Source organism: Nonomuraea sp. NPDC049486 (assembly GCF_040676925.1).
Classification (GTDB): Bacteria; Actinomycetota; Actinomycetes; order Streptosporangiales; family Streptosporangiaceae; genus Nonomuraea; species Nonomuraea ferruginea.
In genome coordinates, this window is sequence record NZ_JBFAPV010000003.1 from 508,091 (window position 1) to 563,188 (window position 55,098).

Consider the following 55,098-nt stretch of genomic DNA (forward strand, 5'->3'; position numbering starts at 1 on the left):
AAGAAGGGAGCCGGCCGGATGCCTCACGCGGCGAGACGTACGGTCACGCTGCGCGACGTGGCGGCGGCCGCCGGGGTCTCGGTGGCGACCGCGTCACGGGTGCTGGGCGGCAGCTCGCGCGCCGTCGCCCCCGAGTACGAGCGGCGCGTCCTGGCCGCGGCGGAGGCCCTGCGCTACACCGCGGACGCGGCGGCGCGCGCCATGCGGCGGGGGAGCGAGGCCATCACGCTCGTCACCGACGACCTGACCACCCCCGCCATGGGCGTCGTCGTGTCCGCGATGGAGCGCCAGGCCAGGATGACCGGCGTGTTCGTGACCGTCTCCGCCACCCACGGCGCCCTGGAGCGGCAGCTCGAAACGGTGCGCCTGCTGCGCGCGCTGCGGCCGCGCGCGCTCGTGCTGACCTCTTCCCGGTTCCGCGAGAACGCGCTCGGCGACCGCCTGACGGACGAGTTGCGCGCGTACGAGCGGGCGGGCGGACGGGTGGTGATCGTCGGCGTGACGGACCGGGCGTTCGACTCGATCGCCTTCGACGACCACGGCGCGGGCCGGGCGCTGGGCGCCCACCTGGCCATGACCGGCCACCGGCGGGTGGCGATCCTGGCCGGCCCCGAGGACCGGGCGAACTTCGCAGCCCGGGTCGCGGGCTGCGCCGAGGGCCTGCGCCGGGGCGGGGTGCCCGCCCGCCAGGTGCGCGTCGTGCCCTGCGAGGCCGGCAGGGACGGCGGGTACGCGGCGGTCCGGCGGCTGATCAGGAGCGGGCCGCCGGATGCGGTCGCGGCGGTCAGCGACGTCCTCGCGATCGGCGCCCTGGCGGCCCTTCGCGAGGCCGGGGTGCCCGTCCCCGCCGAGGTGTCGGTGGCGGGCATCGACGACATCCAGCTCGCGGAGGACGTGACGCCGAGGCTGACGACGGTCGCGCTCCCGCTGGCCCACGTCGGCGCCGAAGCCATCCGCCTGGCGCTTCGGGAGACCCCCGAACCCGAACACCTGACGGTCCAGGGCACCCTCGTCATCCGCGGAACCACCCGCCCCTGACCGGCGGGAACCGTTCCCGCCGAGGCTTCCACCCGCCCCGAGGCGGGCGTCGCCGTCCGGCGGTAACCCCATCCGCGGAACCACCCCCCCTGACCCGCGGGAACCGTTCCCGCCGAGGCTTCCACCCGCCCCTAGGCGGGCGTCGCGGTCCGGCTGAAAGCCCCTTGACGGTGAAGTCCGGGAAAAGGCAGACTGCGGAATGCGTTTTCCCGGCGCGCGCCCCCCCACGCCCCCCGAAGGGTCACATGTCTCAACGCAGCTACCGGTCCGCGATCGTCGGCACCGGCGGGATCGCCACCGCCCACGCACAGGCCGTCGCCGGCTCCGGCGGGCGGGCGCGCCTCGTCGCGGCCGTCGACGTCGACCTCGGCAGGGCCGAGACCTTCGCCGCCACCTGGCAGGTTCCCCGCACCTTCACGACTCTGACCGAGCTGCTCCGCGAAGAGCCGGTCGACCTGGTCCACCTCTGCACCCCGCCCCTCCTGCACGCCCCGCTCGCGCTCGAATGCCTCGAAGCGGGCGTCACGGTGCTCGTCGAGAAGCCGCCCACCCTCTCCCTGGCCGAGCTCGACACGCTCGCCGAGGCCGAGAGCCGCTCGACGGCCCACATGGCGACCGTCTTCCAGCACCGCTTCGGCCCCGGCGCGGCCCGGCTGCGCCGCATGCTGGCCGGCGGCGAACTGGGCCGCCCGCTGGTCGCCACCTGCCTGACCCAGTGGTACCGCGGCGACGCCTACTTCGAGGTCCCCTGGCGCGGCACCTGGGCCTCGGAAGGCGGCGGTCCCACCATGGGCCACGGCATCCACCAGTTCGACCTGCTGTTCTCCGTGCTCGGCCCATGGCGCGAGGTCAGCGGCCTGGCCGTCCGCCAGGCGCGCGACACCGAGACCGAGGACGTGTCGATGGCCATGGTCACGTTCGAGAGCGGCGCGGTCGCCTCGGTGGTCAACTCGGTGCTGTCGCCGCGCGAGACGTCCGTGCTCCGCTTCGACTTCGAGCGCGCCACCGTCGAGCTGGAGCACCTGTACGGCTACACCGACGCCGACTGGAGCGTCACCCCCGCCCCCGGCTGCGAGGACGTGGCCAAGCGCTGGTCGGCCGAGGGCCGCAGCGCCGATTCCAGCGGCCACCACGGCCAGCTCGCGGCGGTGCTCGACGCGCTCGACCGGGACGAGGCGCCGCCGGTCACGCTGGCGGACGCCCGCGTGACGATGGAGTTCGTGGCCGCCCTGTACGCCTCCGCCTTCACCGGCGAGCGGATCACGCGCGGGCAGATCGGCCCCGGCAGCCCGTTCGCCCGGCGCATGGACGGCACCGGCGCCCCCTGGGAAGGAACGGACAGGTGACCACCCTCCAGGCCGTCCACACGCTGGGCCGATCCGTCGCCGTCACGGCCGGGGACGTCGAGCTGTTCGCCTACGTCTACCGTCCCGACACGCCCGTCCTGGAGTCGCCCAAGCCCTACCTGCACCCGGTGCGCACCCTGGGCGGCGACGTGGTGTCGCTCTACCGGCCGCACGACCACGTCTGGCACAAGGGCATCGCCTGGTCGCTGCCGCACGTGGGCGAGCACAACTTCTGGGGCGGGCCCACGTACGAACGCGGGCGCGGCTACGTACAGCTCGACAACAACGGCAGCGCCGTGCACCGCGAGATGACCGCGCTCGGCGCGGACGGCGGGCGCGCCGGTCTGGCGCACCGGCTCGACTGGATCTCCCAGGCGGGGCGGCCGGTGATCGAGGAGCGGCGCTCGCTCACGGCCACCGTGCTGGACGAGACGACCTGGGCGCTGGTCTTCGGCACGGCCATGACGAACGTGTCAGGCGGGCCGCTCGACTTCGGCTCCCCGACCACCAAGGGACGCGAGAACGCCGGTTACGGCGGGCTGTTCTGGCGCGGCCCGCGCTCGTTCACCGGCGGGATCATCCAGTCGCCGTCCGGGGCGGGCGGTGACGAGCTGCGGGGGACGCGGGCCGAGTGGTTCGGCTTCCGCGGGCGTCACGACGAGACCGGCGGCTGGTCCACGATCGTCATGGTGGACGACGCGGCCAACCCTCAGCACCCGCCGCGGTGGTTCGCCCGCAGCGAGATGTTCGCCTGCCTGTGCCCGGCGCCGTTCTTCGGCGAGGAACTGCGGGTCGAGCACGGCCGCACGCTCGGCTTCCGGTACGCGGTCGTGATCGCCGACGGAGACCGGGGCGACGAGGGCAGCGCGCTGCTGGCCGAGCGGGGCCGCGCGGTGCTGGCCGATGTGTCAGCCGACGTGCCGGCCGACGTGCGGGCCGACGTGCGGGCCGACGTGTCCGCCGCCTTGGCGCCGCCGGGCGGGGTCGTCGCATGACGGCGTTCCCCGGCGGCACTTCCGTCTCCCGGCTGGCGGTCTACACCGGCGCGTGCGCCGACGGGCTCGAAGGCGGCACCCCGCACCTGCACACCGCCTCCACCGAGGCCTACGTCGTCACCGGCGGGCGCGGCGCGCTGCAGACGCTCGACATGAACGGCCTGCGCGAAACGGAGCTGACCGTGGGGACGACCGTGTGGTTCACGCCGGGGACCATCCACCGGGCCGTCAACCGGGGCGGCCTGGAGGTGGTCGTCGTCATGCAGAACGCCGGGCTGCCCGAGGCGGGCGACGCCGTCATGACGTTCCCGCCGGAGGTGGTGTCCGACCGGGACGCCTACCAGGAGGCGGCCGGGCTGCCCCCTGGCGGGGAGGAAGCGGCCGTGGCGCGGCGGCGTGACCTCGCCGTCGAGGGGTTCCTCCGGCTGGCCGAGAGCGCCCGCGCCGGCGACTACGGGCCGCTGTTGCGCTTCTACGACAGCGCCGTCGCCCTGGTCCGGCCCAAGGTCGCGGGGTGGCGGCGCATCTGGGAGACCACGGTCGCCGCGGGGACCCGCGACACCGCCGAGGTGCTCGACGCCCTCGGCCGCGGCGACGGCATCCACCTGCGGCACGCCATGCTCCTGGAGGCGCCGCCGCAGGAACGCTGGGGCATGTGCGGCCACCTGCGCGCCCACGACGTCACCCGCCCCATCGTCCACGCCCCCGTCCATCCCTCCACGCACCCACCCGTCAAGCCCTCCGCGCATTCACCCGTCTCTCAACCCACGCACTCACCCGCCGATCCGCCCGCTCACGCGCCCGTCTCTGAACCCGCGCATCCACCCGTCTCTGAACCTGCGCACCCACCCGTCAAGCCCTCCGCGCACTCACCCGTCTCTCAACCCGCGCACTCACCCGTCGATTCACCCGCGCACCCACCCGTCGATCCACCCGCGCACGCGCCCGTCCATCCGCCCGTGCGCCCGGCGTCCGGCCGTGATGCCTGACGGGGCCGAGGGCACGGGCGCGGTGACCCTGCATGACGTGGCGCGGGAGGCGGGGGTTTCCGTCGCCACCGCGTCCCGCGCGCTCAACGGCAGCGCGCGCAACGTCCGCACCGAGAACGCCTCCCGGGTCCGGGCCGCCGCGGCCAAGCTCAACTACCGGCCGCACCTGTCGGCGCAGGCCATCGCCAGGGGCCAGACCAGGACCGCGGCCCTGGTCGTGGGCGACGTGGCCGACCCGTACTTCTCCGCCATCGCCGCCGGCGTCACCGAGGCCGCGGAGGCGGCCGGGCTGATCGTCACCATGGCGGTGGCCGGCCGTTCCCCCGAACGCGAGCTGGAGATCATCCGCACGCTGCGCGGCCAGCGCCCCCGCCTGATCGCCGTCGCCGGCAGCCGCATCGACGGCGCCGCGACCAGGGCCGCGCTCTCCGGCGAGCTGGAGGCGTACCGGTCCGCCGGGGGCCGCGTCGTCATGATCAGCCAGCGCGACCTGCCGTTCGACACGGTGACCATCGACAACGCGGGCGGCGCGTACCAGCTCGCCCGCGCGCTGGCGGCGGCCGGCTACCGGCGGTTCGCGCTGTTCCGCGCGCCCGCCACCGTGCGCACCTCGCGTGACCGGTGCGCCGGCTTCCTGGCGGGACTGCGCGAGCTGGGCCTGGCCGTCGAGGACCGGTTCGTGGTCGAGACCGAGTTCACCCGCGCCGGCGGCTACGAGGCCGCGCGCCGCCTCGCCGAGCGCGGCCTGGACGGGCTGGAGGTGGTCTTCGCCGTCACCGACGTGATGGCGATCGGCGCCATGTCCGCCTTCCGTGACGCCGGCCTCGTCCCCGGCAGGGACATCGGCGTCGCGGGTTTCGACGACATCGACTCCGCCGTGGACGTGACGCCCGCGCTCACCACCGTGGCCGTGCCGCTGCGCGAGGTGGGGCTCACCGCGATGCGGGTCGCCCTGTCGGACGACCCGGGGCCGGTGAGCGTGCAGACCTCGACGACGGTGCTGCTCCGCGAGAGCACCCCGGTACGCTCCCGGACCCGCTGACGTCTCCGGCCGTGCTGCAAGAAAAGGGGTACGGTGCCCTGACGGTGGCAGAAAGGCAGACATGCGGAAATTTGTGATCATGGGGGTGCAGGGGAGCGGCAAGGGGACGCAGGCGGCGATGCTCTGCGACGATCTCGACCTCGTGCACATCAACGTGGGCAACATCTTCCGCTGGCACGTCAAGAACCACACCAAGATCGGCGCCCAGGTCCGCCGCCTCGTCGCGGCCGGTGAGCTGGTCGGCGACGACCTGGTGGAGGACGTCGTGCGCGAGCGGCTCCAGCAGCACGACTGGAACTTCGGCTTCGTCGTCGACGGCTTCCCGCGCAACCGGCGGCAGACCGAGTTCTTCCTGGAGAGCTACGACATCGACGGCGTCATCCTGCTCGACCTGCCGGACGACGAGGTGCGCCGCCGGGTGCTGGCCCGCCGCCTGTGCTCGCGCTGCGGCATGGACTACAACCTCATCGCGCACCGCCCCGAGACCGAGGGCCGGTGCGACGTGTGCGGCGGCGAGCTGGTCACCCGAGCCGACGACACGCCGGAGGCCCTGGCCAGGCGGCTGCGCGACTACCACGGCAAGACCGACCCGGTGATCGACCTGTTCCGCCGCAAGGAGTACGTGGTGGTGGTCGACGCGCGCGACGACCAGGCGACGGTCCAGCAGACGATCAGGGACCGCCTCGGGCTGCCCGCCTACCGCGCCGGTTCGAGGACCTGAGCCGGGAACGGTCATCAGGTGGCCGCGCCGGGCGCGCTCTCGTGCCCCGGGAGGCCGCGGGTGCGGCGGCGGGCCTTCATCTCGGCTTCGTAGACGTGCGTGCGCCCGCCCACCAGCCGGTCGCGGGCCTCCGCCTCCAGCCGCTGGAACGTCGCGTAGTAGCCGGCGTCGTACTCCTCGACGACCTGGAACGTCCACCGGCCTTCCAGCACGTTCAGCCCGATCAGCTCCCGTTCGATGCGCCCGGCCAGCTCGCCGTGCCCGGCGCCGCGCAGCAGCTCGGCCACCTCGTCGAGGGCATTGTCGGCGCCGCCGGTGAGCTGGTGGAAGGCGTAGAGGTGGCCACGCGCCCGGTGGATCTTCTCCAGGGCCTCGCTGAACAGGCCGAGTGCCTCGACGACCTCGTCGGTCACGCCCGGCGGCCGCCGGTGCGCGGGGTCGGGGTCTCCGCTGACGTGCTGATCTGCCATGGTTTGGCGCTACCCGCTAGAGGCCCGCCAGCACGTCCGGCCGGTTGGTGATGATGCCGTCCACCCGGTACGAGACGAGCCGCCGCATGATCTCCGGATCGTCCACCGTCCAGGTGAAGACCTGCATGCCGAGCTCCTGGACCGCCTCCACGTAGCCGGGGGTGAGGTCCCGGTACGGTGGGTTGACCTGGCCGGCGAACTCGGCGAGCCCCGCCAGCTCGTCTGCCGTGGGCGTGCCGAGCAGGCCGACCGGCACGTCCGGCATCAGCCGGTGGAAGGTCCGCATCGAGTCCCAGTCGAACGACTCCACCACCACCGGGCCCGGCCACGAGCGGCGCAGCTCCAGCACCGTGCGGCGCTCGATGCCGGGATAGAGCTCCGGGGCCTTGATCTCCAGCAGCAGGCCGAGGCCGGTGCGGTTCATCGCCTTCAGCGCCTGCCGGAGGGTCGGCACCCGCGTGCCCGCGAACGAGGGACCGAACCACGAGCCGGCGTCCAGCCGGCGGATCTCGGCGAGGGTGAAGTCGCCCACCCGCCACGGCGACCGGTCGGGGAACACGGACTCCACGTCGGTGGTGCGGGTGAGCGTGGTGTCGTGCATGAGGATCAGCGCGCGGTCCTTGGTCTCCTGCACGTCGAGCTCGAACATGTCGGCGCCCTGCCGGGCGGCCAGCTTGAGAGCGCCGATCGTGTTCTCGGGAGCGTAGGCGGAGGCCCCGCGGTGGGCGACGTTGGAGACCCCGGCGGGCGGCGCGGCACCGGCCGGGACGGTGAACGGGCTGGTGACCAGGCTGGTGACCATGGCCAGGGCCACCAGGACGGTCATGAGGACGGTGCGTGTGCTTCGGGACATGGGTCTCCTCGATAGCGGGGAGTCGCCTACGCACCGAACCTGACGTGCCGTCATGACGAAGTGTTGACGCGGAAGTGGACGTCCGATGGACCTTGCGGATCAGCTCTCCGTCAGGAGCGGCCGCACCACGTACCTCATCGTGGCCCAGACCACGTACAGCAGCGGCGCGAGCGCCAGCAGCAGGCCGAGCACCGGCTTGAGCAGCACCACCGCGACCGCGAGCGCGAGCACCGCGAGCGTCGGCGCCGTCAGGTACCAGCGGCGCGCCACCAGGTACAGGCACGGCCGGACCAGCTCGCGCACCCGGCGCGGCGACTCCGCCACCACCACCAGCACCGCCACCGTCACGGCCACGACCAGCGCGGCCCCGGTGGCGAAGAACGGCACCAGGGCCACACCCCACGAGGTGCCGGCGACCACCACCGCGTCGAGCGCGAGCACGCTCACCGCGACCGTGCCCGCCAGCCACGCGGCCAGCGCGCGCGTCGCGGCCCGCCGGTAGCCGGACCAGAAGGCGCGCAGCACCGCCGTCGAGCCGTCGTCCAGCAGGGCGAAGCACCGGAACGCGCCCGCCAGCGCCGGCGCGCACACCGCCGACAGCACCGCGAAGAACGGCCACGACAGCAGCGGGTCGCGCACCAGCGCCAGCGCGGCCAGCAGCGGCGCGCACGACAGCGCCAGCAGCACGTTCGTCATCAGCCCGACGTAGACGGTGCCGAAGACCTTCTCGTACGTCTCCTGCCGAGCCGGACGCAGCAGGCTGGTCCGATCAAGGCGCGCCGCGCTCATCCTTTCAACCCGCTCGTCGCGATGCCCTGGATGAAGTAGCGCTGCCCGAACAGGAAGATGACCATGACCGGCAGCACCGACAGCACCGCGCCCGTCATGATCATGGCGTAGTCGGCCTGGTACTGCCCGACGAAGGAGCGCAGGCCGAGCTGCACGGTCCACAGCTCGTTGCTCGTCAGGTAGATGAACGGCCCCATGTAGTCGTTCCAGGTGCTGACGAACGTGAGCAGGGCCAGGCTCGCCAGCGCCGGCTTGGAGAGCGGCAGGATGATCCGCCGGTAGATGCCGTACTCGCTGAGCCCGTCGATCCGCGCGGCCTGGCACAGCTCGTCCGGGATCGACATGTAGTACTGCCGCATCAGGAAGACGCCGAACGCGCCGAACGCCTGCAGCAGGATGATCGACAGGTGCGTGTTGATCAGGTCGGCCCGCTGCATCATGATGTACTGCGGCACCATGTAGGCCTGCCACGGCACCGCGATCGTGGCGATGTAGGCCAGGAAGAGCCCGTCCCGGCCGGGGAAGCTCACCTTGGAGAAGCCGTAGGCGGCGAAGCTGCCGGTCAGCACCTGAAGGAACGTGATGACGACCGACAGGTAGAGCGAGTTGCCCAGGTAGGTCGCCATCGGGATCTGCTCCCAGATCTCCACGTAGTTCGACCAGCGGAACTCCCGCGGGATCCACTCGATGGGGATGGTGAAGACCTCGTTGTTCCGCTTCAGCGACGAGGTGACCATCCACCCGAGCGGCAGCAGCACCAGCAGCGTCACCGCGACGAGCGACACGTACGCCAGCGTCCTGCGGAAGATCCTGGGCCCGCGCGGCGGCGGGCCGGCCTGGCTCGCGCCGGGGCCGGCGGCCGGGGGAGCCTCGCGCAGCGTGGTCATCAGGAGCTCCTCCGTTCGTTGATGCGGAACTGGACGACGGTCACGGTGAACACCAGGAGGAACAGCACCAGCGCGATCGCCGACGAGTAGCCGAACTCGCCCTCCCTGATGCCCTCACGGAAGATGAGCTGGGCCAGCACCAGCGTGCTGCGGCCCGGCCCGCCGTCGGTCATGACCACGATCAGGTCGAGCACCTTGAAGCTCTGGATGGTCAGCATGACCAGCACGAAGAACGTGGTCGGCCGCAGCGACGGGAGCGTGATGCGCCAGAACCGCTGCCAGGCGTTGGCCCCGTCGACCATGGCGGCCTCGTAGTACTCCTTGGGGATCGTCTGCAGACCGGCCAGATAGAGCACCATGTAGTAGCCCATGTCCCGCCACACGCTGGTGGCGATGACCGCGGGCATCGCCCAGTCGGTGCTCGCGACCCAGCGCGGCGGGTCCTGGACGCCGATCGCCTCCAGGAACAGGTTGACCGGCCCCGCCGTGGGGTTGAACAGCATGTTCCAGACCACGGCCACCGCGACCAGCGAGGTGACGTACGGGAAGAACGCCGCGGTGCGGAAGAACTCGACGCCGCGCAGCCTGCGGTTCAGCGCCATGGCCAGCCCGAGGGCGGCGGCGAGGGTCAGCGGGATGTGGCCGGCCGAGTAGTAGATGGTGTTGCGGAGCGCCACGTGGAAGTTCTCGTCGTTCCACAGCCGCGCGAAGTTCTCCAGCCCCACCCATTCTGGGTCGTTGGCGGAGTCCCATTCCATGAACGCCAGCGCGAACGCGGCGAGCACCGGGACGAGCGTGAACAGGGCGAAACCCAGGAAGTTCGGCAGGATGAAGCTCCACCCGATCAGGGTGTCGCGCCAGGCCCGCCGACGGCGGGGCGCCTGCGATCCGCCCGGCGCCGGGTGCGTCATTACGTGCGCCATGGTGTCCCTCTATGGCTCCTTTCGCGAAGACTCCTTCGCGAACCTGATGCGGGAGCGGCGGGCGCCCCCCTGCGCCCGCCACGGCGTCCCTTAGTTGAGGACTTCGCTCTTGACGCGGTCGTTCATCGACTTGATCCCCTCGGCCACCGACTTGTCGCCGACCATGATCAGCTGGTGCTCCTCGTTGAGGATGGTGTCGACGTCGGAGGTCTTGTCGCTCACCGGCATCTCCAGCACGACCTTGTCCGGCTCGAACGCCTTCTTCGACAGGTCGTCGGCCGGCATGCCCTTGAGGCCGAAGTACGCCTCGGTGATCGCCGGGTCCTGCAGCGCGGGCACCACGCCCACCTTGGTGATCGCCTCCGCGCCGGCCTTGCTCGCGGCGAACTGGACGAACTTCCTGGCCAGGTCGGCGTTCTCGCTCCGCTTGTTCACCGCGAACGCCGTCGGCGACCCGAACGTGGTGACGTCGGTGGCGCCCGGCCGCTGCGGCATCGGGGCCAGCGCCCAGTCGACCTGGCTCTCGCCCTTCTCCTTGGCCTCGAGGATGCCGGAGATGTACCAGGTGCCCATGGGCATCATGGCCGTCGCGGCGGTCTCGAACATGGTCCGGTAGTCGGCCTGCTGGGCCGTCGCGGTGCCGAAGTCCAGCGCGTTGCCGCCCTTCTGCAGCGACAGCGCCATGTTGTACTGGTCGGCGAAGAAGTTGTAGTCGCCGCTGAGCTGGTCGCCGCCGGTCTGGGCCGCCGAGATCGCCTGGATCACCGACCGCCAGGTGTGGTGGTAGGTGCCGTAGACCTTCTGGTTGCCGTCGCCCTGGCTGAGCTGCTGGGCGTACTTGGCGTAGTCGTCCCAGGTGATGGGGCCGTCGAGCTTGATGTTCGCCTTGTCGAACATGGCCTTGTTGTAGTAGAGCAGCCAGAAGTCCTGGCGGTACGGCAGCGCGAAGTAGCTGTCGTTGACGTTGAACGCGTCCAGGCCGGCGAGCTTGGAGGTGTCGGTCGACTTGACCATGTCCGTGATGTCGAGGAGCTGCCCGCGGGCGGAGTAGCGCGAGTAGTCCGTCACGTTCTTCATGGTGATCACATCGGTCTTGTCGCCACCGGCCAGCATCGTGGTGACCTTCTCGGGATAGTCGTCCGCGAGAATGTCGGCCGGCTTCACCGTGACCCCGGGGTTCGCCTTCTCGAAGGCGTCGAACAGGGCGGTGAACTCCGGCGTCTTGGCGAGGTTCCACACGGTGATCGTGAGGGTGGTGCTCCCGCCGCCTTCGGCGGTCTCACCGGAGCCGCCGCCACCGCACGCGGCGACCGCGAGGGCGAGCGCGGCGGCCACTCCCGCGGTCTTCACAAGATGGCGGCGCACTCTGGCCTTGGGGGGGTTCGAAGGGATCATTGATCCGGTCTCCTTCCATGAAGCCGGGCTCAGGCGCTCACGCTGATCTCGTCGGCTGTGACCGGCGCCCGTGGCGGCAGGCCGGACAGGTAGCGTTCGAGCTCGTCGAGGGCGCTCTCACTCATCCGCCGGGTCTCTGATCCCAGAGATCCGGCGACGTGGGGGGTGATCATGACGTTGTGCAGGTCGTACAACGGCGAGTCGGCAGGCAGCGGCTCCGGGTCGGTGACGTCGAGGATCGCGTCGAGCCGCCCCGTCACGCACTCGCTCTCCAGAGCGGCGGTGTCGAGCACGGACCCACGCGCCGTGTTGATGACGGTCGCGCCGTCCCTCAGCAGGGCGAGCTCCGCCGCCCCGATCAGGTGACGCGTTTCGGGCAGCGCGGGCACGTGCAGGGTGAGCACGTCGCACCGCCGCAGCAGGTCGGGCAGCTCGACCAGCCTGCCGCCGGCCGCGCGCACCTCGGCCGGGTCGGCGTACGGGTCGGCCACCAGGATGTCGACCTCCAGGCCGCGCAGCCTTTCGGTGACCCTGCGGCCCACCCGCGAGAAGCCGACGACGCCGATCGTGCGCCCGCGGTTGGACAGCTCGCCGCGCCCGGCCGCGTAGGACCAGTCGTCGCGATGTTTGCGCGCGTCGTGGGCCAGGAACGGGGCCTTCTTGCCCGCGAAGATGATCGCGGCGAGGGTGAACTCGGCGACCGGTATCGCGTTCTCGTCGGCGGCGTTGGTCACGAGTATCCCGCGCCGCCATACCTCGTCGGTGACGAAGGAGCGTACCGTGCCCGCGCAGTGGAAGATCGCCCGGAGCTCCGGCGCACCGGCCAGCAGCTCCTTCGTCAGCGGCGGGCAGCCCCACGAGGTGACGAGCACCTCGACCTCGCGCAGCCTGCGCCGTACGAGCGGGTCGTCGAAGTTCATGGTCGAGATAGGATCGGTGAGTTCGACGAGTTCGTGCAACCGTCGTAACTGCGGCTCCTGAAACTGCACCCCGAAGTGCGCAGGATCCATGACCAGCAGGGCCTGTGGTCGACGACGGTCTCTCACCCGGGTCCTTTCGGCAGCAAGCGCTTACCAGTGTCGCTGATCATGTCCGATCATTTCAATCACGTCAAGATCTCTTTAGGGCGCTATACGATCGTTATCGATCGTCAAGGTCAGGCTTGGCGGCGCATTTCGGCGTGAAGGCTGATCGAAGTGAGCGCTTTTGATCAGTGTTTGCTTGACGTGTTCGCTCGGTGATGCCAGCATCGCCTGAACTCATCGCTGACTGGGGAGGCCCGATGCGCTGGCTGCGGGAGCTGGACGACCGGAAACTCTCGCCCCACACCGGCTGGACCCGCGACCACTGGGCGGCGCTGGCCGACCACCTCCTGCTGTCGGCGCGGCGCCACGCGTCCCCCTCGCACGCGCGGATCTCCTTCCCCGGCGAGCCGGGCGGCTACGGCCCCGACGTGGACGGGCTGGAAGGGTTCGCGCGCACGTTCCTGGCCGCCGGGTTCCGGGTGGCCGGCGAGGGCGGCCGCGACCCGCACGGCCACCTGGAGTGGTACGCGCGCGGCCTGGCCGCCGGCACCGACCCGGGCTCCCCCGAGCGGTGGGTGCGGCTGGACGAGCACGACCAGGCCAAGGTCGAGGCCGCCTCCATCGCGCTGGTGCTCCACCTGACCAGGCCGTGGCTGTGGGACCGGCTCGACGACGGCGTCCGGGAGCGGGTGGTCGCCTATCTGGCCCCGGCGATCGGGTCCTGGTATCCGCCGATCAACTGGGTGTGGTTCCAGATCGTGGTCGAGCAGTTCCTCGCCTCGGTCGGCGGGCCGTGCTCTCCCGCCGACATCGAGGCCGGGCTCGCGCTCACCGACGGGTTCGCCCGCGAGCAGGGCTGGTACGCCGACGGCGACAAGCGCGCCTACGACCACTACGTCGGCTGGGCGCTGCACTTCTACCCGCTGCTGTGGACCGAGATGGCCGCCGGCGACCCGGCCGCCGACACCCGCCGCCCCGCCTACCTGTCCAGGCTGGAGCGCTTCCTGCGCGACGCCGTCCACCTCGTCGGCGCCGACGGGTCGCCGCTCATCCAGGGCCGCAGCCTCACCTACCGGTTCGCCGCCGCCGCCCCGTTCTGGGCGGGCGCCAGGGCCGGGGTCGGGTCGCCCGGCCTGCTGCGCCGCGCCGCCTCCGGCATCGTCCGCCACTTCGCCGAGCGCGGCGCCCCCGATGACGACGGCCTGCTGACGCTCGGCTGGCACGGCCCGTGGCGGCCGATCGCGCAGTCCTACTCCGGCACCGGCTCGCCCTACTGGGCCGCCAAAGGCCTGTACGGCCTGGCGCTGCCCGCCGACCACCCCGTGTGGACCGCCGTCGAGGAGCCGCTGCCGGTGGAGGAGGGCGACTTCCAGCTCGCGATCCGGTCACCCGGCTGGCTGGTCTCCGGCACCCGCGCCGACGGCGTCGTCCGCGTCGTCAACCACGGCACCGACCACGCGCTGCCCGGCGACCAGCTGTCCGACTCCCCGCTCTACGCCCGCCTGGGTTACTCCACCGCCACCTCGCCCGTCCTGGCCGGCCCGCACGCCGCCGACCCGCTCGACCAGTCGGTCACCCTCCTCGACCCGTCGGGCCGGCCCAGCCACCGCACCGGCTTCGACGCCCTCCTCGCCGACCGCCTCCCCACCGGCACCGCGCTCGGCGCCTCCCGCTGGCGGGCCCACTGGGTCGAGCCCGGCCTGGACGCCCCCGACCACGGCTCGGGCCGCGCCGGCGCCGTCACCCCCGGCCCGACGCTCACGGTCGTGTCCGCGCTGCGCGGCCCCTGGGAGGTCCGGCTCGTCCAGGTGGCCGCCCCATGCACGTCTCCTTTGCGGATCGGCGGCTGGCCGGTCTCGTCGGCCTCCGACTCCCTGATCGTCCCCGGCCCCGGCCTCGACCTGGCGGACGTCACCCGCGCCGAGGACGCCACCCCGCTGTCCCCGGAGACCTTCATCCCCTGGTGCGGCACCACCGCCGCCGCCGAGCCCGGCCGCTGGTACGTCGCCGGCGTCCACCTGGGCCCGGCCGCCTCTCCGGCCCCCGAGATCGGCTGGACCGGCACCACCGCCCGCATCACCTGGCCGGACGGCGTCACCGACACCCTCGACCTTCCCGCCCTCCTCCGCTGACGGGACGGCGGTCAGGCGGAGGAGGAGCGCACGATCAGCCGGGGCTCGACGACCACGCGGTGTGCAGGGCGGTGCGGGTCCCGGTCGGCCAGGCGGGCCGCCAGCAGCGCGAACGCCGCACGCCCGATGGCCGCCTTCGGCGGACGCACCGCCGACAGCGGCGGGTCGCACAGCTCGGCCACCTCGTCGTCGTACGTGACCACCCCCAGGTCGCCGGGCACCCGCAGGCCGCGTTCCTGGCAGCGCTCGACCAGGCCGATCGCCTCCGGATCCGGATGGACGAGCAGCGCCGTGGTGCCCGTGGCGAGGCAGGCGTCGAGGATCTGGTCCAGGGCCGCCGTCCAGCCGGGGTCCCGCCGGTCGACCACGGTCAGGTCGGGGGCGCCCTCCAGGCCGAGCTCCTCGCTCGCCTGCCGCCACCCGCGCCGCACGTGCGGCGCGGTCGGGCTCTGCTCGGTGGTGATGACGCCGATCCGGCGGTGCCCGAGCGCGGCCAGGTGGCGCACGGCCATCGCGGCCCCGAGCGCGTGGTCGCTGACGACGGACTCCATGGCCTCCTGGTAGGGACCGATGGTGGCGGCGCGTTCGACGAGGACGACCGGGACGGGCGCCTGCCGCAGCCACCGCACCAGCTCCTCGCCGTCGTCGCCGGTGGTCGTGGGCGCGACGAGCAGCCCGTCGACGCCCACGAACTCCACCAGCCACGACAGCTGCCGCCGCTCGTCGGCCGCCTGGTAGGAGGCGCCGCGCAGGACGATCCTGGCCCCGGCCGCCGCCGCGGCCTGCCGGACGCCGCGGATCACGTCGGGCCAGTAGTAGTCGAGCGACGGCACGACCATCCCGATCGTGAGCCGCCGCGCCTCGCCGCCGTTCTCCTCGAGGACGGGCTGCGGCGGCGCGGCCCCTTCCGGCTCGCCGACGAGCGCGCCGCCGTGCAGCACGGCCCCGCCGCGCACCCGCCGGATCACCCCCTGGGAGGCGAGCAGCGCGATGTCGCGGCGGATGGTGATGGCGGAGACGTCCAGCTCCTCGGCCAGGTCGGTGACGCGCACCACGCCGCGCTGCCGCAGCAGCTCGACCACCTGGGCGCGGCGCTCGTCCGGCAGCGGCGCCGGCGAACCGGTCCCGGTCATCCCCGCACCCCCACCCGCACCAGGACCGACCCTTCGGCGGTGCCGGGCAGGGCCAGCTCCAGCCGGGTCAGCCGGTCGCCCCACACAGAGGTGAGCATCGGGTCGTCCAGCTCGCGCACGGTCAGCGAACCGGCCGCCCGCCGCGGATCCCACGTGAGGACCGCGGCCCGTCCGCCGCCGGGCGGCCGCACCTCCACCTCCCCGGGCCCGTCCTGCCGCACCTCGCCGGCCAGCAGGAACCGCAGCGCGCTCGGCTCCCCGTCGCCGGTGAAGCGCCAGGCGTCCTCGATCGTCACCTCGCCGGACGACCGGTCGAGGAGCGCCGTCCGCCACCACCGCTCCAGCCCGCCGACCGGGTAGGCGGCCGCGAGGTCCAGCCGTACCCGGAAGAGGCCGGGCTCGTCGGCCACCTCGACGTCCCTGGCCCGGTAGGACGCGCCCGCCCGCTGCGGCGTGCCGCGGACCTCGGGCACGTTGTGCCAGTCACCGCGCATCGTCCAGATCGCGTAGCGGTCGGGCCCGAACGTCCGCGCCGTGTACGTGGGACGCCCCGCGTCGACCACGGCCGGCACCCCGTCGACGGCCACGATCACGGAGCCGACGTCGTTGTGGTTGTGGTTCTCCGCGTTGTGCCCGCCCTTGACCACGAGCGCGAGCCCCCGGTCGGTGCCGCCGGCCGCGCGCGCGACGCCCACCTGGGTGCCCGGCAGCCACGCGGAGGCGACCAGCGGCGGCCCGGCGGCCTCGGCCTCCAGCCACGCCGGGTCGCCCAGCGCGGTCATGACCCGCCCCAGCTCGGCGGCGGGGGAGACGGCGGCGGCGCGCTGGGCGGCCGCGTGACGGACCCCGTCGGGATCGCCGACCCGCCGCGCCCACCGGTGGAGCACGTCCCAGGGCTGGCCGGCGGGCGGCCGCGCGCGGGCGTCGGCGACGTTCACGTACCACCCGCCGCCCAGATGCATCAGGTACGGGAAGCGCACGGTCGCGCGGACCACCGGCGCCCCCGCCGCGTCGAGCACCCCCGAGGTGGCGTGCGCCAGCACGTCGAGCGCCTCCAGCGCGCGGCAGGCGCCGTTCCACCAGTATTCGTAGCCCTCGTCCACCGACCCGTCGGGAGGCAGCGCCGCCAGATAGCGGTCGACGCCCTCGACGGCCAGCGCGACCTGCAGCGCCCGCTCCTCGCCCGGCTCGGCCAGGCGCAGCGCGGCGACCAGCACGTTGCCGCAGATCCACGGGCACCAGTTGTGGACGTGACCGTCGAGTCCGAGCCAGTGCCAGTCGCGCCGCCGGGTGAACGGCTCCAGCACCCGCGCCCGCACCTCGGCGCGCACCCGCTCGCGCACGCCGGGGAAGCGCTCGTCCAGCCGCTCGCCGATCGCCTGGTCGGCCCAGGCGAGCTGGGCGGCAACGTCGCCGGCGCCGAGGTCGAGGCAGGGGGCGGCCGGGTCCGGCAGCACGGCGCCGCGCGGACGGCAGGACTCCTCGTGCGCCGGCCAGCACCACGAGCTCTGCTCGCACAGCAGCACGATCCCGTCGGCGGTCTCGGCCAGCCACCCGTCGTCGCCGGTGGCCGCCGCCATGAGGACGGCCCGGGTCAGCCGGTCCTGGCGGTCGAACACGTTGCGCTCGTAGACCGTGCGGTCGCCGTCCTGGAAGTAGCGCGCGTACTGGGAGGCGAGCGGCTGCGGCCACGGCGAACCGAGCTCGGCCTCCGCCCGCTCGCGCACCGGCTCCAGCGCCCGCCGCGCCGGCTCGCCCGCCAGGTCGGGGGCGGGCAGCGCGCGGCCGGGATCCAGCAGGACGCGGGCCAGCGCGCCCGGAGAGGCGGCCGCTCCCCAGAGGCTGAGCAGTGGGCCGGGACGGGCGGTCTCCGCGGCCCGGAGGGGCGGGCCGGTCGCCGTGTTCGTCATAGTCCCTCCTCGGGAGCCACCTCATAGTACCGATCGAACCTGATCGAAGATGATTCACCCGCGAACCTCCATGGAGCAAGTGATCGAACCCTTACACTCCTCTGGATCATGAAAAGAAAACTGTGGGCCGCCGTGGCGACGCTCGTCCTCGTAGCCGCGTGGGGCTGCTACGAGCTGGTCAACGCACGCACGTTCCAGCTCGCGGGGAAGCTGGTCGACCGGGTGGAGACGGCGGAGAAGGTCGTCGCGCTCACCTTCGACGACGGTCCCGACGAGCACACGCGGGAGATCATCGACGTGCTCGCGAAGGAGCGGGTGCGTGCCACGTTCTTCGTCGTCGGGTCGGAGCTGCGCGCGCGCCCCGGGCACGCGGCCGCGCTGGTGCGGGCCGGCCACCAGCTCGGCAACCACACGTTCACGCACCGCAGGATGGTGTTCGTGTCCGGCTCGACCGTGGCCGAAGAGGTGGAGCCGACCGACGCGCTCATCCGCGCCGCCGGGCAGCGCGGCGACATCCCGTTCCGGCCGCCCACCGGCAAGAAGCTGCTCGCGCTCCCTCTCTACCTGGCCGAACGGGAGCGGGTCACGGTGATGTGGGACGTCGAGCCCGACTCGGGCCGCACCCCCACCGCGGAGCGGATCGTGGCCGAGGTCCGCGAGCAGGTGCGGCCGGGCTCGATCGTGCTGCTCCATCCCTGGTACGAGAGCGGCGCCCGGACCCGGCAGGCCATCGGCGGCGTCGTCTCGGGGCTGCGGGCCGACGGGTACCGGTTCGTGACCGTGGCCGAACTGCTCCGCCAGGAGTGAAAGCCGGAACCGAGGGGAAGAGGGGAGCCTTCGCGGACGGGAGGCCGGATGGGGACGAGCGCCGAGCGGCGGGTGGAACAGGTGGCCAGGGAGGCTCTCGGGCTGGACGAGCTGCGGCCCGGCCAGCCCGAGGCGATGGCGGCGCTGGCGGAGGGCCGCGACACGCTCGTGGTCATGCCGACGGGAGGCGGCAAGTCGGCCGTCTACCAGGTCCCCGCGCTGCTGCTGGACGGGCCGACGCTGGTGGTGTCGCCGCTGATCGCGCTCCAGCGCGACCAGGTGGAGGCGCTGCGCGAGCGTGACGAGCAGGCGGTCAGGCTGGACGCCGGCACCTCGAAGGGCGAGCGGGAGTCGTCGTTCGAGTCGCTGCGCGCGGGCGAGACCGAGTTCCTGTTCTGCGCGCCCGAGCAGCTCGCCAGGCCGGACGTGGTGCGCGAGCTGGCCGCGGCGAAGCCGTCCCTGCTGGTGGTGGACGAGGCCCACTGCGTCTCGGCCTGGGGCCACGACTTCCGGCCCGACTACCTGCGGCTGGGCGCCGTCGCCGACGCTCTCGGCCGGCCGGTCGTGGCCGCGCTGACCGCGACGGCCGCGCCCCCGGTGCGGGCCGAGATCGTCGAACGGCTCCGCATGCGCGACCCGCTGGAGGTGGTGTGCGGCTTCGACCGGCCCAATATCCACCTGGAGGTACGGAGGACGTCCGGCGACGACGAGGACGTGGCCGAGGCCGTCGAGGCGCTGGCCAAGCCCGGACTCGTCTACACCGCCACCCGCAAGCGGGCCGCCGAGCTGGCCGGACGGCTGGGCGAGCGGGGCGTGCGGGCGGCCGCCTACCACGCCGGGATGCGGCGGGCCGACCGCGACGCCGTCCAGGAGGCGTTCATGGCCGGGGAGCTCGACGTGGTGGTGGCCACCAACGCGTTCGGCATGGGCATCGACAAGCCGGACGTCCGGTTCGTGGTGCACGCCCAGGTGCCCGGCTCGCTCGACTCGTACTACCAGGAGATCGGCAGGGCGGGCAGGGACGGCGAGCCCGCCGCGGCGGTGCTGTTCTACCGGGCGGAGGATCTGGGGATGCAGCGGTTCTTCACCGGCGGGCTGCCGGACGAGGACGCGCTGGCCGCGGTCGCCCGCGCCCTCGGCGAGGAGGGCGGGCGGACCGACCGCAAGCACCTGCGCGAACGGCTCGGCATCACCGCCCGCCGCGTCACGTCGCTGCTGAACCTGCTGGAGAAGGCGGGCGCGGTCCGGCTCGGCACCCGCTCCGTCGCCGCCGCCGAGGACGCGCCCGCCCCGGAGGAGGCGGCACGGGCCGCCCGCGAGGTCGCCGAGCGGCACCGGGAGGTGGAGCGCACCCGGCTGGAGATGATGCGCCGCTACGCCGAGACCCGCGACTGCCGCCGCGGCTTCCTGCTCGGCTACTTCGGCGAGCGGCTGCCCGGCCCGTGCGGCGCCTGCGACACCTGCCTGGCCGGCACCGCGTCCCACCCGGAGCCGGCCGGCGACGTCCGGTTCCCGATGCACGCCCGCGTCGAGCACGTCGAGTGGGGGCCGGGCGAGGTCATCCGCCGTGAGGAGGACCGGCTGACCGTGCTGTTCCACGAGGGCGGCTACCGCGAGCTGCTGCTGTCGGCCGTCACGGAGGAGGGCCTGCTGCGCGAGGCCGGGTGACCGGGCATCCCGCCCGGTCGTGCACCATGGAGACGTGACCGTAGCAGAAGGCACCGCGCTCGGCCGGCTGGCCGGGCTGGTGGAGTGCGGCGGGGTGGTGGTGCTCAGCGGGGCGGGCCTGTCCACCGAGTCGGGCATCCCCGACTACCGCGGCCCGACCGGCCGGTCCCGCAACGCTCAGCCGATGACCTACCAGCGCTTCGTCGGCAGTGAGCAGGCGCGCCGCCGCTACTGGGCGCGCAGCCACGTCGGCTGGCGGCAGATCGGCGCCGCACTCCCCAACGCCGGGCACCGGGCGGTCGCCGCGCTGGAGCGGCGTGGCCTCCTGACCGGCATCGTCACCCAGAACGTCGACGGGCTCCACCAGGCGGCCGGGGCGCGGCAGGTGATCGAGCTGCACGGAGGCCTGGACCGGGTGGTCTGCCTGTCCTGCCGCGAGCGCACCCCTCGGGCGGAGCTCGACCTGCGGCTGCGCGCCGCCAACCCCGGCTGGGCGGCCGACGCGGGGCAGATCAACCCCGACGGCGACGCGGTGCTCACCGACGAACAGGTCGAGGGCTTCCGGCTGGTCGGCTGCCGCTCGTGCGACGGCGTGCTCAAGCCCGACGTGGTGTTCTTCGGCGAGAACGTGCCGCGCCCGCGCGTCGAGCGGTGCTTCGAGCTCGTCGGGTCGGCGCGGGCGCTGCTCGTGCTCGGCTCGTCGCTGGCCATCCGCTCCGGCCTGCGCTTCGTGGACCGGGCCGCCGCGCTCGGCCTGCCCATCGTGATCGTCAACCAGGGGGCCACGGGCGGCGACCACCACGCCACCCTCACCGTCGACGCCCCGCTCGGCGCCACCCTCACCGCTCTCACCGCGACCACTACGCCGCTGCGGGCACAATAGGGTCATGCCCGCCACCTGCCACTGCGGCCTGCCCGCCGCCTACGCCGACTGCTGCGGCCGGTTCCACCGCGGCGAGGCCGCCGCCGCGACGGCCGAGCAGCTGATGCGCTCGCGGTTCGCCGCGTTCAGCGTCCGCGACTCCGCCTACCTGATGCGCACCTGGCACCCGGCGAGCCGCCCGCCCGGCATCGACCTGGAGCGGAAGACGCGCTGGGTGCGGCTGGAGATCCTGGAGACCACCGGCGGCAGCGTCGTCCACACCGAGGGCACGGTCCGCTTCCGCGCCCACTACGTCCACCGCGGCAAGCCGGGCGAGATGGAGGAGCACAGCCGGTTCGTCCGCCACGAAGGCCGCTGGGTCTACTCCGGCGCCCTCTAGGAGGCCCGCCCGCGCCGCCCCGGCCGGTCCCTGCGGGTGAGCGCGGGCACCAGCCCCTGCGGCAGGAACAGCACGACCCCGATCAGCACCAGCGCGTACACCGCGTACGACAGCACGCTCGGCGCGTAGGTCGGCATCCCCGGCAGCGCGGCCAGCCGGTCGAGCCCCTGCACGAGCAGCGTGATCGCGCTCGCCCCCGCCAGCGCGCCCCACACCGTGCCCAGCCCGCCCACGACCGCCATGACGATGTACTGGATCGAGATCAGCACCGGGAACGACCCCGGCGCCACGTATCCGGTGTAGAAGCAGTAGATGCCGCCCGCCAGCCCCGCGAACGCGGCCGACAGCGCGAACACGACCAGCTTGTAGCGGCCCACCGGGATGCCGGAGGAGGCGGCGGCCGTCTCGCTGGTGGCCAGCGCGCGCAGCGCCCGTCCGGGCCGCGAGGCGATGACGTGGTGCGTGACCAGCATGACCAGCCCCAGCGCCGCCCACGTCAGCCAGGCGTACGCGGCCGCGCTGTCCATCTCCCACGACCCGATGCCGAACTGCGGGATGCCCTGCAGCCCGATGTCGCCTCCGGTGAACTCCAGCTGCCCCGCCAGCGACAGCAGGATGAGCTGCACCGCCAGCGTCGCGAACGCCAGATGGTGGCCGCGCAGCCGCAGCAGCGGCATCCCGATCAGCACCGCGAAGACGGCCGCCATCAGCGGCGCGGCCACCAGCCCCAGCAGCGGCGGGAACCCGTTCAGCGCCAGCAGAGCCGCCGTGTACGCGCCGACGCCGTAGAACGCGCCCTGCCCGAGCGAGACCTGCCCGGCGAACCCCATCAGCAGCGACACCCCGACGGTCACGATGGCCGCCAGCCCGAGCAGCACGTAGACGGCCAGCGCGCTGTCGTCGAGCACCAGCGGCAACCCCAGCGCGACGGCCACAGCCAGAGCCGCGGCGGCGATCTGTACTGCCGCGGCTCCGGCGGCGATCCTCTTCACACCGCCTCCTCATGGATGGCCGACCGGCGGCTCGCCTGCACGATCATGACCACGAGCATGAGCCCGAGCGCCACCTCCAGCTGGTGGGAGCCGTACCCGTACCCGGCGGCCATCGTCTCGGCCACCCCCAGCAGCAGCGCCCCGCCGAGCGCGACGACCGGGCGGGTGAGCGCGCCGAACACGGCCGCGGCGAACGCGTTCACGATCAGCGTCACGTCCGTGTCGAACGAGATCGGCCGTAGCGGCGTGATCAGCACCCCGGCGAGCCCGCCGAGCAGCCCGCCGAGGGCGAACGCCAGCAGCCCCATCCGCCGGGTGTCGATGCCGACCACGCGGGCCGCGTACGGGTTGGAGGCGCACGCGGTCAGCGCCTTGCCCAGGTAGGTGCGTCCGAAGAAGAGCGCGAGCAGCACGAACGTGGCGGCGGTGACGGCGATGACGAGCAGGTGCTGCGTCTGGATCCGGGCCCCGGCGATCGTCACCGACCCGGCCAGCCCGGGAGCGGAGCGCGGCTGGTCGCCCCAGAGCACGATCTCGACCGCGTACGCGAGCACCCCGACCCCGAGCGTGATGATCAGCGACGACAGCGGCGTGGTGCCCGGCCGGCCGATCGCGGCCAGCCCGGTCAGCAGCCCGGCCACGCCGGCCAGCAGGACCGCCGCCGCCTCGCTCACCCCGTGCGGCACCCCGAGCCCGAGCAGCGAGGACGTGCACAGCCCCGCGACCACGGCGAACGTGCCCTGCGCGAAGTTGACCACCCCGGTCACCCGGTGGATGGCGACCAGCCCGCTGGCGATGAGCGCGATCGCGCACCCCACGGCCAGCCCGTTCAGCAGGTACGTCAGGAACGCGCTCATGTGATCGCCCCGCCCAGGTAGGCGCTGGCCACCCGCGGGTCGTCCGCCAGCTCCGCGCATGCCCCCTCCGCACGCACCTGCCCCGATTCGAGCACGTACGCGCGCGAGCACAGCTCGAACGCCAGCCGCGCGTTCTGCTCGATGAGCAGCACCGCCAGCCCCTGCTCCCGGTTGAGCGTGGCCAGGTGGGCGGCCAGGTCGGCGGTGATGTTCGGGGCCAGGCCGAGCGACAGCTCGTCCACCACGAGCACCTGCGGCCGGGACATCAGCGCCCGCCCGACGGCCACCATCTGCTGCTCGCCGCCGGACAGCACGCCCGCCCGCCGCCCGGCCAGCTCGGCCAGGCGCGGCAGCAGCTCGTAGACCGGGGAGGGGTCGCGCTGCCCGGAACGCCAGCCGCCCAGCGCCAGGTTGTCGGCGACCGACATATCCGGAAAAAGCTGGCGACCCTCCGGCACCAGCGCCAGCCTGCCCTCCACCCGCACCGTGCCAGAAACCGTGCCAGAAACCGTGCCAGAAACCGTGCCAGAAACCGTGCCAGAAACCGTGCCCGACGCCGGAGCCAGCAGCCCGGCCAGCGTGTTGGCCAGCGTCGACTTGCCCGCCCCGTTCGGGCCGAGCAGCGCCACCATCTCGCCCTTGCCCACCGCGAGCGTGACGTGGTCGAGCGCGATGGCCGTGCCGTACGAGACCACCAGGTCCGTGACGTCGATCATGAGGCCTGTCCGAGGTAGGCGGCGAGCACGAGCGGGTCCTCGCGGATCTCGGCCGGCGGGCCGTCGGCGATGACCCGCCCCAGGTCGAGCACCACGACGCGGTCGGCCAGCCGGGTCACGAACCCCACGTCGTGCTCGATGAGCAGGATCGTCAGCCCGTCCGCGCGCAGCTCCTCCACCAGCGCGGCCAGCCGCTCCCGCTCGTGCCCGCGCAGCCCGGAGGCGGGCTCGTCGAGCAGCAGCAGCCGGGGCCGCGCGCACAGCGCGCGGGCCAGCTGCAGCGCCCGCTGCTGGCCGATCGGCAGCCGGTCGGCCGGCCGTCCCGCCCACTCGGCCAGCCCCACCCGCGCCAGCGCCGCGTCCGCCTCGCGGCCGATCTCCCGCTCGTCGCGCCGGTGGCGGGGCAGCCGCAGCGCCGCCGACACGAACCCCGACCGGGTACGGCCGTGCATGCCGACCATGACGTTCTCCCGGACCGTCATGCCGCGGAACACCCGCGCGCCCTGGAAGACGATCGACATGCCGAGCCGGGCCCGCCGGTGCGGCGCCAGCCGGTCCACCCGGTGCCCGAGGAAGGCGATCTCCCCGTGGTCGGCCGCCAGATGGCCGGTGACGAGGTTGAACAGCGTCGACTTGCCCGCCCCGTTCGGCCCGATGATGGCGCACAGCTCGCCCTCGGCCACGGCGAGCGAGACGTCCCGCACGGCGTAGACGCCGCCGAAGGAGCGCGACACCCCGGTGACCGCCAGCACCCGCTACCCCAGCCCGGCGACAGTCTTGGTCAGCTGCTCCCGCGCCCACTCGGTCGGCACGAACGCGCCGTCCTGGACCGTGTTGACCGAGATGTACTCGGGCGTCAGGCCGGAGTGGTCGGTGGGGGAGTAGCGGAAGCGGCCGTTCGGGGTGATCAGGTCCATCGTCTCCAGCGCTTGCTGGACCTTCTCCTTGTCGGTGCCGCCCGCCTTCCTGATCGCCTCGAACAGCAGCAGGCTCGCGCTGTAGCCGTCCTGCGCGAACTGCGGCGGCGGGTAGCCGTGCTTCTCCTGGTAGGGCTTCGCCATCTGCTCGATGACCTGCTTCTGCTTGCCGTCCGGCAGGTGCTCGCCCACCACGCCGATCGCGCTCTGCACCGTCATGCCCTCGGCGGCCTCGCCCATCGGCTCCAGCCACAGCTTGCTGGCCTGCGACGCGGTCAGGAACAGCGGCGTCTTCAGCCCGGACGCCGCGTACTGCTTGGCCGCGGTCACGCCCGGCGCGCCCGAGCCCCAGAACACCAGCGCCTCCGCCTCCGAGTCGCGCACGTGCTGGAACACCGGGCTGAAGTCGGCGGTGGTGGTCTCGTACGGCTCGTCCACCGCGATCGTGACCCCGTACTTCGGCGCCAGCGCGACCATGGACTCGTGCCCGGAGACCGAGTAGGCGCTCTTGGAGTCCCAGGCCACCGCGATCGTCTTGATGCCCTCGGCCTGGATGTACTGCAGGTAGCGCTCGGCGTACATGCTCGACAGCGCGGGCGTGACGAAGATGTACGACTTGATCGGCTCGACCTGCTCGACGGCCGGGGCCAGTGACAGGTAGGGCATCTTCTCGCGCTGCGCGAGCGGCTCGATGGCCAGCGCCGAGTTGGAGAACACCGGGCCGATGAGCGCGTCGATCTCGCCCTTGATCTGGTTGTAGGCCACGATGCCCTGGTCCGGCGCGGTCTTGTCGTCCCGCACGACCAGCTCGACCTGCCGCCCGAGCAGCCCGCCCTGCGCGTTGACCTGCTCGACGGCCAGCTCGACCGCCTTCTTGTCCTCGCTGCCGAGCGGCGTGTAGTTGCCGGTGAGCGAGACGATGAGGCCGACCCGGATCGGGTCCTGGGCGCCGGAGCCGCCGCCGCCGCCGCCGCCACCACCGCCGCCGTTGCCGCCGCACGCGGCGAGCGCCACGGCGAGACTTGCCAGGAACGGTAGAAGCTTGCGCATCAGGACCTCCTGGTGGGAGTGGCCCGAATGTAGGCAGGTACATTACGGCTGTCAAGACAATGCCTAACATTGCGGCGGAGCGGGCTGTGGTGGAACGGGACGGCGGCGTGCGGCCGCAATCGGTGATCCTGACCTTTCTCGGCGATCACGTGTACGGCCGACGCTCCTGCGTGTTCTCCGGCAGCTTCATCGAGGCGTTCGGCCGGGTCGGCATCTCCGAGGAGGCCACCCGGTCCACCCTCACCCGGATGGTCCGGCGCGGCCTGCTGCGCCGCCAGCGCGCGGGGCGGCGCATGTACTTCGGGCTCACCCCGACCAGCGCCGAGGTGCTCAAGGACGGCGAGCGGCGGATCTGGCACACCGGCGTGGTCAACGACGCCGCCGGCGACCGGTGGACGCTGGTCGGCTTCTCGCTGCCGGAGTCGTGGCAGCGGCAGCGGCACGAACTGCGCTCGCGGCTGATCTGGGCCGGGTTCGGCCCGTTGCAGAACGGGCTGTGGATCGCTCCAGGCGAGGTCGACGCCTCCGGCCTGATCGACGACCTGGGCGGCGTGAAGGTGTTCTCCGCCGAGCCCCGGCATCCCACCGACATGCAGGCGCTGGTGGCCGACGCCTACGACCTGGCGGGGCTGGGCCGGCGCTACGAGGGGTTCCTGCGCCGGTGGGACCGGCCCGACCCGGTGCCGGCCGCGCCCGACGACCTGGCCCGCTCGCTGCTGCTGCTCACCGAGTGGCTGCAGATCATCAGGACCGACCCCCGGCTGCCGCTGCGCCACCTGCCGCCCGACTGGCCCGCCGAGAAGGCCCAGCGGCTCTGCCACGCGCTGCACCGGCGGTTCAAGCCGGAGGCGACGGCGATCGCCGACGAGCTCCTCGACACCGTTCCTGATCTATGTTGGGCAGAACCGTGACAGCCGTTGCATAGTGGCCTAACTTGATGGCGAGAACGTCGAGGAGCGCGATGCGGAATCAGGGGCTGGGCTCGTGGCCGGCACGCAGGACCCGGATGACGCCCGACGGGGTGGCTCTCACGTACCGGGATGACCGGCGCACCTACCGCGAGCTGGCCACGCGGGTGGACCGGCTCGCGTCGGCGCTGCGCGCGCTCGGCGCGCGGCGCGGCGACCGGATCGCCTACCTGGGCGCCAACCACCCGGCGCTGGTCGAGACGTTCTTCGCGGCCGGGGCGCTGGGCGCGGTCTTCGTGCCGCTCAACACCCGCCTGGCCGCGCCCGAGCTGGACTACGTCCTGCGCGACGCGGGCGCGGAGATCCTGCTGCTCGGCGAGGGCCACGACGGTGCCGGGCTGCCCGGACGGCACATCGGGGCGGGGGAGTACGAGGACCTGGTGGCCTCGGGCGACCCCGCGCCGCTCGACGAGCCCGTGGCCCAGGACGACATGTGCCTGATCATGTACACCTCGGGCACCACCGGGCGGCCCAAGGGCGCCGTGCTCACCCACGCCAACCTCATCTGGAACACCTTCAACCTGCTCGTGGACGTGCCCTTCCGGCATGACGAGGTGACGCTGATCAGCGCCCCGATGTTCCACATCGCCGCGCTCGCCCAGACGCTCGTCCCCACCGTGCTCAAGGGCGGCCGGGTCGTCCTGGAGCCGTCCTTCGACGTCGGCCGCACCTTCGACCTCGTCGAGGCCGAACGCGTCACGGTCATGTTCGGCGTGCCCGCCATGTTCACCTTCCTCGCCCAGTCGGAGCGCTGGCCGCACGCCGACCTGACGAGCCTGCGCCACCTGTTGTGCGGCGGTGCCCCGGTGCCCGAGCCGCTCATCCGCCTCTACCAGGACCGCGGGCTCACGTTCCTCCAGGGCTACGGCATGACCGAGACCGCGCCCGGCGCGCTGTTCCTGGCCGCCGAGCAGTCGATCGCCAAGGCGGGCACGGCCGGCGTCCCGTGCTTCTTCTCCGACGTCAAGCTGGTCGACCCCGACGGCTCTCCCGCCGCGCCCGGCAGCCCGGGCGAGGTGTACGTGCAGGGCCCGAACGTCACGCCCGGCTACTGGCAGCGGCCCGAGGAGACCGCCGAGGTGCTGTCGGACGACGGCTGGTTCCGCTCCGGCGACGTCGGGGTGGCCGACGAGGACGGGTACGTGCGCATCTCCGACCGGATCGGCGACATGTTCATCTCCGGCGGCGAGAACGTCTACCCGGCGGAGGTGGAGAGCGCCCTTTACAGCCATCCCGCCGTCGCCGAGGTCGCCGTCATCGGCGTCCCCGACGACAAGTGGGGCGAGGTCGGCAAGGCCCTCGTCGTGCTCCGCCCCGGCGCGGGCGCGCGGGCCGACGAGCTGATCGCCCATCTGTACGGGCGGCTGGCCCGCTACAAGATCCCGAAACACGTGGAGTTCGTGCCCGAGCTGCCCAGGAACGCGGCCGGCAAGCTGCTCAAGACCCGGATCAGAGCCCTCTACGGCGAGGCCGGCTCCGGCCCGCCCGATCCCCGTGACACGAGGAGATGACCCCGCATGCGCACCTCACCGCCGTTCCGCGCGGACCACGTCGGCAGCCTGCTGCGACCCCAGCGGCTGCTCCAAGCCAGGGAGACCCTGTCCGGGGAGGCGCTGCGCGAGATCGAGGACGAGGCGATCCGCGAGGTCGTGCGCAGGCAGGAGGAGATCGGCCTGCAGTCGGCCACCGACGGCGAGTTCCGGCGCGCCTCCTGGCACATGGACTTCATCTACCGGCTCGGCGGCATCGGCCAGGCCTCGGACGAGCACATCACGGTCCGCTTCCACAACGAGCGGGGCGACATCGAGTTCACCCCCGCCGCCCTGCGCGTGCACGACAGGATCCGGCTGGAGGAGCCGATCTTCGCCGGAGACTTCGCGTTCCTGCGCGACACCGTCACCACCGCGGTGCCCAAGCTGACCATCCCGTCGCCCAGCATGGTCCACTACCGCGGCGGCCCCGCCGCCATCGACCCGGACGTCTACCCGGACGTGGAGGAGTTCTGGGCCGACCTCAGCGCCGCCTACGCCGAGCAGGTGCGCCGCATCGGCGAGCTGGGCTGCACCTACCTGCAGTTCGACGACACCAGCCTGGCCTACCTGAACGACCCCGCCCAGCGCGCCGAACTGGCCGGACGCGGTGACGACGCCGATCACATGCACCTGCGCTACATCAAGCAGATCAACGCCGCGCTCGCCGCCAAGCCCGAGGGCATGACCATCACCACCCACATGTGCCGCGGCAACTTCCGCTCCTCGTGGGCCGCCGCCGGGGGCTACGACTTCGTGGCCGAGGCGCTCTTCTCCGAGCTGGCCGTCGACGGGTTCTTCCTGGAGTTCGACGACGAGCGCTCGGGCGGCTTCGAGCCGCTGCGGTTCGTGCCGCCGGGCAAGATGGTGGTCCTCGGGCTCGTCACCACCAAGCGTGGCGAGCTGGAGTCGAAGGACACCCTCAAGCGCCGCATCGACGAGGCCGCCAAGTTCGTCGACCTCGACCAGATCTGCCTCTCGCCGCAGTGCGGCTTCTCCTCGACGGTGGAGGGCAACGTGCTCACCTCCGACCAGCAGTTCGCCAAGCTGGCGCTGATCGCGGAGACCGCCCGGGAGGTGTGGGGCTGACGGCCGGTCCGGACGCCCCCGTCAGCCCTTTTTTCGATGAGGGTACGGCTGGACGCCGTTATCTTCTCTGTGAACGAGAGGGTGTTCATTTATCCGTTTTTATTGTGATTGATTCTTGAGGTACTCCGCCGCCGGGCAATGGGCCGATCTGACCCGCACCCTCCCTGACCGGGCCCCGCCATCGGGGCCCGGTCTTCCCGCGTCCGTCAGAGGCGGGGCTCCGCGCGGTTGAGCACGACCACCACCACGGGGCGCCCGGCCTTCCCTGCGCAGGGGCCGGCGGCGTGTTCGGCGGGCGCGGCGAAAGGGCGGGCGTTGACGAGGCGCCCGCACTCGGGACCGCCGGACTGCCGGTCGCACGAGGGGCGGGCCGGGAGGCCGAGCGCGGTCATCAGCGCGTGGGCGCCGGTGTTGGTGAGGCTGACCGGAGGTCCTGCCACGGCCTCCGGGCGCGCACCGCGGGCGGCCTTGCCGCGCCGGGACGGTGGCTCGCCCCTGGCCCTGAGCAGGCCGAGCATGGTGAGGAGCACGACGAAGCCGCCGATGACGCCGGAGACCTCGTCGGCCGCGTTCGTGCCGCGCACGAGGACGGTGACGCCCAGATACACCAGCCCGACCGAGGCCAGGAGGGCGGTGAAGACCTTTATCGCTCGATTCTTACGGTTTTTCGGCATCGGAATCGTGTCTCGGCTTTCCCTTTAAGCGGTCGTTTCACCGTGATCTGACGAGGGTCAGCCGAGTTTCGCCGAAGTGTGGTCGTCACGATTCCGCAACGTTGAAAGTTGTACGAGAAATGCTGGGCGACATTTCGAGAAATGTCAGGTTGTCGAGCATGAAAGGGCGGGCGCGGTATTCGTGCCGTTCCATGACGCCAGGAAACCGAAACTCGTCGACCCGCCGGGGGAGAGGAGGGAGTTCCAGCCGACGTGCGTCACGGTCACGTTCGCGCCGGAGGCCGCCAGGGTGCCGTTCCAGATCTGGGTGACGCGCTGCCCGTCGGCGAACGTCCACGACACCCGCCACCCGCTCGTCGCGGCGGCGCCCGTGTTGGTGACCGTCACCTCGCCCTGTAACCCGCCCTGCCACTGGTTCGTGTTCCGGTACACGGCGGTGCAGCCGCCCGGCGGCGTGACGGTGGGGGTGACCGTGGGGGTAACAGTGGGCGTGACCGTCGGCTGCGGGCCGGACAGGACGTCCACCAGCGCCGGGTACCACCGGTCGGCGATCTTGCGGTCGCCCGCCGCGTTCGGGTGCACCCCGTCGTAGGTGTCGGTGCTCGTGCTGAACCCCGTCCACTGGTCGACCACCACCACCGGAGACTGCGCGGTGGAGATGCCCGCGGCCCAGGCCGGGATGGCGTCGTTGAAGGCCACGACCCGCTGCGCGCACTCGCCGCAGGTGCTCGGGTTCATCGGGATGATCTGCGCGACCAGGATCCTCATCGCCGGGTTGCTCGCCCGCATCTGACCCACCAGCGTGGTGAACGCGCCGAGGATGCTGGCGGGCGCGACGTTGCTCCACACGTCGTTCGTGCCGAAGTGCATCAGCACGACGTCCGGCCTGGTGGCCGCCAGCCAGCCCGGCAGCTGGTTCTGGCGGGCCACGTTGGTGACGAGCGCGCCGCCGTGCCCCTCGTTGTCGCCGTCGTACGCGACCGAGCAGCCCTGCGGAGGGAGGGTGCCGACGAAGTCGACGTCCTGGTAACCGGTGTCCTGCAGCCGGTTCCACAGCAGCGCACGCCAGCAGCCGGGGGAGCCGGTGATCGAGTCGCCGAGAGGCATGATCCGGGTCGCGGCCGCGCCCGCCGCGGTCCCGTTCGCGGCCACGAGCATCGCCGCCACCAACGCCAGCACCGCCACCAGGATGACCCGCGCCCTCGCCATCGCCCGCTCCCGTCGTCGCCTCCGCAGATCGTAAGGAGCCCGATCCGCCCCGGAAAGGCGGCCGGCCGCCGCAAGGGCGTGACCTGCGCGGATGGGCGGGCAAGCGCTGTAACTTTCAGGATCCGCGCCGGTGGGGAGGCCGGCCGACGAGATCCTCGAGCGCGGCGAGCAGGCCGCCAGCGAGAAGACCGGCGGCAAGTACGACGAGCAGATAGGCAAGGGCGTGGACGCCGCGCAGCGCCGCTACGGCGGCGGCAAGGGCGAGGGCGAGGACCAGCCCGACCAGCAGCAGGGCTGACGACCCTCCGGGACCCGCCCATTCCAGGTGGGTTCCGGCCCGTCCGGACCCCGGGAACGGGCCGTCACGGCGAGGAGAGCCGGTGAGCACTGTCACGGTCTTACCTGTATGCCTACAAGGCGGACGGCGCTTCCTCGCCGCCGTCGAGCGCGGAGATCACCGACTCGAGAAGATGTCCTCCGGCAGCAGCGCCGACACCAGGAAGCTGGGCACGTCCACGAGCTGGCTGACCCGCAGGTCCACCGCCACGCTGCAGATCGCGTACGCCTGCTGCCTGTCGAATCCCCGTTCCCCGAGGTGGTCGATCATCTCCAGGAGGGCGTTGCGTGCCGCCAGGGTGAGGTCTTCGGCGGCCACCTCGCCGTCCCGGCTGACCGACATGCCGGTGGTGGCGTAGAAGGAGCGCGGGGCGGCGAAGGGGGCCGCGACCCAGTAGTCCGAGCGGGCGAACCGGGGCCCGCGGATGCCCTTGGCCGCGGCCTCGCCGGTGTGGACGGTGAAGCGGACGCGCAGGGTGGCGCGCATCTCGATGGCGGTGCCGCAGGTCTCGCTGTCGCCCTGGGCGAAGTGGGCGTCGCCGGCGGAGAAGAGGGCGCCGGGTGTGTCCACCGGGATGTAGAGGCGGCTGCCCGCGCCGAGCTGCTTGATGTCGACGTTGCCCGCCTGCTCGCGGGGCGGGATGGTGCGCAGGGCGCGGGTGGCGATGGCCGGGTCGCGGGGCACGGCGCCGTCGGCCGACGGCGGGAGGACGAAGCCGCCGCGCTCCATCGACGCCTGCTCGCGGGCGGTGGTCCTGGCGAGGCTCTGGTGACCGGGGGACAGGCCGATGGTGCCCATGAAGGGCGCGGCGGGGATGCGGACGCCCGGCAGGCCGGGGGAGTACGCCCAGCCGTCCGACAGGTGCCAGCGCACGATGTACGGGTCGGGGAACAGGTCGCGGAGGAAGCCGAAGCCGGGCACCTGCACCGTGTAGCCGTAGGTGTCGGGCACGACCTCCAGGATCTCGATCTCCAGCAGGTCGCCCGGCTGGGCGCCGTCGATGTAGACGGGGCCGGTGAGCGGGTGGACGACGTCGAGGTCGGGGGAGCCGACGGTCTTCAGGGTGGCGCCGGGGCCCATCTGGCCGTCGAAGGCGTCGCGGGTCTCCATGACGACCTCGTCGCCCGGCTGGACGCGCAGGATGGGCGGGATGTCGGGATGCCACCGGTTGTGGCCGGTGGCCGGCTCCTCGGCGAGGGTGCGGTTCGGGTCGATGCGGATCTCGTGGACGGCCATGTCAGGACCCCCTCAGGGTACGGGGACGGCGGGGATGGTCACCGGGCCGGGCAGCGGGTTCAGCACGTCGGCCTGGGAGACGCCCGCCGGCAGGACGACGTCGAGCGCCTTCGGCACCGCGCCAGGGGCGGACGAGCAGATGGGCTCGGCGCCGCCCGGCGCGCACACGCCGAACTGGAACGGCTGCGGCGTGGGGGCGAAGCCCCTGGCCTGGTCGGCGCTGAAGCCGTCCTGGCCGGTGAGCACGACGGCGAAGCGCCAGCCGGGGCCCGGCGTGCCGAACGACGCCCGGGGCAGCGCGACGGTGATCGTCCTGGTGGCGCCCGAGGCGCGCACCGCGGCGCCCGGCACCGCGGTCCCGCCGGCCGTCACCCACACGGGCGCGGCGAACCCCTGCGCCTCCACCCGCTGCGTCCACGGGTCGGCGAGGCGGTGGTTGCGCTGCGGGAACGCGGCCTCGGCCGACCGCTCGGCCACCTGCGGGTCCTGGACGTAGACGTCGAGCAGCTGGGCGCCCATCTGGTTGCCGAAGGTCGGGGTGAGGTCGCGTACCTCCGCCCGGAGGTAGACGGTGGTCTCGTCGGTGATCACCTGGAAGCGGCGCAGGTCGAACGCGCCGTCGTGGAAGTCGGGCGAGGTCGGGTAGGCGTACGTGCCGGGCCCGTGGTCGTCGCCGTCCGGGTCGGTCACGTCGAGCACGGTCGTGGCCCCGGTGATGTCGCCGACGACCGAGCGGCGGGCGTAGGCGGTGCGGTCGTCCGCGGTCGCCGTGACGACCAGCGCGACCTCGCCGAACGAGACCGGCGCCGCGGCGGTGAACGAGCCGTCGGTACGGGCGCGTACCGACACCAGGCGGGCGGGGGCGCCCGTGTCGACCGGGGTGGCGGCGACGTCGACCCGCGCTCCCGGCGCGGTGGTGCCGGTGACGGTGACGGAGGTGCCGGAGGGGGTCGCGCCGTCCTCGGGGGCGGTGACCGTGAGCGGGACGGTTCCGGGCATGCCGTGGTCGGCGTAGCGGCGGCGGACCACCTCGGGCTGCTCCAGCGGGCGGCCCTCGGCGAGCGACAGGATCAGCCGCAGCTCCTGGGCCTGCGCCCAGGTCAGCGGCGAGGCCGAACCCGCGGGCCCGCCGGCCGTGAAGCCGATGGAGGCGGTCGCCGGGTCGGACCCGTACGGGGAGGCGGGCAGCGCGGGGTTCTCCCAGGTCTGCTCGGGGACGAGGCCGGTGCCGGACGACATGGCGTGCATGGCGTCCAGCAGCGATCCGGCGGTGGCCCGGTCGCCGGTCTGCAGCGCGTGCTCGGCGCGCTCGCCGGACAGGACGGGCCACAGGTGGCCGGAGCCGGTGTTCGTGGTGGGCCACGGGCTGCCGGTGGGCGCGCAGGCGGTCGGGTCGGGTTCGTAGCAGTCGCCGTAGCCGTCCTCGGTGCCCTCGGTGCCGGAGCCGTACCGGTACCAGCCGGGGCCGTTCGGCGTGGTCCGCCGGATGACCCGGTCCACCACCTGGAGACTGGCCAGCACGTCCGGGTCGCCGGGCGGCAGGACGCCGAGCCTGGTCAGCTCCAGGAAGCCCGCGTCGACGACCCGCCGCTGGTCCTCGGTCGGCGCGCCGTTGCCCAGGTTGTAGGAGTCGGCGGCGTCCGGGTCGCCGTGGCGCGACAGCCGCAGGAAGTAGCGGTCCGCGTACGGGCCCGTCGTGGTCACGGTCCAGCCCTTGACCGAGCGGGCGAAGTGGTCGGCGGTCGCCCGGTAGAGCCTGGCCCTGGCCGGGTCGTCCTGCCGGGAGGCGATCTCCCCGGCGGCGACCAGCCCGGCGATCTGGGAGGCGATCGTGGACGGCGAGTGGCCCGACTGCTCCTCCCACCGCTCCACGCCGAACGCCGGCCCGTGCGCGACCACGAAGTCGGCCGCCGCCCGCACCCGGGGCCACAGCTTCCGGTCGCCGGAGAGCCCCGCCTGGTAGGCCATGAGGATCGGGAACGCCGTCTCGTCGAGCTGGTCGCCGCCCGAGTCGGGGGCGAGCCTCCCGTTGATCAGCGAGTTGCGCGGCATCCGGCCGTCGGGCAGTTGCTGGCGCTCGAACAGGAAGCGGGTGACGGCCCGCGCCGTGGCCAGGTCCCCGGCGGTGAGGAACCCGGTGAACGTCTCGTACGCGTCGCGGGCGAACACCTGGCGGTACGAGCCGAAGTAGACGGCCCGGCCGCCCACCACGGCGCCCGCGTCGACGGCCTGCCCCCACGGGCTGCCCAGCGAGGCGACGACCGCGCCGGGAAACGTCTTGTCCTCACTGGCCTTGAGCACGTTCGCCGACAGCCGGTAGCGGTCGGCCAGCGGTCCCGGCGGGCGCCGCAGGCCAGCGTCGTAGACCGTCCAGCCCGCCTCGTACCGGGCCAGCGTCGCCGCGAAGGGACGCCCGGCCGCGTCGCCCGCGGTGCGCAGCGCGGCGGCCTTGGTGCGGCCGAAGCCGAGCGCGAACGTCACCTCGCCCGACCGGTCGAGCGGCAGCCGGACCGCGGCCACCACGTTGCCGTCCGGGGCGGCGGTGTACGGGGTGAGCGAGCGTGCGCCGTCGAGCTGCACGGCGCCGTCGCTCCCGGTGCCCGCGTAGCCGACGCTCGCCTCCGGCAGCCGCCGCTCGGCGCGCAGGGCCAGGTGGGTGGGCACGGCGTAGTCGCGGCCGGGCGCGGACGTCACGGTGTTCAGGTCGGAGACCACCGGCGCGCCGGTGGCGGCGTCGACCGTGCCGCTGTCGGCGCCGCCGTTCGCGGTCCCGCCGCCGCCGTTGCCGTTCACGCTCGCGTCCAGCAGCGCGTACAGCCGCAGGTTCGCGGGCCGCAGCCGGGCGCTGACCACGACGGCGTCCCGGTCCGGGTCGGTGACGTACGTGGTGGTCAGCCGGTAGCGGCCGGCCCTGCTCGTGGCGGTGACGGTGCAGGCCATGCCGGAACGGCTGGTGGTCACCTCATAAGTCGTGTCGCGGGACTGCAGCTCGGTGAACGTGCGGCCGTCGGTGACCGCGAACCGCATGGTCTCCACGTTCGTGTTGTCGATGGTGGGCTCGTACACGTCGGACAAAACGCCGCCCGCCACCGTGAACCAGACCTTGGACTCGCGGCCCGCGGACGTGCCGACGCAGTCCTTGCGCGCGAGCCCGAAGTGGGACGCCGAGCCGGGCCCGCCGGGCGCGGGGGCGGCGTGCGCGGGCAGCGGCGGCACCCCGGCCAGCGAGGCGGCGACGACCAGGGCGAGCGCGAACCGGCGGACAGCAGCCATGCGAAGCTCCCTCTGGAACCGCACGCGCCCCGCCCCGTGCCCTGGTAATCCCCTTTGCAGACAAGACCGTCACCGCCCGCGTGTCAACCCCGCGGGTGAGCCGCCACGCTGACGGGGCAGGGGCGACCGTCATGAAGAAGACACTGCTGGCCACGGCGCTCGGCACCGCCGCCGCGGCCGCCCTGGGCGGGATCGCCACCAGATCGGGGCGGCCCTGGTTCCAGAAGCTCGACAAGCCCTCCTGGCAGCCGCCACCGGCCGTCTTCCCGCTGGTGTGGAACCCGCTGTACGCGCTCATCGCCTACGGCGGCGCCCGCGCCCTGGACCGGGCGGGCGACGAGCGCGCCGCCCTCGGCCGCACGCTGGCCGCCAACCTGGCGCTGAACGCCGCCTGGCCGGCGCTGTTCTTCGGCGTCCGCTCGCCGCGCCTGGCGCTGGCGGAGATCGTCGCGCTCAACACCGCCAACGTGCTGCTCGTGCGCAAGGCCATGCGCGCCGACCGCACCGCGGGGCTGCTCCTGGTCCCGTACGCGACGTGGACGGCGTTCGCCACCGCCCTGAACGCGGAGATCGTCCGGAAGAACCCCGAGTAAAGATCAGTAGATTCAAACATTAAGTAGCCAATCCCTCACTATGGGTACTGATCACTTCGGATGATCACATCACCGCCCGCAGGGGGATGCATGTACAAGTACGCCATGACCGCACTAGCCACCGCCGCCACCAGCGTGCTGCTGGTCGCGGGTCCCGCGGCAGCCGAGGACGCCGGCCAGTGCGCGCCGGCCGCGGCCGGCTCCGTCCCGAAATCCGGCTCCGTGGGCGGCGTGACCGCTCCGGCCCACACCGCGGAGACCCAGCGGTTCGTCGAGAAGCTGGTCCAGGTGGTCCAGCCGGGCCCGGCGGCACCAGTGCTGGACGAGTCGGGCGCCAAGGCGCTGCTCGGTCAGCTCGCCTGCCAGTCGGGCGCCGACGGCCACGTCGCGCGGACGGCCGACAACGAGGAGGAGAACTGCATCAGGTACCGGGTGGGCCCCGGCTGGTCGCCGAACTGGCCGATGCTCGACGCACTCGGCGTCAGGGAGCTCATCGAGCGGTCGTCAGGCACCGCCTCGGTCTGCGTCGGCGACCCGTCGATGCTGCCCGGCACCACGGCCGTCCAGCCGCAGCCCGGCCCGCAGGCCGGGTCCGCTTCGCAGGCCCTGTCCGACGACCCGACCCCGGCCCCGGCCGCGCCGGGCGCCGACGCCCAGCCGCAGCCCGAGCCCCAGGCCCAGCCGCAGCCGCAGCCCGAGGCGCAGAACCAGCCTGAGGTTCAGCAGCAGGTCCAGGTCCAGCCGCAGGTCCAGTGGCAGGGCCGGGGGCAGCAGCGGGCCCAGGCTCAGGTGCAGCCGTACCAGTACTCGCAGGTCTACGTGCAGCCGAACGGGCAGTCGCTGATGGAGAGCCTCGGCATCGGCCTGCTGCTGCGCGGCATGGTCGACGACGACTGACGGCCGCGGCCGGGCGCCGGGTTCGGCGCACCCGGCGCCTGACACCGTACGGGTGACAAGGTCAGGCGACAGGTGAAGAGAACCGGCGCCCGCTGAGGCCGTACGCTGCTGCGCATGGTGAATCGGGTGATCGACGGCCGATTCGAGCTCGTGGAGCGGCTCGGCGGCGGGGGCATGGGGCTGGTGTGGCGGGCCTGGGACCAGGCGCTGCACCGGGAGGTCGCGCTCAAGGAAGTGCGGCCGCCCGACCCCGCCCTGGGCGACCCCGACCCCGCCCGGGACCGCGAGCTGCGCGCCAGGGTGCTGCGCGAGGCCCGCGCCCTGGCCCGGCTCAACCACCCGCACGTCGTCACCATCCACCACATCGTCGACACCGGCGAAGACGGCTTCCCCTGGCTGGTCATGGAGCTGGTGACCGGCGGCTCGCTGCAGGACCGGCTGTCCGACGGGCCGATGGCCCCGGCCGAGACGGCCCGGCTGGGTCGTGAGGTGCTGTCCGCGTTACGCGCCGCGCACGCCGTCGGCATTTTGCACCGTGACGTCAAGCCGGGAAACGTCCTGCTCCGCCCCGACGGGCGCTCGGTCCTCACCGACTTCGGCATCGCCGCCGTGCGGGAGTCGCCCGGGCTGACCGCGACCGGCTCGTTCATCGGCTCGCCCGAGTACATGGCGCCCGAGCGCATCAACGGCCACGAGGGCGACCCCGCCTCCGACCTGTGGTCGCTCGGCATGCTCCTGTACGTGGCCGTCGAGGGCCGCCACCCCCTGCGGCGCGCCACTCCGCTGGCCACCCTGGCCGCGGTGCTCAACCAGGAGGTGCCGGCGCCGGAGCGGGCAGGCGGCCTGACACCGGTGCTGTTCGCCCTGCTCAACCGCGACCCCGCCGCCAGGCCCGGCCCCGACGCCCTGGACCGCATGCTCGCCGCCGCCCACGACGCCCCGCCTCAGAACTTCTCCCCCCACCCCGGCCCGCCCTTGGCCCACCCACCCCACCGCCCACCCCCGACCGGCCCACCGTCAGGCTTACCGTCCGGCCCGCTGTCAGGTCCCCCGCCCGGCCCGCTGTCAGGTCCTCCGACCGGTCCGCACCGGCCCGCCGGTCCCGCGTACCCCGGCTCGCACGGCGCCCCCGCCTATGGCGCCCCGGCTTATCCGGGCGCGCCAGGGCATCCCGGCGCGCCAGGGCATCCCGGCGTGCCCGGGTACCACGGCGCGCCCGGTGGGCCCGCGTATCCCGGCTCGGCCAGGCCGTCCGGCCCGCAGTGGAACACCGAGCCGCCCTCGGTGACCGCGCCCACCAGGGCGTCCCGGCGCAGGAGTCAGGTGACGATGTCGATCGTCGCCGGGGTGGCGGCGGTGTCGGTGGCGGCGGTCGTGGTGTGGGTGTTGCCGCCCGGCCATCGCGGCGGCGCCTCCGAGAGCCCCGCAGCCGACAGACGGACGAGCGCCGCCGAAGAGACCCCGGCCACGGAACGGACCTCGGCGGAGACCGGCACGGAACCGACCCCGGCGGAGACCGGCACGGAACCGGCCCCGGCGGAGACCGAGGAGCGCGAGCCCGTCAACCTGCTCACCCCCGCAGGGATGCGCCGCCTCGTCGCCGACCTGAAGCCGGTCATGGGCGGCACCCAGGTGGTCGACCTGACCGTCTATCCCACGTACGCGATCGCCGGCGCCCCGGTCAAGGGCCGCAAGACGGTCTACGACCGGTACACCTATCGCGACGGCGTGGCCACCAAGGACGGCCCCGGCTCCACGGTCAGCAAACCCATCGTGGACCTGCGGAAGTACAACTGGGACGCGCTGCCCGCCCTGATCCGCAGGGCGAACAGGGAGCTCGGGGTCAAGAAGCCCACCACCCGCTACATCATCGTCGACGCCGCCTTCCATGAGACGGGCGCGATCCGGGTCTACGTCTCCGACGAGTACCACGCCAGCGGCTACCTGGCCGCCGACCCGACGGGCAAGGTGATCGCGAAGTACCCCGCCGGCGGATGAAGCGGTTAGTTCCCGGCGAACACGGGCACCTCATCGGCCATGGCGGAGCACGGGTTCGTGGTGATCGGCAACGCGGCGGCCGGCGGCGTCGACGGGACGGCGCGCGAGGAGGTGCTGGACGCCCTGTCGGGTGACGTGGTGGTGTGCGACGTCGAGCGGCCGGGCGACATCGAGCGCGCGCTGGCGGAGCATCCCGGCAGGGTCCCGGTGGTGCTGGGCGGCGACGGGACCGTGCACGCCGTCGTGGCGGCGCTGCTGGCCAGGGGAGAGCTGGCCACCCGCCCGATCGGGCTGGTGCCGCTCGGCACCGGCAACGACCTGGCCCGCGCGCTGGGCATCCCGCTCGACGCGCGCGAGGCGGCCCGCGCGCTGTCCGACGGCCGGGAGCGGACGCTGGACCTGCTGGTCGACGACGAGGGCGGGATCGTGGTGAACGCCGTGCACGTCGGCGTCGGCGCGCACGCCTCCGAGCACGCGACCGCGCTCAAGCCCCTGCTGCGCAGGGCCGCGTACGCGGTGGGCGCGCTGGTCGCCGGGGCGCGCAGCAAGGGGTGGCGGCTGCGGGTGAAGGTGGACGGCGAGCCGGTCACCGACGGGCGGCGGCGGGTGCTCATGGTGGGGATCGGCAACGGCGTCTCGATCGGCGGCGGCACCCCGCTCGCCCCGCACGCCCGCCCCGACGACGGCCTGGCCGACGTGGTGATCTCGTACGCGGTCTCGCCGCTGGCCAGGCTGGCCTTCGGCGTCCTGCTGCGCCGGGGCAGGCATCCGGAACGCGCCGACGTGATCACCGTCAGGGGCAGGGGCATCACCGTCGAGGGCGAGCCGGTCGCGGCCAACGCCGACGGCGAGCTCCTCCCGCCGGCCTCGCAACACGCCTGGACGCTCCGCCCCGCGGCCTGGAGCGTGATCGTCCCCAAGGAGGGCTGACCCCTGGCGAGGCGGCGCGGGATCGATCACAGTGGAGGCATCCGGATACTCACCTCCAGGGGGATCGCGTGAGCGAGCCGACGCAGCCGCCGATGTACATGCGCAGGGACGGCTTCGGCCCCGCGCCCGAGCTGTCCGCCCTGCGCGCGGAGGGCGTCAGCAGGATCGGCACCCCGTTCGGGGTCGACGCCTGGATGGTCACCCGCCACGCCGACATCCGCGAGGTGCTGGGCGACGCCGAGCGCTTCCCGATCGCCTTCTTCGGCCTGCCGCAGCTGCCCGGAGCGCCGGAGCTGTCGGAGGAGCAGCTCGCCACCCTGCGCGCCGGCAACCTGCTGCAGCTGAACCCGCCCGACCACACCCGGATACGCCGGATGCTGGCGCCCGAGTTCACCATCCGCCGGATGCGCCGCCTGGAGCCGCGCATCGCCGGCATCGTCGCCGAGCACCTGGACGCGATGGAGGCGGCCGGCCCGCCCGCCGACCTGGTCCGGTCGTTCGCGCTGCCGATCCCGTCGCTGGTCATCTGCGAGCTGCTCGGCGTCCCGTACGAGGATCGGGAGGGCTTCCAGCGGCGCACCAGCCGCATGCTCGACATGTCGACCCCGCCGGAGGAGGCGCTGGCGGTCCGGCTGGAGTCGCGCGCGTACATGGCGGGGCTGGTCGCCCGCGAGCGGGCCGAGCCGGGCGACGACCTGATCGGCACGCTGGTGCGGGAGCACGGCGACGACCTCAGCGACGACGAGCTGATCGGCATCGGCGGGCTGCTGCTGCTCGCCGGGCACGAGACCACCTCCAACATGCTCGCGCTGGGCACGCTCGCCCTGCTGCGCCACCCCGGCCAGCTCGAGCTGCTGCGCGAGGAGCCCGCCAGGATCGACGCCGCCGTCGAGGAGCTGCTGCGCTGGCTGAGCATCGTGCACTCCGGCACGCTCAAGCTGACCGCCACGGAGGTCGAGATCGCCGGGCGGCGGATCGGCCCCGGCGAGCTGGTGGTGTGCGCGCTCCCGGCCGGCAACCGCGACCCCGGCCTGGCCGCCGACCCGGACACGCTGGACCTGTCGCGCGGCGAGCCCGGCCACCTGGCCTTCGGTCACGGCGTGCACCACTGCCTGGGCGCCCCGCTGGCCCGGATGGAGATGCGCATCGCCTTCCCGGCCCTGCTGGAGCGCTTCCCCACGCTCAGGGAGGCGGAGCCGGCCCCGGTCTTCCGCACCATGCACATCGTCCACGGCCTGACGTCCCTGCACGTCGCCTGGTAGCGGTCAGGCGGGCGTGATCGGGAAGTTGTGGCGGAACACGTTGCCCGGGTCGTACGCGGCCTTCACCTGCCGCAGCCTGGCCAGGGTCGCCGGCGGGAACGCCCTGGCCAGCAGCTTGTCCTCGAAGCGCGGCTCGAAGCTGAGGTAGGCGGCCGTCACGCCCAGCCCGTCCCACGCGCGCTCGGCCCGCGCCGCCCGCGCCGCGGAGATCACGCCGTTGACGGAGAAGTTCTGGGTGCGGTGGGCGTACGCGGTGGCGCCGGAGGCGACGTCGTTGACGGCGCCGCCGACCGAGCGCACCTGGACCATGGTGAGCAGCCGCTGCTCGAACATCTCCGCCAGCCGCCCCGAGGTGTCCGCGTCGAGGTGGTCCACCAGGGCGGAGTGGCCGCGCAGGCCGCCCTGCTGCCCGGTGTGCCGGTTGCGGTGCGGCGCGACGACAGCCGCGTACGGGGCGAGCTGCGCCTGCTGCTGGAGCACCGGCGCCACCTCCAGGAACGGCTCCAGCGCCGCCACCGCCGCGTCGGCGTCGTCACCGGCCCACACGGCGAACGTCTGGGCCAGCGCCGAGTAGCCCTGCTGCCCCGGGAACACGGTGGTGAACGGGGTCAGCTTCCGCGGGCTCGCCTCCACGGCCCGCCCCCAGCGCTCCAGGAACGCGGCCGTGTCGGAGGCGTCGTGCACGAAGACCGCGAACACCACGTCGGACAGCTCGGTCGCCTCGATGTCGAACGAGGTGACGACGCCCAGGTTGCCGCCCGCGCCGCGCAGCGCCCAGAACAGGTCAGGATGGTGCTCCGGGTCCGCCCGGACGGTCCGGCCGTCGGCCAGCGCCACCTCGGCGCCCACCACGTGGTCGATCGTCAGCCCGTAGGAGCGGGCCAGGAAGCCCTGCCCGCCGGCCGTGGCCAGCCCGCCCACGCCGACGTCGCCGTAGTCGCCCGAGCTGATCGCCAGCCCGTGCGGGCTCAGCGCGCTCGCCACGTCGCCCCAGCGGGCGCCGGCGCCGACGCGCACCAGCCTCCGCCCGCGGTCGAGGACCTCGACCGCGTCCAGCGCGCCGACGTCGACGACGATCCCGCCGTCGTTGGTGGACCGCCCGCTGATCCCGTGCCCGCCGCTGCGCACGGCCAGCGGCACGTCCTGGCCCTGCGCGTACGTGAGAGCCTCGGCCACCTGCCCGGCCGTGGCGGGGCGGAGCACCAGCCCGGGGGAGCCGGTCCAGATGTAGGAGGAGCGGACGCGCTCGTACTCGCGGTCGCCGGGCTCCACCGCGGTGCCCGCCAGCGAGGCGGGCACCGCGTCGTAGTCGATGCCGGGACGGCGCAGCGCGAGCGCCCGGGGAGGCCGCGCGGGGCCGGTCGTGACGCCGCGGGCGGCGCGTTCGGCGGCGACGGCCTCGCGCAGCGCGGGCGCCACCTCCCGGCCGAAGCGCTCGATGGCGGCCGGGTCGTCGCCGGGCAGGATGAACGTGCTGATCCCGTCCTCGACGGCCAGCGGCAGCAGCCGCTCCACCCACTCCTCGGCGGAATCGCCGGCGAACTCGCTCATGAGGTTGAGCAGGCGCCGGATCTCGCGCGGGTCGCGGCCCGCCCCGTCCGCCGCCTCGTCGATGATCTTGTTGCCGGCGGTGAGGTCCTCCGGCGTGGCGTAGCCGAGGCTGGGCAGCCACCCGTCCGCCTTCGCGCCGACCAGCCGCAGCATCCTCGGCTTGTACGCGCCCAGCCAGATCGGCACGTCGTGGGCCGGCGCCGGGCCCCGCTTGGCGCCCTTGACCGTGTAGTGGGCGCCGTCGACCCGCAGCGGGCGCCGCTCGTCGGCGTCCCACACGCCGCGGATCACGTCGATGGCCTCGCTGAGCGCGTCCACCGCCTGGCCGGGGCTCAGCCGCCTGCCGCCCATGGCCTCGATCGCGTCCCAGAACCCGCCCGCGCCCAGGCCGAGCTCGACCCGCCCGCCTGACAGCAGGTCCAGGCTCGCCACGGACCTGGCCAGCACCGCGGGCGGGCGCAGCGGCAGGTTGAGCACGTTGCCGGACAGGTGGACGCGCTCGGTGCGCGCCGCCACCCAGCTCATCAGCGTCCAGGTGTCCAGGAAGGTCGCCTGGTACGGGTGGTCCTGGAACGTCACCAGGTCCAGGCCCGCCTCCTCGCTCAGCCGCGCCAGCTCGACGGCCAGCTCGGGCCGGCCGTTCTGCGGGGTGATGAACGACCCGAAGCGTAGGTCGTGGCCGTAGTCGGGCATCCCGTCCTCCATATGGTAGATGTGTCAACCTTATTCGGGATGGATGACATGTCAACCTTTGTGACGTAGGCTGGTGGCATGACAGCCGACCTGGCCGCGTGGCGTGCTTACAGCACCGTGCACACCCAGCTCGCGGCTCACCTGTCCCGCGAGCTGACCCGGGCCACCGGGCTGTCCGAAGCCGACTACCAGGTCCTCGACGCGCTGCTCGACGCCCCCGGCGGCCGGATGCGCGCGCTGGAGCTGCGCTGGGTGCTGCAGTGGGAGAAGAGCCGGCTGTCCCACCAGGTCGGCCGGATGGCCAAGCGCGGCCTCCTGGGGCGCGAGTCGTGCGCCGAGGACGCGCGCGGCTGGGACATCGCGCTCACCCCCGAGGGGCGCGAGGCGGCCGCCCGCGCCCGGCAGGTGCGCGACGACTCCGTCCGCCGCCTCGTCCTCGACGCCCTCGGCCCCGACCGGCTCGCCGGGCTGGAGGAGACGGCCGCTCTCCTGTCGGCCCGCCTGGAGAGGGCAGCGGAGGAGGACCCGTCCTGCCGCGCCGCCCGCGCCGAGGTCTTCCCCGGCGCCCCGTCAGTCGACTGAGCGCAGCAGGAGCAGCGCGATGTCGTCGAGGCGCTGGTCGACGTTCGACGAGGGGGCGATGAGGGCGTCCGCGAGCTCCTGCAGCGGCCGCCGGGCGAGCCTGCCGAGGTGCAGGGAGAGTTCGGCGATGGCGTCGTCCAGCAGCACGCCGGGCGCTTCGACCAGTCCGTCGGTGTAGAGGGCGAGCGTGCCGCCGGGCGGCAGCGCGACCTGCGAGGCCTCGTACTCGGCGTGCGGGTCGATGCCGAGCAGGAGCCCGGGGGCCGGCTCGATCAGCTGGGTCGCCCCGCCGTGGTGGTGCAGCAGCGCCGGCAGGTGGCCGGCGCTGGCCACGTCCAGCACCCTGTTGTGCAGGTCGAGGTTGATGTAGAGGCAGCTGGTGAACCGGTTCGGCGTCAGGTCGATGACCAGCCGGTTCGTGTGCGCGAGAATCTCGCCGGGATCTGCTCCCGAGGCCGCGTAGGCGTGGATCGCCGTGCGCACCTGCCCCATCAGCGCCGCAGCCGTCGGGTCGTGGCCCTGCACGTCGCCGATGACCGCCGCCGCGCACTCGTCACCCAGGCTGATCAGGTCGTAGAAGTCGCCGCCGATGTCCATGCCGAAGGTGGCGGGCAGGTAGCGGGCGGCCACGTCCAGCCCGTCGATGTGCGGCAGGCGGCGCGGGAGCAGGCTTTCCTGAAGGCTCTGCGCAAGCCGGTGCTTGGCGTCGTACAGCTTGGCCCGGTCGAGCGCCTGGGCGACCAGTCCGGCGAGCGAGGTGAGGGTGGCGCGCTCGTCCTCGGTGAAGTGGTGCGGGCGTTCGTAGCCGATCACCAGCGTGCCGAACGACCGTCCCTGCGTGGTCAGCGGCAGCACCGCGCAGGCCGCGATGGGGTCGTCGACCGCCGGAGGATAGATCGTGCGCAGTTCCCGCCGGGAGGCGAAGAACCCCGGCTCGACGGCGTCGGCCGGGGAGCCTGCCGGGCTCGACCTGGTCGTCGACCACTCGTTGAACGTGTCGATGGTCTTCCGGCTCGTGCCACGGCTGCCGAGCAGGATCATCCGGCCGCTCTCGGCGGTCAGGATGGACAGGGACTGCGCGTTGAAGACCGGCAGCAGGTGGTCGCCCACCAGGTCGACGATCTCCTGCACGGTGGCCGCCTGGCTGAGCATGGCGGTCAGCTGCAGCATGCTGTGCAGCGTGGAACTGGCCGTCCTCCTGCTCCCGGCCAGCATCTGGTCCGGCATGAGATGCCCCGGGTCACGCGCCATGGTGCTGGGCGTGACGCGGACGCTGATGCCCATCGGCGCGGGATAGAGCTGGAAGGCCAGCCACTGCCCGCTGGGCCGCCGGGCGGTGAAGGAGGTGGCCTCCTGGCTGATCACCGCCGCCCGGTAGCGGTCCTCGTACTCGGGGGTGTTCAGCCACGGCAGCGCCTCCCAGGCGCGCCGGCCGAGCAGCTGGGAAGGCGAGTCGCCGAGCAGTTCGGCGGCCGACGGGGTGAGGAACGTGATCCGGCCTTCCAGGTTCAGCGCCAGGTAGCCTTCGGGCAGGCCGCTGAGGCAGTCCAGGGCGGCCATGCCGGCGTCGGGGTCGAGCCGCCGCCCCCGCCGGGGGGAGATCACGCGCGGCCGGACGCGGGGCGTCACCGGCTGCCCGCGCCGCGCGGCGTCGCTCAGCACCGTGCCCATCCGGTGGCACGTCCGCTCGATCAGCTGCCGCCGTTCCTCGGTGAGCTCGGTCTGGCCCGGCGGCCAGGCCAGCAGCAGCGCCCCCCAGGCGGTGTCGCCGGCGCAGATGGGAGCGGCGGCCATCGAGAAGTCGTACGGCAGGGACAGCGCCGCACCGGGGTAGTCACGGGCCAGCTCCGCCTGGTCGGCCAGCCAGACCAGCCGCCGCTCGCGCAGGGCCACCGCCGACGGCACGGGCCCGTTGACGCGCACTCTCGACCAGGCCCTGGCGATCGTGATGGGGAAGCCCTGCTCGGCGTCCATGAGCAGCAGCCGCTGGTCCTCGCCGAGCAGGTAGAGCGCGCCGAGGTGGGCCCCGGTGGCGTCGATGACCGCCACGAGCAGGTCATGCAGCTGCCGCGCCTCCGGACCGGGAGCCGCGGTGGCCTCGAACTCCTGTCGCACGCCGCTAGCCCGTCCGGCCCCCGGCGTGCGGTACCGGTGGAAACGGTCCTCTGAAATCCCCCATACAGGCAGGATGCGTTCACAGAGCGTCAGTCAAACCTAAAATCTCGGGCGCCGTCATCCGGTTTCGCGGCCTTGAGGTCGGCTTTTCCGCAGGTCGATGGGTATGGGGCAGGTGGAGCTAGGGCATCGGGGGAGGCGTGAGGGGTTCGAGGCGGGTGCGGCGCGGGCGGGCCGTTCTGTCAGAGTGGACTTTCGCCGCCATGCTGCTCGTCGTCACCGTGGCCGTGCTCGGGCTCGGCCTGCTGGTCGGGGCCGTCGACCGGCTGGTGCCGCTGCTCATCTTCCTGCCCGCGGTCATCTCCGGCGTGGGCAGTGTGGCGCAGACGACCACGGCGTCCGTGTGGGTGGTCGCGACGATCGGCTTCGTCGTGGCGTCCGAGGGCGAGGGCATCGGCATGGACCTGGGCGCGATGACGTTCACGGCCCTGTTCGGCGTGTGGAGCGTGCTCAGCTGCCGCTACCGGATCGCCCGCGAAGAGGAGATCCACCGGCTGCGCTCGGCCGGTGCGGCGCTGCAGAGCCAGATCGTCCGCCCGTTGCCGGTGCGCACTGCCGACGTGGTCGTGGACGGGGTCTACGAGCCCGTGGAGGAGGACGCCACGGTCGGCGGCGACATGTACGAGGTCGTCGACACCGATCACGGCACCCGGGTGATGATCGCTGACGTGCAGGGCAAGGGGCTGCACGCGATCGGGGCGGCCATCGCGCTGCTGGGCGCGTTCCGGGAGGCGGCCCACCGGGAGCGGAGCCTGGCCGGGGTGGTGGAGGCGCTGGAGACCGCGGTGGTCAGGCACAACGAGGGCGCCCGGCGCACCGGCGAGTACGAGCGGTTCGTCACCGCCCTCGTGCTGCACATCGACGCCCGTGTGGAGGTGGAGGCGGTCAACTGCGGCCACATCGCCCCCTACCTGGTCGCCCACTCCCACGCCTGGCAGGCCGACCTGGGCGAGCCGGAGCTCCCTCTCGGGCTGGGCCGGCTGGCGGACAAGCGCCGCGAGGCGGTGCGCTTCGCCTTCCCGCCGGACGCGACGATGCTGCTGTGCACGGACGGGGTCACCGAGGCGCGCGACCCCCGCGGCGCCTTCTACCCGCTGGAGCCCCGGCTGCGGGCCTGGGCCAGGCGTTCTTCGTCGGCCCTCGCCGAGGCCCTGCTGGACGACCTGCACGCGTTCACCGCCGCCGACTTCGGCGACGACCTGGCCATCCTCACGTTGCGCAGGAGCGGCTCGGGGCGGCACTGATCAGGAGGGGCCGCTCTCCTCCGCGCCGGCGGGCCCGAGGTCGCGGTGGCGGAACATGTCGATCAGCGCCTGGACCGGGATGCCGGCCTCGGTGTGGTGGCGCAGCTCGGCGCTCGGGTTGATCTCGTAGCGGTTGCGGCGCCCCATCCGCTCGCGCATGAGGTATCCGGCGTCCTCCAGGTCGGAGACGATGCCCTGGGCGGCGCGCTCGGTGATGCCGATCGTCGCGGCGATGTCGCGGAGCCGCACCTGGGGATCGGCGGACACGGCTATGAGCACCCGGGCGTGGTTGGTCAGGAACGTCCAGCCCGATCGCCGATCGTCGACGCCGTTCATCGACTTGCCGCCCTCCTTGGGGCTCGATTTCCGTACCGGAACATTTTATACAGAAAACTTCTTCCTGTATTGTGTTGGCAGGAGGTTGACCGGGTCGTGGCGAGGCCTAGTGACGAGGGGTCGGGTCGATGCGTGCGCTGGCGGGAGATGCGATGGTGATGAGTGGTGCCGGGCACGCCCACGTGCCGGCGGCTGAGCATCTGCTGTATGTCGACAGCCTGCTCCGCGTCACCTGCACGGTGATGCCGGGTCCCTCGCTGGTGCGGCTGGAGGGCGACATCGACGTCACCAACCGCGCGGAGGCGGTGTCCGCGCTGCAGCGCGCCCGGCGCATCGACGCCGACCTGATCGTGGACGTCGGCCGCGTCGGCTTCATCGACCTGGCGGGGCTGCGCTCGCTGCTCGGCCTCGCCGCGTGCGACGGCGTCGTCGTCCGCAACACCCCGCGGCAGATGCGCCGCCTGATCGACGTGCTCGGACTGCCCCCACTCGACTGACACCCGGCGACGCCCGCCCCCGTGCGGGAGCGGGCGCCGCGGGAGAGTGTCTACTTCAGCGCCTCCGCCGGTCCGTGGCGGTGCTCGGCCTGGGCGGCGCGAGCCTGGGTCGGCGCGGCGGCGCCGATCGTGCCGGTGTCGAAGGCGTAGGTGGCCGCCAGGGTGGCGATCGCGTCGGAGTTCACGTCCAGCGCCTTGTCGCTGATGTTCTTGATCGTGTCACAGGCCTGGTGGTAGCACGGGTCGAGCGGGATGCCCGCCGTGCCGCCGAAGATCGCGGCCTCCTCCGCCGTCTTGAGCACCTCGGCGCCGGTGAACAGGCCGCCGGCCGGGATGCCGACCGCGATGAACGGCCCGTAGTCCGAGCGGCCGGTGAACGCGGTGGCCTTGAACGGCTCGCCGCGATCGGCGAAGAACTTCTCGAAGTCCGCCTCGATCTGGTCGGACCCGGGAGGCCCGGCGGTGCCGAAGGCGTCGCCGTCACCGTCGTAGATGCCGAAGGTGTAGTTCGGCGAGGCGATCATGTCGAAGTTGAGGTACAGAGCGATCTTGGCCCGCTCCGCCTCCGTGAGGTTGGCCACGTAGTGCTCGGAGCCGAGCAGGCCGAACTCCTCGGCGCCCCAGAACGCGAAGCGCATCTTGTTCTTCGGCTTGAGCTTGGCCATCTGCAGCGCCACTTCGAGGGTGCCGGCGCTGCCCGAGCCGTTGTCGTTGATGCCGGGGCCCTCCTGCACGCTGTCGAGGTGCGCGCCGAGCATGACGACGTTGTCCGGGTCGCCCTTCCGGCTCTCCGCGATCACGTTGTACGTGGTCCGCGTCTCGGAGATCGGGTCCCAGTTCATCGTGACGGACGTGCCCTCGGCGGCGAGCTCCTGGCCGACGGCGAAGCTGGTGAAGAACGACGGGATCGTGATCCCGGGGCCGCCGAGCACCGGGTTCAGGTCGATCTCGGTGCGGCCTTCCTGTCCCTCGTTGAAGATGATGGCGCCGGTCGCGCCCGCGGCGATCGCGTTCTCCACCTTGACCCGGAAGTTGCAGGTGCCGCGCTGCATGAGCGCGATGCCGCCCGCGGTGAAGCCCTCGAAGTCGCTCGCCTCGCAGCCGGAGCTGGAGCTGTTGGGCTCGCCCGGCGGCAGGACCACGTCCACCGGCTGGACCTGGCCGCTCACCGAACCGGCGGGGGAGTCGCCCATGGCGATGTAGTCGCTGAAGAACCCGTAGGTGTAGGTCTCCTGCTCCGGCGCGGTCCGCTTGAGCACCGGCGGCGTCCGGTAACCCTCGAAGAGGAACTCGAACGGCTGGACCGTCACCTTGTAGCCGGCCAGGCGCAGCCGCAGGGCGACGTAGTCGCGGGAGGCGTCGTAGCCCCTGGTGCCCGACACGCGGGTGCCGTCGAACCTGTCGGCGATCGCCTGGAACACCTTGAGGTGCTTCTTGACGTTCTTGCCCGAGACAGCCTTGACGATCTTGCTTACGTTGTCGTGGGGTTTGGGGTGGGCTTGAGCCGGTCCGGCGGCGGCGACCGTGGAGAGCGCCACTGCGGCGGCGACCGCGCCGACCACGCATTTACGCAGGCGGGAACGCATGATTGCTCCTCAGAACCATGGGAGGTGACCCCGGGGTCAAAAAGCGCGCGTTCCCCGAACTTATTGATAAATCCGGCTATCGGGGAAGATGTGGCAATGCATCTGTTGCATCACGGAGTCAGAACGGGTCAGGAGGATTACCCGTCACCGTAGGGTGGGCGGCATGTCTCCGAGGATCGCCACCGCCCAGCGCGTGGAACTGCCCGAACTGCTCGACTTCCTCCGCCCCCGGCATCACGGCCTGCTCTCCACCGCACGGGCGGACGGGCGGCCCCAGCTGTCGCCCGTCGCCTGCGGCGTCGACGGCGACGGAAGGATCGTGATCTCCACGTACCCCGACCGGGCCAAGACGCGCAACGCCCGCCGTGACGACCGGGTGTCCATCTGCGTGCTGTCCGACGACTGGGACGGCCCGTACGTGCAGGTAGACGGGCGCGCGGAGGTGCTCGACATGCCCGAGGCGCTCGACGGCCTGGTCGAGTACTTCCGGTGCATCTCCGGCGAGCACCCCGACTGGGACGAGTACCGCGAGGCCATGCGCCGCCAGGACAAGTCGCTCATCCGCCTCCACATCGAGCGCTGGGGGCCGATCGCCACCGGCGGCTTCCCCGCGCGGCTGGCCGGGTGACCTGGGCGTCCACCCTTGTGGTGACCCCGCGCCGAGGCGGAGACTGAGAATGACGGAGGGGGGACGTCATGATCGAAGTCAAGAGTCTCGACAAGCCGGATGAGCGCCGCGACTTCCCGCAGGGTCATATGGAAGTGCTGGAGCTGAGCGGGCTCAGCTTCGGCGTGGCCACCTTCGAGCCCGGATGGCGCTGGTCGGAGTCGGTCAAGCAGATCGCCGGAACGAAGTCCTGCCAGATCCACCACAACGGGCTCGTGGTCCGCGGCCGCCTGTTGATCAGGATGGACGACGGCACCGAGACGGAGGTCGGGCCCGGAGAGCTCTTCGTCTGCCCGCCGGGACACGACGCGTGGGTGCTGGGTGACGAGCAGGTGATCGTCTACGACTTCGCGGGTGGTGCCGCTGAGTACGCCAAGGCAAAGGAGTCCTGAAAAATCTGGACACGTGGGGCCCTCTGGGGCTCCCGTGTTCTCCTACGCGGAGCGGCACGAGACCCCCGGCGGTCCTCCGTCACGGCAGACGGGTCACCAGGATCCCGTCGTCGTCGCTCCACAGCTCCGCGCCCGGACGGAAGGTGACGCCGCCGAACGTCACCGGCACGTCACGCTCACCCGCGCCGTCCTTGGCGCTCTTGCGCGGGTTGCTGCCCAGCGCCTTGACGCCCAGGTCGAGTTCGCGCAGCGCGACGACGTCGCGCACCGCGCCGTTGATCACCACGCCCGCCCAGCCGTTGGCCACCGCGGACCCCGCGATCACGTCCCCCATCAGCGCCGTGCTCACCGAGCCGCCGCCGTCGACCACCAGCACCCGCCCCTCACCGGGCTCCGCCAGGGCCGCCTTGACCAGGGCGTTGTCCTGGTGGCAGCGCACGGTCGCGATCCGGCCGCGGAACGCGCGACGTCCCCCGTACTGACGCAGTTGCAGGTCGCAGGAGTCGAGCTCGTCGCCGCGCTCGTCGTACAGGTCGGCGGTGATGACGGTCATGGGGGCTCCTTCGACGGTCCGGTACGGCGACACAAGCTACAGCCCAGCGGGCGGCGTCCCGCTACCGGTGGTGGCGCCACGGCATGGCCAGGTCGGCGCCGCGCGGCGCGTGGACGCCGGTGTGCAGGCCGGAGGTCTGGATGGCGCGGCTGATGTCGGTCGGCGTGAGCAGGCCGACCAGGTGGCCGCCGGGATCGAGCACCACCGCCCGGCCGTCGGCGCAGCCCGTCATCCGGGGCAGCAGGTCCATCAGCGGCTCCTCCGGCGTGGACCTGGGCACCTCGCCGGGCGGGCAGGCGATGTCCGCCAGCCGGGTGGTGGCCCGCTCCTCGGGCGGCAACTGCCGGATGCGGTTCAGCGTGACCAGCCCCGCGAAGCCGCCGCGCTCGTCCACCAGCGGATAGGTCGACAGGCGGCGGCTGAGCACCACCTCCTCGATCAGGTCCGCCACGGTCTCGTCGGGACGCGACACCACCGGGTCGCGGGACATCACCTCGCCCACCCGTACCCCGCGCAGCGCCACGCCGAGCTGCGCCTGCTGCTCCTCGGCGCTCGCGGCGTTGACCAGGAACAGGCCGATCAGCGCCAGCCAGATCCCGCCGAAGCCGGCCCCGACCGCCACCTGGAGGAAGCCGAGCGCGATCAGCACGTACCCGAACGTCCGCCCGGCCCGGGCGGCCGCGACGGCGGCCCTGCCGCGGTCGCCCCACCGCCACCACAGCGCGGCGCGCAGCACCCGGCCGCCGTCCAGCGGCGCGGCCGGGACCAGGTTGAAGACGGCCAGCAGCACGTTCACCGCCGCCAGATAGACGAACACGTCCCCGGCGAGCGACGGCCCGGCGGCGGCCCGGACCAGCACCGCCACCACACCGAACAGCAGGCCCGCCACCAGGCTCGTCAGCGGCCCCACCACCGCGATCTGCAGGTCGGCGCGGGGCGTCTTGGGCTCGCCGCGCAGCTCCGCCACCCCGCCGAGCAGCCACAGCGTGATCCGCGACACCCCGATGCCGTGACGCCCCGCCATCAGCGCGTGCGCCACCTCGTGCGCCAGCAGCGAGGCCATGAACAGCAGGGCGGCCACCACCCCGGCGGCCAGGTAGGCGGCCGTGGACAGGCCGGGGAAGGTCAGCGGGAACCGGCCGAAGGCCAGCCCGAACACCAGGATCGCGACGATGAGCAGCACGCTGAGGTTCATCCCGACCGGGACACCGCCGATCCGGCCGAGTGGGATCGTTGAGCGCATCTTCCCTCCAACGGAGCCGACGTCCGCCATGCGCCTACCCACGCCACGTCCGAGGTCACCGGCTCCGACCTGCTCCGATCCGGTTTCGGGACGGGAGCGCCGGGCAGGTCGCACCGGGTGACGAGACGACGTTTCACCCCGCTCGACAACACGTTGGTCCTGCTCACCCGCGGTTACGCCTGGCTGCCCGACCTGCTCCGGCGGACCCGCGGCGACGTGATGACCCGGGTCATGGGCAACCGGGCCACCGCCCTGCGCGGGCCGGAGGCGGTGCGGTTCCTGTACGACGAGCGCCACGTGCTCCGGCACGGCGCACTCCCCGAGCCGATCCAGGCCACCCTGCTCGGCAAGGGCGGGGTGCACTCACTCGACGGCGCCGCGCACCGGGCGCGCAAGGCGCTCTTCATGTCCGTGCTGGCCGACCCCGAGTCGGTCGCCCGCCTGGTCCGCCACGTCGGCGACGCGTGGGACGAGACCGTCGCGACCTGGCCGGGACGCTCGCCCGTGGTGCTCTTCGACGAGGCCGCGGAGATCATCGCCAGGGGAGCCTGCCGCTGGGCGGGCGTGCCCGTGGCCGAGGCCGGCGTCAAGGCGGTCGCGGAGGACATGGTGGCCATGGTCGACGGGTTCGCCACGCCGGGACCGCGCCACTGGCGGGCCAGGCGTGCCAGGAAACGCAGGGAGCGCTGGCTCACCCGGCTGTTCGACGACGCCCGCGCCGGCAAGGTCACCCTGCCCGCCGGCTCGCCCGCCGACCTCGTCGAACGCCACCACGACAACGAGGGGCAGCCGCTGCCGTCGCACGTCGCCGCGGTCGAGCTGATCAACCTCATCAGGCCGACCGTCGCCGTCGCCTGGTTCGTCGCCTTCGCCGGGCACGCGCTGCACCGCCGGCCGCACCTCAGGCAAGCGCTCGCCGATCCCGCGTACGCCGAGGCGTTCGCCCAGGAGGTCAGGCGCTTCTACCCGTTCGCCCCGTTCATCGGCGGCCGGGCGGCCGGCGACCTGACCTGGCGCGACCTCCGCATCCCCGAGGGCACGCTCGTCCTGCTCGACCTGTACGGGCAGAACCACGACGCGGGACTGTGGGAGGACCCGTACACCTTCGACCCCGGCCGGTTCGTCGAGTCGCCCCCGGGCCGCGACGACCTGGTGCCGCAGGGCGGCGGCGACCCGCACACCGGCCACCGGTGCCCCGGCGAGGCTGTCACCGTCGAACTGCTGAAGAGCCTCTCCGCGCGGCTGGCCGGCCTGGAGTACACCCTGCCGCCGCAGGACCTGACGATCCCGCTGCGGCGGATCCCCACCCGGCCGCGCAGCGGCGTCGTCATCGACGCCGTGCGGGTGCCGGCTCAGTCGAGGTCGACCACGACGGGCGCGTGATCGGACGGCCCCTTCCCCTTGCGGGCCTCGCGGTCCACGTACGCCGACCGCACCCGATCGGCGACGCCCGCGGCCGCGTACACCAGGTCGATGCGCATCCCCATGTCCTTGTGGAACATCCCCGCCCGGTAGTCCCAGTACGTGAACGGGTGCGGCCCCTTCATCGGCGTCGGCACCACGTCCCTGAGCCCGAGCGCGCGCAGCTCGGCCAGCGCCTGCCGCTCGGCGGGGGTGACATGGGTGGACCCGGCGAACACGGCCGGGTCCCACACATCCGCGTCCGT

General features: G+C 73.0%; 51 protein-coding genes (1 of these 51 running past the window's edge). 26 read left to right on the forward strand and 25 right to left on the reverse strand.

What is annotated here, in order from left to right:
* The first annotated feature begins 18 nt into the window (after positions 1-18).
* From AB0K05_RS11220 to AB0K05_RS11245, 6 genes are all read left to right on the forward strand, one after another.
* Complete coding sequence (locus AB0K05_RS11220) at positions 19-1,038, forward strand: LacI family DNA-binding transcriptional regulator (protein ID WP_364228522.1); 1,020 nt, start codon at positions 19-21, stop codon at positions 1,036-1,038.
* Between the two features lie 245 nt (positions 1,039-1,283).
* A complete protein-coding gene (locus AB0K05_RS11225; protein WP_364228524.1) occupies positions 1,284-2,384 on the forward strand; it encodes a Gfo/Idh/MocA family oxidoreductase in 1,101 nt (366 codons plus the stop codon).
* Complete coding sequence (locus AB0K05_RS11230; protein WP_364228526.1) at positions 2,381-3,379, forward strand: PmoA family protein; 999 nt, start codon at positions 2,381-2,383, stop codon at positions 3,377-3,379. The genes AB0K05_RS11225 and AB0K05_RS11230 overlap by 4 nt, the downstream gene beginning before the upstream one ends.
* Positions 3,376-4,368, forward strand: coding sequence for a cupin domain-containing protein (locus AB0K05_RS11235; RefSeq protein WP_364228528.1), 993 nt, complete (start codon positions 3,376-3,378; stop codon positions 4,366-4,368). The genes AB0K05_RS11230 and AB0K05_RS11235 overlap by 4 nt, the downstream gene beginning before the upstream one ends.
* Positions 4,361-5,410: a LacI family DNA-binding transcriptional regulator gene (locus AB0K05_RS11240; RefSeq protein WP_364228819.1), complete on the forward strand. Its 1,050-nt coding sequence runs from the start codon at positions 4,361-4,363 to the stop codon at positions 5,408-5,410. Before AB0K05_RS11235 ends, AB0K05_RS11240 begins: the two co-directional genes overlap by 8 nt.
* A 61-nt stretch (positions 5,411-5,471) precedes the next feature.
* On the forward strand, positions 5,472-6,131 hold the full coding sequence (locus AB0K05_RS11245; RefSeq protein ID WP_148033305.1) for a nucleoside monophosphate kinase: 660 nt from the start codon (positions 5,472-5,474) through the stop codon (positions 6,129-6,131).
* A 14-nt stretch (positions 6,132-6,145) separates the two neighbouring features.
* On the opposite strand, the gene AB0K05_RS11250 is transcribed toward AB0K05_RS11245, so the two are convergent.
* The 7 genes from AB0K05_RS11250 to AB0K05_RS11280 form a co-directional block, all read right to left on the reverse strand.
* The gene (locus AB0K05_RS11250) at positions 6,146-6,601 is read right to left on the reverse strand and encodes a hypothetical protein (RefSeq protein WP_148033304.1); all 456 of its coding nucleotides are present in this window, start codon (positions 6,599-6,601) and stop codon (positions 6,146-6,148) included.
* Positions 6,602-6,617: 16 nt separating this feature from the next.
* Positions 6,618-7,454, reverse strand: a complete 837-nt coding sequence (locus AB0K05_RS11255) for a glycerophosphodiester phosphodiesterase family protein (RefSeq protein ID WP_219548531.1) — start codon at positions 7,452-7,454, stop codon at positions 6,618-6,620.
* Positions 7,455-7,553: 99 nt separating this feature from the next.
* Entirely contained in the window at positions 7,554-8,243 is a 690-nt protein-coding gene (locus AB0K05_RS11260) for a hypothetical protein (protein ID WP_364228531.1), read from the reverse strand.
* Positions 8,240-9,130, reverse strand: a complete 891-nt coding sequence (locus AB0K05_RS11265) for a carbohydrate ABC transporter permease (RefSeq protein WP_148033301.1) — start codon at positions 9,128-9,130, stop codon at positions 8,240-8,242. Before AB0K05_RS11265 ends, AB0K05_RS11260 begins: the two co-directional genes overlap by 4 nt.
* Entirely contained in the window at positions 9,130-10,053 is a 924-nt protein-coding gene (locus AB0K05_RS11270; RefSeq protein ID WP_271276947.1) for a sugar ABC transporter permease, read from the reverse strand. Before AB0K05_RS11270 ends, AB0K05_RS11265 begins: the two co-directional genes overlap by 1 nt.
* A gap of 90 nt (positions 10,054-10,143) precedes the next feature.
* Positions 10,144-11,448 carry a sugar ABC transporter substrate-binding protein gene (locus tag AB0K05_RS11275; RefSeq protein ID WP_364228534.1) on the reverse strand — a complete coding sequence of 435 codons (1,305 nt, stop codon included), beginning with the start codon at positions 11,446-11,448 and terminating at the stop codon, positions 10,144-10,146.
* 29 nt (positions 11,449-11,477) lie between these two features.
* Positions 11,478-12,368: a hydroxyacid dehydrogenase gene (locus tag AB0K05_RS11280; protein ID WP_246640779.1), complete on the reverse strand. Its 891-nt coding sequence runs from the start codon at positions 12,366-12,368 to the stop codon at positions 11,478-11,480.
* 362 nt (positions 12,369-12,730) lie between these two features.
* Here AB0K05_RS11280 and AB0K05_RS11285 point away from each other — a divergent pair, with 362 nt between their 5' ends.
* Positions 12,731-14,605 (forward strand): DUF2264 domain-containing protein, encoded by a 1,875-nt coding sequence (locus tag AB0K05_RS11285; protein WP_364228536.1) that lies wholly within the window; start codon positions 12,731-12,733, stop codon positions 14,603-14,605.
* Positions 14,606-14,616: 11 nt separating this feature from the next.
* On the opposite strand, the gene AB0K05_RS11290 is transcribed toward AB0K05_RS11285, so the two are convergent.
* Together AB0K05_RS11290 and AB0K05_RS11295 are read right to left on the reverse strand one after the other, a co-directional pair.
* On the reverse strand, positions 14,617-15,738 hold the full coding sequence (locus AB0K05_RS11290) for a substrate-binding domain-containing protein (protein ID WP_364228538.1): 1,122 nt from the start codon (positions 15,736-15,738) through the stop codon (positions 14,617-14,619).
* A complete protein-coding gene (locus AB0K05_RS11295) occupies positions 15,735-17,648 on the reverse strand; it encodes a heparinase II/III family protein (RefSeq protein ID WP_364228540.1) in 1,914 nt (637 codons plus the stop codon). Before AB0K05_RS11295 ends, AB0K05_RS11290 begins: the two co-directional genes overlap by 4 nt.
* A gap of 108 nt (positions 17,649-17,756) precedes the next feature.
* Here AB0K05_RS11295 and AB0K05_RS11300 point away from each other — a divergent pair, with 108 nt between their 5' ends.
* Genes AB0K05_RS11300 through AB0K05_RS11315 form a run of 4 tightly spaced genes read left to right on the forward strand, consistent with a single transcriptional unit; the run spans position 17,757 to position 21,385 of the window.
* Positions 17,757-18,455 (forward strand): polysaccharide deacetylase family protein, encoded by a 699-nt coding sequence (locus tag AB0K05_RS11300; protein ID WP_364228542.1) that lies wholly within the window; start codon positions 17,757-17,759, stop codon positions 18,453-18,455.
* A gap of 48 nt (positions 18,456-18,503) precedes the next feature.
* Complete coding sequence (locus tag AB0K05_RS11305) at positions 18,504-20,123, forward strand: RecQ family ATP-dependent DNA helicase (RefSeq protein WP_364228544.1); 1,620 nt, start codon at positions 18,504-18,506, stop codon at positions 20,121-20,123.
* Between the two features lie 34 nt (positions 20,124-20,157).
* Positions 20,158-21,006, forward strand: a complete 849-nt coding sequence (locus AB0K05_RS11310) for an NAD-dependent protein deacetylase (RefSeq protein ID WP_364228546.1) — start codon at positions 20,158-20,160, stop codon at positions 21,004-21,006.
* Positions 21,007-21,010: 4 nt separating this feature from the next.
* Complete coding sequence (locus tag AB0K05_RS11315; RefSeq protein WP_148033292.1) at positions 21,011-21,385, forward strand: YchJ family metal-binding protein; 375 nt, start codon at positions 21,011-21,013, stop codon at positions 21,383-21,385.
* On the opposite strand, the gene AB0K05_RS11320 is transcribed toward AB0K05_RS11315, so the two are convergent.
* Genes AB0K05_RS11320 through AB0K05_RS11340 form a run of 5 tightly spaced genes read right to left on the reverse strand, consistent with a single transcriptional unit; the run spans position 21,382 to position 25,917 of the window.
* Positions 21,382-22,377: a branched-chain amino acid ABC transporter permease gene (locus tag AB0K05_RS11320; protein ID WP_364228548.1), complete on the reverse strand. Its 996-nt coding sequence runs from the start codon at positions 22,375-22,377 to the stop codon at positions 21,382-21,384. The two genes, AB0K05_RS11315 and AB0K05_RS11320, sit on opposite strands and share 4 nt — an antisense overlap.
* Positions 22,374-23,234: a branched-chain amino acid ABC transporter permease gene (locus AB0K05_RS11325; protein WP_148033291.1), complete on the reverse strand. Its 861-nt coding sequence runs from the start codon at positions 23,232-23,234 to the stop codon at positions 22,374-22,376. The genes AB0K05_RS11320 and AB0K05_RS11325 overlap by 4 nt, the downstream gene beginning before the upstream one ends.
* Positions 23,231-23,950 carry an ABC transporter ATP-binding protein gene (locus tag AB0K05_RS11330; protein ID WP_364228551.1) on the reverse strand — a complete coding sequence of 240 codons (720 nt, stop codon included), beginning with the start codon at positions 23,948-23,950 and terminating at the stop codon, positions 23,231-23,233. The genes AB0K05_RS11325 and AB0K05_RS11330 overlap by 4 nt, the downstream gene beginning before the upstream one ends.
* Positions 23,947-24,702, reverse strand: a complete 756-nt coding sequence (locus tag AB0K05_RS11335) for an ABC transporter ATP-binding protein (RefSeq protein ID WP_148033289.1) — start codon at positions 24,700-24,702, stop codon at positions 23,947-23,949. Before AB0K05_RS11335 ends, AB0K05_RS11330 begins: the two co-directional genes overlap by 4 nt.
* 3 nt (positions 24,703-24,705) lie before the next feature.
* Positions 24,706-25,917, reverse strand: coding sequence for an ABC transporter substrate-binding protein (locus AB0K05_RS11340; RefSeq protein ID WP_364228553.1), 1,212 nt, complete (start codon positions 25,915-25,917; stop codon positions 24,706-24,708).
* A gap of 86 nt (positions 25,918-26,003) precedes the next feature.
* Here AB0K05_RS11340 and AB0K05_RS11345 point away from each other — a divergent pair, with 86 nt between their 5' ends.
* The 3 genes from AB0K05_RS11345 to AB0K05_RS11355 are packed head-to-tail and all read left to right on the forward strand — an operon-like array spanning position 26,004 to position 29,503.
* Positions 26,004-26,828, forward strand: coding sequence for a PaaX family transcriptional regulator C-terminal domain-containing protein (locus AB0K05_RS11345; protein WP_261808743.1), 825 nt, complete (start codon positions 26,004-26,006; stop codon positions 26,826-26,828).
* A 50-nt stretch (positions 26,829-26,878) separates the two neighbouring features.
* A complete protein-coding gene (locus tag AB0K05_RS11350; protein WP_364228556.1) occupies positions 26,879-28,396 on the forward strand; it encodes a long-chain fatty acid--CoA ligase in 1,518 nt (505 codons plus the stop codon).
* A gap of 6 nt (positions 28,397-28,402) precedes the next feature.
* Positions 28,403-29,503 (forward strand): 5-methyltetrahydropteroyltriglutamate--homocysteine S-methyltransferase, encoded by a 1,101-nt coding sequence (locus tag AB0K05_RS11355; RefSeq protein WP_148033286.1) that lies wholly within the window; start codon positions 28,403-28,405, stop codon positions 29,501-29,503.
* Between the two features lie 206 nt (positions 29,504-29,709).
* On the opposite strand, the gene AB0K05_RS11360 is transcribed toward AB0K05_RS11355, so the two are convergent.
* On the reverse strand, positions 29,710-30,177 hold the full coding sequence (locus AB0K05_RS11360; RefSeq protein ID WP_364228558.1) for a hypothetical protein: 468 nt from the start codon (positions 30,175-30,177) through the stop codon (positions 29,710-29,712).
* A 144-nt stretch (positions 30,178-30,321) separates the two neighbouring features.
* Complete coding sequence (locus tag AB0K05_RS11365) at positions 30,322-31,386, reverse strand: cellulose binding domain-containing protein (RefSeq protein ID WP_364228560.1); 1,065 nt, start codon at positions 31,384-31,386, stop codon at positions 30,322-30,324.
* A 130-nt stretch (positions 31,387-31,516) separates the two neighbouring features.
* On the opposite strand from AB0K05_RS11365, the gene AB0K05_RS11370 reads away from it, so the two are divergent.
* A complete protein-coding gene (locus AB0K05_RS11370; protein ID WP_364228562.1) occupies positions 31,517-31,684 on the forward strand; it encodes an antitoxin in 168 nt (55 codons plus the stop codon).
* A gap of 156 nt (positions 31,685-31,840) precedes the next feature.
* Here the strand turns inward: AB0K05_RS11370 and AB0K05_RS11375 are convergent, their stop codons facing one another.
* Positions 31,841-32,959 carry an acetamidase/formamidase family protein gene (locus AB0K05_RS11375; protein ID WP_364228564.1) on the reverse strand — a complete coding sequence of 373 codons (1,119 nt, stop codon included), beginning with the start codon at positions 32,957-32,959 and terminating at the stop codon, positions 31,841-31,843.
* A 12-nt stretch (positions 32,960-32,971) separates the two neighbouring features.
* The gene (locus AB0K05_RS11380) at positions 32,972-36,232 is read right to left on the reverse strand and encodes a glucodextranase DOMON-like domain-containing protein (RefSeq protein ID WP_364228566.1); all 3,261 of its coding nucleotides are present in this window, start codon (positions 36,230-36,232) and stop codon (positions 32,972-32,974) included.
* 131 nt (positions 36,233-36,363) lie between these two features.
* On the opposite strand from AB0K05_RS11380, the gene AB0K05_RS11385 reads away from it, so the two are divergent.
* The 5 genes from AB0K05_RS11385 to AB0K05_RS11405 all read left to right on the forward strand — a co-directional run bounded on the left by AB0K05_RS11385 (position 36,364) and on the right by AB0K05_RS11405 (position 41,912).
* Positions 36,364-36,825 carry a TspO/MBR family protein gene (locus AB0K05_RS11385; protein ID WP_364228568.1) on the forward strand — a complete coding sequence of 154 codons (462 nt, stop codon included), beginning with the start codon at positions 36,364-36,366 and terminating at the stop codon, positions 36,823-36,825.
* A 105-nt stretch (positions 36,826-36,930) separates the two neighbouring features.
* Positions 36,931-37,722: a hypothetical protein gene (locus tag AB0K05_RS11390; RefSeq protein WP_364228570.1), complete on the forward strand. Its 792-nt coding sequence runs from the start codon at positions 36,931-36,933 to the stop codon at positions 37,720-37,722.
* A 114-nt stretch (positions 37,723-37,836) separates the two neighbouring features.
* A complete protein-coding gene (locus AB0K05_RS11395; protein WP_364228572.1) occupies positions 37,837-39,720 on the forward strand; it encodes a protein kinase in 1,884 nt (627 codons plus the stop codon).
* A gap of 39 nt (positions 39,721-39,759) precedes the next feature.
* A complete protein-coding gene (locus AB0K05_RS11400) occupies positions 39,760-40,650 on the forward strand; it encodes a diacylglycerol kinase family protein (RefSeq protein WP_364228574.1) in 891 nt (296 codons plus the stop codon).
* A 68-nt stretch (positions 40,651-40,718) separates the two neighbouring features.
* Positions 40,719-41,912 (forward strand): cytochrome P450, encoded by a 1,194-nt coding sequence (locus AB0K05_RS11405; RefSeq protein ID WP_364228576.1) that lies wholly within the window; start codon positions 40,719-40,721, stop codon positions 41,910-41,912.
* A 3-nt stretch (positions 41,913-41,915) separates the two neighbouring features.
* Here AB0K05_RS11405 and AB0K05_RS11410 read toward each other — a convergent pair whose 3' ends face one another.
* A complete protein-coding gene (locus tag AB0K05_RS11410) occupies positions 41,916-44,156 on the reverse strand; it encodes an LLM class flavin-dependent oxidoreductase (protein WP_364228578.1) in 2,241 nt (746 codons plus the stop codon).
* A gap of 78 nt (positions 44,157-44,234) precedes the next feature.
* Here AB0K05_RS11410 and AB0K05_RS11415 point away from each other — a divergent pair, with 78 nt between their 5' ends.
* Complete coding sequence (locus tag AB0K05_RS11415; RefSeq protein ID WP_271277891.1) at positions 44,235-44,738, forward strand: MarR family winged helix-turn-helix transcriptional regulator; 504 nt, start codon at positions 44,235-44,237, stop codon at positions 44,736-44,738.
* On the opposite strand, the gene AB0K05_RS11420 is transcribed toward AB0K05_RS11415, so the two are convergent.
* Positions 44,727-46,853, reverse strand: coding sequence for a SpoIIE family protein phosphatase (locus AB0K05_RS11420; protein ID WP_364228581.1), 2,127 nt, complete (start codon positions 46,851-46,853; stop codon positions 44,727-44,729). The genes AB0K05_RS11415 and AB0K05_RS11420 overlap by 12 nt on opposite strands.
* Positions 46,854-47,116: 263 nt before the next feature.
* On the opposite strand from AB0K05_RS11420, the gene AB0K05_RS11425 reads away from it, so the two are divergent.
* Complete coding sequence (locus AB0K05_RS11425) at positions 47,117-48,157, forward strand: PP2C family protein-serine/threonine phosphatase (protein WP_364228583.1); 1,041 nt, start codon at positions 47,117-47,119, stop codon at positions 48,155-48,157.
* Here the strand turns inward: AB0K05_RS11425 and AB0K05_RS11430 are convergent, their stop codons facing one another.
* Positions 48,158-48,493, reverse strand: coding sequence for a helix-turn-helix domain-containing protein (locus tag AB0K05_RS11430; protein ID WP_219552092.1), 336 nt, complete (start codon positions 48,491-48,493; stop codon positions 48,158-48,160). It lies immediately after the preceding gene.
* 152 nt (positions 48,494-48,645) lie between these two features.
* On the opposite strand from AB0K05_RS11430, the gene AB0K05_RS11435 reads away from it, so the two are divergent.
* A complete protein-coding gene (locus tag AB0K05_RS11435; protein WP_364228585.1) occupies positions 48,646-48,990 on the forward strand; it encodes an STAS domain-containing protein in 345 nt (114 codons plus the stop codon).
* A gap of 50 nt (positions 48,991-49,040) precedes the next feature.
* On the opposite strand, the gene AB0K05_RS11440 is transcribed toward AB0K05_RS11435, so the two are convergent.
* Positions 49,041-50,576 carry a M20/M25/M40 family metallo-hydrolase gene (locus AB0K05_RS11440; protein WP_148033273.1) on the reverse strand — a complete coding sequence of 512 codons (1,536 nt, stop codon included), beginning with the start codon at positions 50,574-50,576 and terminating at the stop codon, positions 49,041-49,043.
* A 163-nt stretch (positions 50,577-50,739) separates the two neighbouring features.
* On the opposite strand from AB0K05_RS11440, the gene AB0K05_RS11445 reads away from it, so the two are divergent.
* Together AB0K05_RS11445 and AB0K05_RS11450 are read left to right on the forward strand one after the other, a co-directional pair.
* Positions 50,740-51,204, forward strand: a complete 465-nt coding sequence (locus AB0K05_RS11445) for a PPOX class F420-dependent oxidoreductase (RefSeq protein WP_148033272.1) — start codon at positions 50,740-50,742, stop codon at positions 51,202-51,204.
* Positions 51,205-51,272: 68 nt separating this feature from the next.
* A complete protein-coding gene (locus AB0K05_RS11450) occupies positions 51,273-51,635 on the forward strand; it encodes a cupin domain-containing protein (protein WP_148033271.1) in 363 nt (120 codons plus the stop codon).
* Positions 51,636-51,714: 79 nt separating this feature from the next.
* Here the strand turns inward: AB0K05_RS11450 and rraA are convergent, their stop codons facing one another.
* On the reverse strand, positions 51,715-52,188 hold the full coding sequence (gene rraA / locus AB0K05_RS11455; RefSeq protein ID WP_364228588.1) for a ribonuclease E activity regulator RraA: 474 nt from the start codon (positions 52,186-52,188) through the stop codon (positions 51,715-51,717).
* A gap of 61 nt (positions 52,189-52,249) precedes the next feature.
* Entirely contained in the window at positions 52,250-53,431 is a 1,182-nt protein-coding gene (locus tag AB0K05_RS11460) for a site-2 protease family protein (RefSeq protein WP_148033269.1), read from the reverse strand.
* Positions 53,432-53,548: 117 nt separating this feature from the next.
* On the opposite strand from AB0K05_RS11460, the gene AB0K05_RS11465 reads away from it, so the two are divergent.
* Entirely contained in the window at positions 53,549-54,814 is a 1,266-nt protein-coding gene (locus AB0K05_RS11465) for a cytochrome P450 (protein ID WP_261808740.1), read from the forward strand.
* Here the strand turns inward: AB0K05_RS11465 and AB0K05_RS11470 are convergent.
* A protein-coding gene (locus AB0K05_RS11470; protein WP_148033268.1) for an exodeoxyribonuclease III crosses the window boundary here: on the reverse strand, positions 54,784-55,098 show its 3' portion. 483 nt of this gene lie beyond the right edge of the window; only the last 315 of its 798 coding nucleotides appear in the window; its start codon lies beyond the right edge, outside the window; the stop codon is at positions 54,784-54,786. The genes AB0K05_RS11465 and AB0K05_RS11470 overlap by 31 nt on opposite strands.

Bases quoted from the DNA above. Each gene is read 5' to 3' on its own strand.
- AB0K05_RS11360 (WP_364228558.1), bottom strand. From the start codon at position 30,177: ATGCCGAAAAACCGTAAGAATCGAGCGATAAAGGTCTTCACCGCCCTC.
- AB0K05_RS11400 (WP_364228574.1), top strand. From the start codon at position 39,760: ATGGCGGAGCACGGGTTCGTGGTGATCGGCAACGCGGCGGCCGGCGGC.
- AB0K05_RS11280 (WP_246640779.1), bottom strand. From the start codon at position 12,368: ATGAACTTCGACGACCCGCTCGTACGGCGCAGGCTGCGCGAGGTCGAG.
- AB0K05_RS11305 (WP_364228544.1), top strand. From the start codon at position 18,504: ATGGGGACGAGCGCCGAGCGGCGGGTGGAACAGGTGGCCAGGGAGGCT.
- AB0K05_RS11375 (WP_364228564.1), bottom strand. From the start codon at position 32,959: ATGGCCGTCCACGAGATCCGCATCGACCCGAACCGCACCCTCGCCGAG.
- AB0K05_RS11340 (WP_364228553.1), bottom strand. From the start codon at position 25,917: ATGCGCAAGCTTCTACCGTTCCTGGCAAGTCTCGCCGTGGCGCTCGCC.
- AB0K05_RS11460 (WP_148033269.1), bottom strand. From the start codon at position 53,431: ATGCGCTCAACGATCCCACTCGGCCGGATCGGCGGTGTCCCGGTCGGG.
- AB0K05_RS11250 (WP_148033304.1), bottom strand. From the start codon at position 6,601: ATGGCAGATCAGCACGTCAGCGGAGACCCCGACCCCGCGCACCGGCGG.
- AB0K05_RS11220 (WP_364228522.1), top strand. From the start codon at position 19: ATGCCTCACGCGGCGAGACGTACGGTCACGCTGCGCGACGTGGCGGCG.
- AB0K05_RS11355 (WP_148033286.1), top strand. From the start codon at position 28,403: ATGCGCACCTCACCGCCGTTCCGCGCGGACCACGTCGGCAGCCTGCTG.
- AB0K05_RS11275 (WP_364228534.1), bottom strand. From the start codon at position 11,448: ATGATCCCTTCGAACCCCCCCAAGGCCAGAGTGCGCCGCCATCTTGTG.
- AB0K05_RS11385 (WP_364228568.1), top strand. From the start codon at position 36,364: ATGAAGAAGACACTGCTGGCCACGGCGCTCGGCACCGCCGCCGCGGCC.
- AB0K05_RS11435 (WP_364228585.1), top strand. From the start codon at position 48,646: ATGGTGATGAGTGGTGCCGGGCACGCCCACGTGCCGGCGGCTGAGCAT.
- AB0K05_RS11245 (WP_148033305.1), top strand. From the start codon at position 5,472: ATGCGGAAATTTGTGATCATGGGGGTGCAGGGGAGCGGCAAGGGGACG.
- AB0K05_RS11325 (WP_148033291.1), bottom strand. From the start codon at position 23,234: ATGAGCGCGTTCCTGACGTACCTGCTGAACGGGCTGGCCGTGGGGTGC.
- AB0K05_RS11450 (WP_148033271.1), top strand. From the start codon at position 51,273: ATGATCGAAGTCAAGAGTCTCGACAAGCCGGATGAGCGCCGCGACTTC.
- AB0K05_RS11440 (WP_148033273.1), bottom strand. From the start codon at position 50,576: ATGCGTTCCCGCCTGCGTAAATGCGTGGTCGGCGCGGTCGCCGCCGCA.
- AB0K05_RS11285 (WP_364228536.1), top strand. From the start codon at position 12,731: ATGCGCTGGCTGCGGGAGCTGGACGACCGGAAACTCTCGCCCCACACC.
- AB0K05_RS11240 (WP_364228819.1), top strand. From the start codon at position 4,361: ATGCCTGACGGGGCCGAGGGCACGGGCGCGGTGACCCTGCATGACGTG.
- AB0K05_RS11255 (WP_219548531.1), bottom strand. From the start codon at position 7,454: ATGTCCCGAAGCACACGCACCGTCCTCATGACCGTCCTGGTGGCCCTG.
- rraA (WP_364228588.1), bottom strand. From the start codon at position 52,188: ATGACCGTCATCACCGCCGACCTGTACGACGAGCGCGGCGACGAGCTC.
- AB0K05_RS11425 (WP_364228583.1), top strand. From the start codon at position 47,117: ATGCTGCTCGTCGTCACCGTGGCCGTGCTCGGGCTCGGCCTGCTGGTC.
- AB0K05_RS11225 (WP_364228524.1), top strand. From the start codon at position 1,284: ATGTCTCAACGCAGCTACCGGTCCGCGATCGTCGGCACCGGCGGGATC.
- AB0K05_RS11290 (WP_364228538.1), bottom strand. From the start codon at position 15,738: ATGACCGGGACCGGTTCGCCGGCGCCGCTGCCGGACGAGCGCCGCGCC.
- AB0K05_RS11300 (WP_364228542.1), top strand. From the start codon at position 17,757: ATGAAAAGAAAACTGTGGGCCGCCGTGGCGACGCTCGTCCTCGTAGCC.
- AB0K05_RS11270 (WP_271276947.1), bottom strand. From the start codon at position 10,053: ATGGCGCACGTAATGACGCACCCGGCGCCGGGCGGATCGCAGGCGCCC.
- AB0K05_RS11295 (WP_364228540.1), bottom strand. From the start codon at position 17,648: ATGACGAACACGGCGACCGGCCCGCCCCTCCGGGCCGCGGAGACCGCC.
- AB0K05_RS11380 (WP_364228566.1), bottom strand. From the start codon at position 36,232: ATGGCTGCTGTCCGCCGGTTCGCGCTCGCCCTGGTCGTCGCCGCCTCG.
- AB0K05_RS11410 (WP_364228578.1), bottom strand. From the start codon at position 44,156: ATGCCCGACTACGGCCACGACCTACGCTTCGGGTCGTTCATCACCCCG.
- AB0K05_RS11415 (WP_271277891.1), top strand. From the start codon at position 44,235: ATGACAGCCGACCTGGCCGCGTGGCGTGCTTACAGCACCGTGCACACC.
- AB0K05_RS11430 (WP_219552092.1), bottom strand. From the start codon at position 48,493: ATGAACGGCGTCGACGATCGGCGATCGGGCTGGACGTTCCTGACCAAC.
- AB0K05_RS11350 (WP_364228556.1), top strand. From the start codon at position 26,879: ATGCGGAATCAGGGGCTGGGCTCGTGGCCGGCACGCAGGACCCGGATG.
- AB0K05_RS11395 (WP_364228572.1), top strand. From the start codon at position 37,837: ATGGTGAATCGGGTGATCGACGGCCGATTCGAGCTCGTGGAGCGGCTC.
- AB0K05_RS11315 (WP_148033292.1), top strand. From the start codon at position 21,011: ATGCCCGCCACCTGCCACTGCGGCCTGCCCGCCGCCTACGCCGACTGC.
- AB0K05_RS11260 (WP_364228531.1), bottom strand. From the start codon at position 8,243: ATGAGCGCGGCGCGCCTTGATCGGACCAGCCTGCTGCGTCCGGCTCGG.
- AB0K05_RS11235 (WP_364228528.1), top strand. From the start codon at position 3,376: ATGACGGCGTTCCCCGGCGGCACTTCCGTCTCCCGGCTGGCGGTCTAC.
- AB0K05_RS11265 (WP_148033301.1), bottom strand. From the start codon at position 9,130: ATGACCACGCTGCGCGAGGCTCCCCCGGCCGCCGGCCCCGGCGCGAGC.
- AB0K05_RS11445 (WP_148033272.1), top strand. From the start codon at position 50,740: ATGTCTCCGAGGATCGCCACCGCCCAGCGCGTGGAACTGCCCGAACTG.
- AB0K05_RS11330 (WP_364228551.1), bottom strand. From the start codon at position 23,950: ATGATCGACGTCACGGACCTGGTGGTCTCGTACGGCACGGCCATCGCG.
- AB0K05_RS11365 (WP_364228560.1), bottom strand. From the start codon at position 31,386: ATGGCGAGGGCGCGGGTCATCCTGGTGGCGGTGCTGGCGTTGGTGGCG.
- AB0K05_RS11390 (WP_364228570.1), top strand. From the start codon at position 36,931: ATGACCGCACTAGCCACCGCCGCCACCAGCGTGCTGCTGGTCGCGGGT.